55 protein-coding genes are annotated in these 55,030 nt (G+C 73.8%); 24 read left to right on the top strand and 31 right to left on the bottom strand.

The genetic code is table 11. The annotated features are described in order from the left end of the window. Nucleotides 1-146: 146 nt before the first annotated feature. From ACIBBF_RS14600 to ACIBBF_RS14615, 4 genes are all read right to left on the bottom strand, one after another. On the bottom strand, nt 147-2,843 hold the full coding sequence (locus tag ACIBBF_RS14600) for a LuxR C-terminal-related transcriptional regulator (RefSeq protein WP_397414419.1): 2,697 nt from the start codon (nt 2,841-2,843) through the stop codon (nt 147-149). A 191-nt stretch (nt 2,844-3,034) separates the two neighbouring features. After that, nucleotides 3,035-3,409 (bottom strand): hypothetical protein, encoded by a 375-nt coding sequence (locus ACIBBF_RS14605; RefSeq protein WP_397414422.1) that lies wholly within the window; start codon nt 3,407-3,409, stop codon nt 3,035-3,037. Between the two features lie 102 nt (nt 3,410-3,511). Continuing rightward, the gene (locus ACIBBF_RS14610; protein WP_397414424.1) at nt 3,512-4,009 is read right to left on the bottom strand and encodes a DUF1269 domain-containing protein; all 498 of its coding nucleotides are present in this window, start codon (nt 4,007-4,009) and stop codon (nt 3,512-3,514) included. Nucleotides 4,010-4,102: 93 nt separating this feature from the next. Further along, the gene (locus ACIBBF_RS14615) at nt 4,103-5,791 is read right to left on the bottom strand and encodes a SulP family inorganic anion transporter (RefSeq protein ID WP_397414426.1); all 1,689 of its coding nucleotides are present in this window, start codon (nt 5,789-5,791) and stop codon (nt 4,103-4,105) included. Nucleotides 5,792-5,924: 133 nt separating this feature from the next. On the opposite strand from ACIBBF_RS14615, the gene ACIBBF_RS14620 reads away from it, so the two are divergent. After that, nucleotides 5,925-6,611, top strand: coding sequence for a GAP family protein (locus ACIBBF_RS14620; protein ID WP_397414428.1), 687 nt, complete (start codon nt 5,925-5,927; stop codon nt 6,609-6,611). Here the strand turns inward: ACIBBF_RS14620 and ACIBBF_RS14625 are convergent. The 3 genes from ACIBBF_RS14625 to ACIBBF_RS14635 are packed head-to-tail and all read right to left on the bottom strand — an operon-like array spanning nt 6,596 to nt 11,437. Continuing rightward, nucleotides 6,596-7,156 carry a DUF4203 domain-containing protein gene (locus ACIBBF_RS14625; RefSeq protein ID WP_397414430.1) on the bottom strand — a complete coding sequence of 187 codons (561 nt, stop codon included), beginning with the start codon at nt 7,154-7,156 and terminating at the stop codon, nt 6,596-6,598. The two genes, ACIBBF_RS14620 and ACIBBF_RS14625, sit on opposite strands and share 16 nt — an antisense overlap. Continuing rightward, on the bottom strand, nt 7,156-9,108 hold the full coding sequence (locus ACIBBF_RS14630) for a SulP family inorganic anion transporter (RefSeq protein ID WP_397414432.1): 1,953 nt from the start codon (nt 9,106-9,108) through the stop codon (nt 7,156-7,158). Before ACIBBF_RS14630 ends, ACIBBF_RS14625 begins: the two co-directional genes overlap by 1 nt. A 7-nt stretch (nt 9,109-9,115) precedes the next feature. Continuing rightward, entirely contained in the window at nt 9,116-11,437 is a 2,322-nt protein-coding gene (locus tag ACIBBF_RS14635; RefSeq protein WP_397414435.1) for an arylsulfatase, read from the bottom strand. Between the two features lie 157 nt (nt 11,438-11,594). On the opposite strand from ACIBBF_RS14635, the gene ACIBBF_RS14640 reads away from it, so the two are divergent. Further along, nucleotides 11,595-12,266 carry a GAP family protein gene (locus ACIBBF_RS14640; protein ID WP_397414437.1) on the top strand — a complete coding sequence of 224 codons (672 nt, stop codon included), beginning with the start codon at nt 11,595-11,597 and terminating at the stop codon, nt 12,264-12,266. Between the two features lie 40 nt (nt 12,267-12,306). On the opposite strand, the gene ACIBBF_RS14645 is transcribed toward ACIBBF_RS14640, so the two are convergent. Continuing rightward, nucleotides 12,307-13,098 (bottom strand): UdgX family uracil-DNA binding protein, encoded by a 792-nt coding sequence (locus ACIBBF_RS14645; protein ID WP_397414837.1) that lies wholly within the window; start codon nt 13,096-13,098, stop codon nt 12,307-12,309. Between the two features lie 58 nt (nt 13,099-13,156). On the opposite strand from ACIBBF_RS14645, the gene ACIBBF_RS14650 reads away from it, so the two are divergent. Next, nucleotides 13,157-14,578: an FHA domain-containing protein gene (locus ACIBBF_RS14650; RefSeq protein WP_397414440.1), complete on the top strand. Its 1,422-nt coding sequence runs from the start codon at nt 13,157-13,159 to the stop codon at nt 14,576-14,578. Between the two features lie 218 nt (nt 14,579-14,796). Then, nucleotides 14,797-15,852 carry a DUF4037 domain-containing protein gene (locus tag ACIBBF_RS14655; protein WP_397414443.1) on the top strand — a complete coding sequence of 352 codons (1,056 nt, stop codon included), beginning with the start codon at nt 14,797-14,799 and terminating at the stop codon, nt 15,850-15,852. On the opposite strand, the gene ACIBBF_RS14660 is transcribed toward ACIBBF_RS14655, so the two are convergent. Beyond that, a complete protein-coding gene (locus tag ACIBBF_RS14660; RefSeq protein WP_397414446.1) occupies nt 15,843-16,601 on the bottom strand; it encodes an SDR family NAD(P)-dependent oxidoreductase in 759 nt (252 codons plus the stop codon). The two genes, ACIBBF_RS14655 and ACIBBF_RS14660, sit on opposite strands and share 10 nt — an antisense overlap. A 139-nt stretch (nt 16,602-16,740) precedes the next feature. Between ACIBBF_RS14660 and ACIBBF_RS14665 the strand changes: the two genes are divergently transcribed. From ACIBBF_RS14665 to ACIBBF_RS14680, 4 genes are all read left to right on the top strand, one after another. Beyond that, a complete protein-coding gene (locus tag ACIBBF_RS14665) occupies nt 16,741-17,361 on the top strand; it encodes a TetR/AcrR family transcriptional regulator (protein WP_397414449.1) in 621 nt (206 codons plus the stop codon). 71 nt (nt 17,362-17,432) lie between these two features. Next, nucleotides 17,433-18,956 (top strand): DUF3375 domain-containing protein, encoded by a 1,524-nt coding sequence (locus ACIBBF_RS14670; RefSeq protein WP_397414452.1) that lies wholly within the window; start codon nt 17,433-17,435, stop codon nt 18,954-18,956. Then, nucleotides 18,949-19,677, top strand: coding sequence for a DUF4194 domain-containing protein (locus ACIBBF_RS14675; protein WP_397414455.1), 729 nt, complete (start codon nt 18,949-18,951; stop codon nt 19,675-19,677). The genes ACIBBF_RS14670 and ACIBBF_RS14675 overlap by 8 nt, the downstream gene beginning before the upstream one ends. After that, nucleotides 19,674-23,039 carry an ATP-binding protein gene (locus tag ACIBBF_RS14680; RefSeq protein WP_397414458.1) on the top strand — a complete coding sequence of 1,122 codons (3,366 nt, stop codon included), beginning with the start codon at nt 19,674-19,676 and terminating at the stop codon, nt 23,037-23,039. Before ACIBBF_RS14675 ends, ACIBBF_RS14680 begins: the two co-directional genes overlap by 4 nt. Nucleotides 23,040-23,155: 116 nt before the next feature. On the opposite strand, the gene ACIBBF_RS14685 is transcribed toward ACIBBF_RS14680, so the two are convergent. Together ACIBBF_RS14685 and ACIBBF_RS14690 are read right to left on the bottom strand one after the other, a co-directional pair. After that, entirely contained in the window at nt 23,156-23,866 is a 711-nt protein-coding gene (locus tag ACIBBF_RS14685) for an SDR family oxidoreductase (protein ID WP_397414461.1), read from the bottom strand. Continuing rightward, on the bottom strand, nt 23,866-25,128 hold the full coding sequence (locus ACIBBF_RS14690; protein WP_397414463.1) for an MFS transporter: 1,263 nt from the start codon (nt 25,126-25,128) through the stop codon (nt 23,866-23,868). The genes ACIBBF_RS14685 and ACIBBF_RS14690 overlap by 1 nt, the downstream gene beginning before the upstream one ends. A gap of 77 nt (nt 25,129-25,205) precedes the next feature. Between ACIBBF_RS14690 and ACIBBF_RS14695 the strand changes: the two genes are divergently transcribed. Beyond that, on the top strand, nt 25,206-25,670 hold the full coding sequence (locus tag ACIBBF_RS14695) for a winged helix-turn-helix transcriptional regulator (protein ID WP_397414466.1): 465 nt from the start codon (nt 25,206-25,208) through the stop codon (nt 25,668-25,670). A 61-nt stretch (nt 25,671-25,731) separates the two neighbouring features. On the opposite strand, the gene ACIBBF_RS14700 is transcribed toward ACIBBF_RS14695, so the two are convergent. The 3 genes from ACIBBF_RS14700 to ACIBBF_RS14710 form a co-directional block, all read right to left on the bottom strand. Then, nucleotides 25,732-26,376: a M15 family metallopeptidase gene (locus ACIBBF_RS14700; protein ID WP_397414469.1), complete on the bottom strand. Its 645-nt coding sequence runs from the start codon at nt 26,374-26,376 to the stop codon at nt 25,732-25,734. A gap of 67 nt (nt 26,377-26,443) precedes the next feature. After that, on the bottom strand, nt 26,444-27,538 hold the full coding sequence (locus ACIBBF_RS14705) for a sensor histidine kinase (protein WP_397414472.1): 1,095 nt from the start codon (nt 27,536-27,538) through the stop codon (nt 26,444-26,446). A 10-nt stretch (nt 27,539-27,548) separates the two neighbouring features. Continuing rightward, nucleotides 27,549-28,268: a response regulator transcription factor gene (locus ACIBBF_RS14710; RefSeq protein WP_397414474.1), complete on the bottom strand. Its 720-nt coding sequence runs from the start codon at nt 28,266-28,268 to the stop codon at nt 27,549-27,551. A gap of 249 nt (nt 28,269-28,517) precedes the next feature. Here ACIBBF_RS14710 and ACIBBF_RS14715 point away from each other — a divergent pair, with 249 nt between their 5' ends. Together ACIBBF_RS14715 and ACIBBF_RS14720 are read left to right on the top strand one after the other, a co-directional pair. After that, nucleotides 28,518-29,927 (top strand): MFS transporter, encoded by a 1,410-nt coding sequence (locus ACIBBF_RS14715; RefSeq protein WP_397414839.1) that lies wholly within the window; start codon nt 28,518-28,520, stop codon nt 29,925-29,927. 277 nt (nt 29,928-30,204) lie between these two features. Continuing rightward, nucleotides 30,205-31,473 (top strand): ATP-grasp domain-containing protein, encoded by a 1,269-nt coding sequence (locus tag ACIBBF_RS14720; protein ID WP_397414476.1) that lies wholly within the window; start codon nt 30,205-30,207, stop codon nt 31,471-31,473. Between the two features lie 62 nt (nt 31,474-31,535). On the opposite strand, the gene rpmF is transcribed toward ACIBBF_RS14720, so the two are convergent. The 6 genes from rpmF to rpmB are packed head-to-tail and all read right to left on the bottom strand — an operon-like array spanning nt 31,536 to nt 32,922. After that, nucleotides 31,536-31,706 (bottom strand): 50S ribosomal protein L32, encoded by a 171-nt coding sequence (gene rpmF / locus ACIBBF_RS14725; protein ID WP_397414478.1) that lies wholly within the window; start codon nt 31,704-31,706, stop codon nt 31,536-31,538. 38 nt (nt 31,707-31,744) lie between these two features. Continuing rightward, entirely contained in the window at nt 31,745-31,912 is a 168-nt protein-coding gene (gene rpmG / locus ACIBBF_RS14730; protein ID WP_119146081.1) for a 50S ribosomal protein L33, read from the bottom strand. Then, nucleotides 31,912-32,208 (bottom strand): type B 50S ribosomal protein L31, encoded by a 297-nt coding sequence (locus ACIBBF_RS14735; protein WP_397414480.1) that lies wholly within the window; start codon nt 32,206-32,208, stop codon nt 31,912-31,914. The genes rpmG and ACIBBF_RS14735 overlap by 1 nt, the downstream gene beginning before the upstream one ends. A gap of 16 nt (nt 32,209-32,224) precedes the next feature. Continuing rightward, entirely contained in the window at nt 32,225-32,347 is a 123-nt protein-coding gene (gene ykgO, locus ACIBBF_RS14740) for a type B 50S ribosomal protein L36 (RefSeq protein ID WP_020013141.1), read from the bottom strand. Nucleotides 32,348-32,380: 33 nt separating this feature from the next. Beyond that, nucleotides 32,381-32,686: a 30S ribosomal protein S14 gene (gene rpsN / locus ACIBBF_RS14745; protein WP_397414482.1), complete on the bottom strand. Its 306-nt coding sequence runs from the start codon at nt 32,684-32,686 to the stop codon at nt 32,381-32,383. Next, nucleotides 32,686-32,922, bottom strand: coding sequence for a 50S ribosomal protein L28 (rpmB, locus tag ACIBBF_RS14750; protein WP_119146075.1), 237 nt, complete (start codon nt 32,920-32,922; stop codon nt 32,686-32,688). Before rpmB ends, rpsN begins: the two co-directional genes overlap by 1 nt. A gap of 169 nt (nt 32,923-33,091) precedes the next feature. Here rpmB and ACIBBF_RS14755 point away from each other — a divergent pair, with 169 nt between their 5' ends. Continuing rightward, entirely contained in the window at nt 33,092-34,270 is a 1,179-nt protein-coding gene (locus tag ACIBBF_RS14755; RefSeq protein ID WP_397414485.1) for a GTP-binding protein, read from the top strand. Here the strand turns inward: ACIBBF_RS14755 and ACIBBF_RS14760 are convergent. Further along, a complete protein-coding gene (locus tag ACIBBF_RS14760) occupies nt 34,267-35,505 on the bottom strand; it encodes a sensor histidine kinase (RefSeq protein ID WP_397414487.1) in 1,239 nt (412 codons plus the stop codon). The two genes, ACIBBF_RS14755 and ACIBBF_RS14760, sit on opposite strands and share 4 nt — an antisense overlap. Further along, entirely contained in the window at nt 35,502-36,158 is a 657-nt protein-coding gene (locus tag ACIBBF_RS14765; RefSeq protein WP_397414489.1) for a response regulator transcription factor, read from the bottom strand. The genes ACIBBF_RS14760 and ACIBBF_RS14765 overlap by 4 nt, the downstream gene beginning before the upstream one ends. A gap of 160 nt (nt 36,159-36,318) precedes the next feature. Between ACIBBF_RS14765 and ACIBBF_RS14770 the strand changes: the two genes are divergently transcribed. The 4 genes from ACIBBF_RS14770 to ACIBBF_RS14785 are packed head-to-tail and all read left to right on the top strand — an operon-like array spanning nt 36,319 to nt 39,819. Next, the gene (locus ACIBBF_RS14770) at nt 36,319-36,819 is read left to right on the top strand and encodes a hypothetical protein (protein WP_397414491.1); all 501 of its coding nucleotides are present in this window, start codon (nt 36,319-36,321) and stop codon (nt 36,817-36,819) included. After that, nucleotides 36,816-37,916, top strand: coding sequence for a peptidoglycan-binding protein (locus ACIBBF_RS14775; protein WP_397414493.1), 1,101 nt, complete (start codon nt 36,816-36,818; stop codon nt 37,914-37,916). The genes ACIBBF_RS14770 and ACIBBF_RS14775 overlap by 4 nt, the downstream gene beginning before the upstream one ends. Continuing rightward, the gene (locus ACIBBF_RS14780) at nt 37,913-38,611 is read left to right on the top strand and encodes an ABC transporter ATP-binding protein (RefSeq protein WP_397414495.1); all 699 of its coding nucleotides are present in this window, start codon (nt 37,913-37,915) and stop codon (nt 38,609-38,611) included. Before ACIBBF_RS14775 ends, ACIBBF_RS14780 begins: the two co-directional genes overlap by 4 nt. Then, entirely contained in the window at nt 38,608-39,819 is a 1,212-nt protein-coding gene (locus ACIBBF_RS14785) for an ABC transporter permease (protein ID WP_397414497.1), read from the top strand. The genes ACIBBF_RS14780 and ACIBBF_RS14785 overlap by 4 nt, the downstream gene beginning before the upstream one ends. 117 nt (nt 39,820-39,936) lie before the next feature. Here ACIBBF_RS14785 and ACIBBF_RS14790 read toward each other — a convergent pair whose 3' ends face one another. From ACIBBF_RS14790 to ACIBBF_RS14805, 4 genes are all read right to left on the bottom strand, one after another. Then, the gene (locus ACIBBF_RS14790) at nt 39,937-40,452 is read right to left on the bottom strand and encodes a GNAT family N-acetyltransferase (RefSeq protein WP_397414501.1); all 516 of its coding nucleotides are present in this window, start codon (nt 40,450-40,452) and stop codon (nt 39,937-39,939) included. A gap of 86 nt (nt 40,453-40,538) precedes the next feature. Beyond that, nucleotides 40,539-40,940 (bottom strand): DUF6234 family protein, encoded by a 402-nt coding sequence (locus tag ACIBBF_RS14795; protein WP_397414503.1) that lies wholly within the window; start codon nt 40,938-40,940, stop codon nt 40,539-40,541. 133 nt (nt 40,941-41,073) lie between these two features. Continuing rightward, the gene (locus ACIBBF_RS14800) at nt 41,074-42,021 is read right to left on the bottom strand and encodes a sugar phosphate isomerase/epimerase family protein (protein WP_397414505.1); all 948 of its coding nucleotides are present in this window, start codon (nt 42,019-42,021) and stop codon (nt 41,074-41,076) included. 124 nt (nt 42,022-42,145) lie between these two features. After that, the gene (locus ACIBBF_RS14805) at nt 42,146-43,291 is read right to left on the bottom strand and encodes a protein kinase family protein (RefSeq protein WP_397414507.1); all 1,146 of its coding nucleotides are present in this window, start codon (nt 43,289-43,291) and stop codon (nt 42,146-42,148) included. Nucleotides 43,292-43,461: 170 nt separating this feature from the next. On the opposite strand from ACIBBF_RS14805, the gene ACIBBF_RS14810 reads away from it, so the two are divergent. Both ACIBBF_RS14810 and ACIBBF_RS14815 read left to right on the top strand, forming a co-directional pair. Continuing rightward, nucleotides 43,462-44,202, top strand: coding sequence for an ABC transporter ATP-binding protein (locus ACIBBF_RS14810; RefSeq protein ID WP_397414509.1), 741 nt, complete (start codon nt 43,462-43,464; stop codon nt 44,200-44,202). Then, nucleotides 44,199-45,539 carry an FtsX-like permease family protein gene (locus tag ACIBBF_RS14815; RefSeq protein WP_397414511.1) on the top strand — a complete coding sequence of 447 codons (1,341 nt, stop codon included), beginning with the start codon at nt 44,199-44,201 and terminating at the stop codon, nt 45,537-45,539. Before ACIBBF_RS14810 ends, ACIBBF_RS14815 begins: the two co-directional genes overlap by 4 nt. 106 nt (nt 45,540-45,645) lie before the next feature. Here the strand turns inward: ACIBBF_RS14815 and ACIBBF_RS14820 are convergent, their stop codons facing one another. Continuing rightward, nucleotides 45,646-46,290: a LysE family translocator gene (locus ACIBBF_RS14820; protein WP_397414513.1), complete on the bottom strand. Its 645-nt coding sequence runs from the start codon at nt 46,288-46,290 to the stop codon at nt 45,646-45,648. Nucleotides 46,291-46,323: 33 nt separating this feature from the next. Then, nucleotides 46,324-46,785, bottom strand: coding sequence for an NUDIX domain-containing protein (locus ACIBBF_RS14825; RefSeq protein WP_397414515.1), 462 nt, complete (start codon nt 46,783-46,785; stop codon nt 46,324-46,326). Nucleotides 46,786-46,850: 65 nt separating this feature from the next. Here ACIBBF_RS14825 and ACIBBF_RS14830 point away from each other — a divergent pair, with 65 nt between their 5' ends. The 3 genes from ACIBBF_RS14830 to ACIBBF_RS14840 all read left to right on the top strand — a co-directional run bounded on the left by ACIBBF_RS14830 (nt 46,851) and on the right by ACIBBF_RS14840 (nt 48,735). After that, nucleotides 46,851-47,396, top strand: coding sequence for a hypothetical protein (locus ACIBBF_RS14830; RefSeq protein WP_397414517.1), 546 nt, complete (start codon nt 46,851-46,853; stop codon nt 47,394-47,396). Between the two features lie 41 nt (nt 47,397-47,437). Next, nucleotides 47,438-47,938, top strand: a complete 501-nt coding sequence (locus ACIBBF_RS14835) for an HAD domain-containing protein (RefSeq protein ID WP_397414519.1) — start codon at nt 47,438-47,440, stop codon at nt 47,936-47,938. 119 nt (nt 47,939-48,057) lie between these two features. Continuing rightward, nucleotides 48,058-48,735, top strand: a complete 678-nt coding sequence (locus ACIBBF_RS14840) for a DUF429 domain-containing protein (protein ID WP_397414522.1) — start codon at nt 48,058-48,060, stop codon at nt 48,733-48,735. 112 nt (nt 48,736-48,847) lie between these two features. Here ACIBBF_RS14840 and ACIBBF_RS14845 read toward each other — a convergent pair whose 3' ends face one another. Further along, nucleotides 48,848-49,486 carry a response regulator gene (locus tag ACIBBF_RS14845; protein WP_397414524.1) on the bottom strand — a complete coding sequence of 213 codons (639 nt, stop codon included), beginning with the start codon at nt 49,484-49,486 and terminating at the stop codon, nt 48,848-48,850. Next, nucleotides 49,477-50,742 carry a sensor histidine kinase gene (locus tag ACIBBF_RS14850; protein ID WP_397414527.1) on the bottom strand — a complete coding sequence of 422 codons (1,266 nt, stop codon included), beginning with the start codon at nt 50,740-50,742 and terminating at the stop codon, nt 49,477-49,479. The genes ACIBBF_RS14845 and ACIBBF_RS14850 overlap by 10 nt, the downstream gene beginning before the upstream one ends. A 129-nt stretch (nt 50,743-50,871) precedes the next feature. Between ACIBBF_RS14850 and ACIBBF_RS14855 the strand changes: the two genes are divergently transcribed. The 3 genes from ACIBBF_RS14855 (at nt 50,872) to ACIBBF_RS14865 (ending at nt 53,693) form a co-directional block, all read left to right on the top strand. After that, complete coding sequence (locus ACIBBF_RS14855) at nt 50,872-51,525, top strand: DedA family protein (RefSeq protein WP_397414530.1); 654 nt, start codon at nt 50,872-50,874, stop codon at nt 51,523-51,525. 17 nt (nt 51,526-51,542) lie between these two features. Next, nucleotides 51,543-52,979 carry a serine hydrolase domain-containing protein gene (locus ACIBBF_RS14860; RefSeq protein WP_397414532.1) on the top strand — a complete coding sequence of 479 codons (1,437 nt, stop codon included), beginning with the start codon at nt 51,543-51,545 and terminating at the stop codon, nt 52,977-52,979. A 141-nt stretch (nt 52,980-53,120) separates the two neighbouring features. Beyond that, a complete protein-coding gene (locus ACIBBF_RS14865; RefSeq protein WP_397414534.1) occupies nt 53,121-53,693 on the top strand; it encodes a hypothetical protein in 573 nt (190 codons plus the stop codon). 51 nt (nt 53,694-53,744) lie between these two features. Here the strand turns inward: ACIBBF_RS14865 and ACIBBF_RS14870 are convergent, their stop codons facing one another. Further along, nucleotides 53,745-54,842 (bottom strand): MBL fold metallo-hydrolase, encoded by a 1,098-nt coding sequence (locus ACIBBF_RS14870; RefSeq protein ID WP_397414536.1) that lies wholly within the window; start codon nt 54,840-54,842, stop codon nt 53,745-53,747. Nucleotides 54,843-55,030 lie beyond the last annotated feature (188 nt).

A 55,030-nucleotide genomic window follows, 5' to 3' on the forward strand; every position in this document is an offset into this window, starting at 1 on the left:
GCGCCCCGCCCAAGTGGGGGGTGGGCGCGGGCGCCGCCGCCGCGGCGGGGGGGGGCGGGCCCCCGGGGGGGGCCGGGGGGGCCGGGGGGGGGGCGGGGGGGGGGCGGGGCCCCCGCGGGGGGGGGCCCCACGGCCGCTGGCTGCGCTCAGAGCAGGTGGAAGCCCCGGGCGATCTTGAGCGCCTCGCTGCGGCGTGAGGCCGCGAGCTTGGTGTACAGGCTCGACACGTGGGTCTTGACCGTGTTCTCCGAGACGAACAGCGCCGCGGCGATGTCCGCGTAGGTGGCGCCCCGGGCCAGCTCGTTGAGCACCTCCCGCTCGCGCGGGCTGAGGGCCGGGGGCACGAGCGCCTGGGCGACGTCGTCGAGCTCGCCCGGCGTCGCCGTCACCGACGCGTAGAGCGCCGTGACGTCGGGGCGTCCCGAGGCCGTTGCCACGAGGTCGCTCAGCCACCCCCACCCGGAGCCGACCCGCTTGGCCAGCCGCCGCAGGAGCGTCTCGATGGGCGTGCCCTGTCGCGTCCAACCCAGGAACGGCGCGGCGTTCCTGCGCGACTCGGTCACGGCGATCGCCTCCGCGAGGCGGTCGCCGGAGCCCGCCGGGTCGCCGAGCGCGTCGAGGAGCTGGGCCTCGCAGGCCAGCGCGAGCGCACGCGTGGGCGGCTGCGAGTAGGTGGCGTCCGCGGAGGCGGCCTCGAACGCCGCGGCGGCGACCCGTCGGTCACCGTCCCGGTCGGCGCGCAGGCCCTGCACGAGAGCGGACTCGCCCACGGCGTCGAGCAGCTCGAGGGAACGGTGCAGGGAACGGAGCGTGTCGCGGTCGTTGGCCAGCGCCGCCACGAACGCCCGCTCGACCAGCAGGGCGACGCGCAGGTGGTCCGGGAGCTGGTCGTCCGTGAGCCGCAGGCACTCCCCGGGGCCGGAGAGGATGCGCTGCGCCCCCGCCACGTCGCCCGCGAGCACCTGCTGGCGGGCGTCCCAGATCCGGAACCAGAAGCGCGTGCACAGGTCGCCGCTGTGATGGCGCGGGCTCGCCGCCTGCTCCGTGGTGGTCTCGCGCGGGGACGGCACGTCGAGCAGGCGGGCGAGGAGCTGCGCGAGGCCCGCCCGCGCCGCCACGACCTGCCCGCCGCGCGTCTCCGGCGCGCCCGTGGTGTCGAGCACCTCCGTGGCGAGCTCGGTGCACGCGCTCTCGCGCCCGCGCATGTACTGGGTGAAGGCGAGGTGGCTCAGGGCGCACGTCCCGAGCGGCGCCAGTCCCTGGCTGCGGGACAGGCTGACGGCGAGGGTCAGGTTGGTCTCGGCCTCCGTGAGCTCCCCGAGCCAGTTCTGCGTCACGCCGAGCTCGGTGGCCAGCACCGGCAGCACGTCCGCGTTCGCCTCCCGCACGGCAGGGCGCGCCTGCGACGCGGCGAGCACGCGCTTGGCGTGGCCGACGGCGGCGTAGGCGGGCTCCAGCGCGAGCGCCGCCCGCCAGAGGCGTACGCAGGCGAGGCGCGCGTCGAGGCCCTCGGGATGACCGGGCAGCCAGGAGTGCGGCCGGCGCCGCCCGCCCAGCAGCCGGTCGCCCCAGTGCCGCGTGCCCTCGACGTCGTCCCGGAGCCAGCAGCCGAGCGCGATGGCGAACCATGTGTCGGGGCGGCCGTCGACCGTCTCGGGCTCGGTGCGGACGAACTCGTCCACCTCGTCGGGCCCGCACAGGCTCAGCACCATCCGCACCCCGTCGCGGGCCAGGACGTCGGCGGCCTCGCCGGGCGCGCGGACCCGGACCAGCCGGGCGAAGGCGTCCGACGGGTTGCCCCGGGCCACGTCGAGCTCGACCGCGCGGACGACGGTGGCGCGCGCCCGGGCCGCCTCGACCCCGCCAGCGGCGAGCCGCTGCCGGACGGTCTCCACCAGGAGGGGGTGCACGCGGAACTCGTCGGCACCCGCGTGACCCGCCTCGCGGCGCACCAGCAGGCCGGTGTCCTCCAGCTCGGTGAGGATCTCGCCGGCGTGCTGGTCGCGGGCCAGGTGGGCGGCCGTCGCCGCGCTGACGGCACCCTCGCCGGCGACGCACAGCAGCAGGTGCCGCTGCCGGGGGCTGAGTGTGCCGAAGACCTCGCCCGCGACGCGTCTCGCCAGCGGTGCCGCGTCGTGGGCGAGCAGGCGCGCGGCCACGGCGGGGTCGGGTGCCGCGCCGAGACCGCGGGCGGCGAGGACCGCCGCGGCGCACCAGCCGTCGGCGTGCCTGCGCACGGCGTCGGCCACCTGCGCGTCGTCGGTCCGGGCGTGGCCAGCGACGAGGGCTGCGTTCTCGTCGTCGCCGAGCCGCAGCAGGTCGCCCCGCAGGAACGTGAAGTGGCCCAGGAGCTCGGGGACCAGGCGGGTCAGCGGCAGGGTCCAGCGGCTCAGCAGGAGCACCCGCAGCGTTCCCGGCGCGGAGCTGAGCCGCGCGTCGACGTGGTGCAGCGTGGCCCCGGGAAGGAGGTGGGCGTCGTCGATCACCACGAGCGACGGACCGGCCGGCCCGGGAGGTCCGGTGCCGTCCAGCACCGCGCCGAGCCGTCCGGGCGTCCACGAGGCGTCGGCGTCGACCCACACCGCGTCCCGCGCCCACCCGGACCCGGTGTGCCGCAGCCAGCCGGCGACGCCGAGCGTCTTGCCGGCGCCCGCGGGAGCCACCACGAGGGACACGGCGCCCTCGACCGCCTCGTCCAGCCGCTGCCAGAGGCGGGTGCGGGGCACGTAGACCCGCGGGAGCGCCGGCCCGGCCCGGTCCGGGAGCGGTTGCCGGCCGTGCGGGGCAGGAGCCTCGCGGGTGACCCGCGGCCGCGCTGCGACCGGACTCGGTGTGGTGCGCATACCGGGACGTCCTTCCACTCGAAGGTGGCGGCCGCCCCCTGGCCGTCCGATGGCGGTGCGGGACGTCACGGACCAGGCATGGCGCTTTCTGAAACGTGATTGTCGGGCACCCGAGAATTCATCGACGCTCTTCAGCAATGATGCCCGGCATTCGTTCGGACTGCCTGGTGGCGGGATATTTCACCCGCTCCTCACGTCCTTTCCGGTTCGGCGAGAAGCGTGCACAACGCCCAGATCACGGCCACGTTGAACGCCAGGACGACAATGCTCCAGATGGGGTAGTACGGCAAGAATGCAAAGTTGGTGATGCTTGCGACCACGGCGAGAACAATTCCCACCATATAGGCCCATGTGCGGCTGGCAAGAACGCCGATTCCTGTCGCGAGCGCGATCGCGCCCACCACGATGTGCACCCAGCCCCAGGTGGTCACGTCGAGCTGGTAGACGTACTCGACGCCGGTGAGGTACACGGTGTTCGCGGCGACCGCGGCGATCCCCTGGAGGATCTGGAACAGCGCCACCATGATGAGCATCGTCCCGGCGAACCCCGACGTGGTCAGTGCCACGGACGGTGGCGGGCCGTAGCTCGCGACAGGCCTCGTGCCGGGGTACGGGTCGGACCCGGGCGTACGCGCGTCAGACATCGTTCTGGCTCCTCCGGATGCGGATCAGTCCTCGGCGAAGACCTCGCGGAGGGCGGCCTCCTGCGTGGCGTCGAGGTTGGTGAAGATGAGCTCGGGCGGTTCCTGGCCGGCGAACGCGTCGTGGATCTTGTCGACCACGGCGTCCGACGACATGACGAACAGCGCCGAGGTGCCGGGCGTGATCTCGTCCCGGACGCGGTTGATGAAGCCGTCGTCGATGCCGACGTCGGTCAGTGCGCCGCTGAGGGCGCCCGTGGCGGCGCCGATGGCGGCGCCGAGCAGCGGTACGAAGAACAGGAGCCCGAAGAGCATCCCCCAGAAGGTCCCGCCGAGGGCCCCGGCGCCCGTCGTGGAGGCGAGCTGGCGGGTCTTCGGCTTCTTGGCGCCCTCCTCCCAGCGCACGGTCGCCGCGTCGTGCACGGAGATGAGGTTCTCGCGGGCGAGCTGCTGGATGGTCGCCGAGGCGGTGTCAGCCCCGTCGGCGCTCTTGAACTTCCAGACGGTCAGCGTGGCCTGAGCCATGGGGTGCTCCTTGGGGATCGTGCGGACTGTCCTGACCCCGTCACTCCAGCCGCCCTGCGAGCCGGGGGCCTCACCCGTTCCCGGTGAACCTGGTCACCCGCGCCCGGCGTCGGGGCGCACGGCGTCGTCGAGCGTGGTGAACAGCGGGGGCTCGCCCTCCTCGCCGGAGCGCGCGAGCACGTCGCGCACCTGGCCGATGCCCTCGGCGAGCGCCAGGTCGGCGCCGTCGCGCCGCAGGTCCTCGCGCAGCTGCGCGAGCATCGCGGCGGCGGTCACGTCGACGGACGGGGTGGCGCGGCCGTCCAGCACGACGAGCCGCAGCCCGTCGGTCCCGGCTGCGAGGTCCCGGATCCGGGAGCGGACGTACTCGGCGTTGGCGAACATCAGGGGTCCCTCGACCCGGACGGCGAGCACGTGCGGCACGGTCGGGTAGCCGGGGTTGCGCCGGGCGTCGACCCAGGGCCGGCCGGGCTCGTCGCCCACGGGGGCCAGGGTGGTGACGCGCGGCCGCGAGGTACGCGCCAGCAGCAGCACCAGCGACACGGCGATGCCGATGACCAGCCCGGGCAGGGTGTCGAAGACCAGGACGCCCAGCAGGGCCGCGCCCGCGGCCATGAAGTCGGCGCGCGCGGTGACCTGGTAGAGGTGGGCGATGCGCCCCGTCCGGACGCGCCACAGGCGGCGCAGCGAGCGCACGTCGACCAGCTCGACGACGGCCGCGACCACGACGGCGGCGAGGGTCGCCAGCGGGAGCTGCTCGAAGATCCCGGTGAGGAACAGCAGCGTGAGCACCGTCAGCGCCGCGGCGGTCAGCGCCGACACCTGGGAGCGGGCACCGGCGCCCGCGTTGACCGCCGTCTTCGACAGGCTCCCGTTGACCACCATGCCCGAGAGGAAGCCGGAGCCGAGGTTAGACAGCCCCAGGCCGACCAGCTCGCGGTTCGGGTCCACGTCGTAGCCCTCCCGCGCGGCGTACGTCTTGGCCGCCCCGAGACCCTCGGCGAACCCGACCAGCATGAGGCCGACGGCGGCACCGAGCAGCTCCACGAACTGCGGCCCGCTCACGTCCGGGACGCCGGCCGACGGCAGCCCCGCGTCGATGTGACCGACGACCGCCAGCCCGCGGTCGCCCAGGCCGAGCAGCACCGTGGCACCGATCGCCAGCAGCACCACCACGAGCGACCCGGGCAGCAGCGGCATCGTCCGCCGGACCAGCACGAGGGCCGCCAGGCTCGCCAGGCCGACCGTGAGGGTGAGCGCGTCGACGTCGCCGAGCTGTCCCAGCAGCGCCCAGGTCTTCTCGAAGAAGCTGCCCGACCCGCCCTCCACGCCGATGAGGTCGGGCACCTGGCCGATCATGATCGTGAGCGCCAGGCCGATGATGAACCCCTTGAGCACCGGTTCGGAGATGAAGGCGGCCAGGAAGCCGAGCCGGAGCAGCCCGGCCAGGATCGCGACGATGCCGGTGGCCAGGGCGAGCGCCGCCGTCAGCGCCACCGGGTCGCCGTCGGACCCGGCGACGCTCGCCACGATGCCGGCCGACAGCGCCGCGGTCGCCGACATGGGCGACACCACGAGCTGGCGCGACGTGCCCGCGATCGCGTAGAGCGCCAGGGCCGGCACGGCGGCGTAGAGACCGACCACGGGCGGGACGCCCGCGATGGTGGCGTAGGCGAGCGACTCCGGGACCAGCACCGCCCACACGGCAAGGCCCGCGACGACGTCGGGGCGTATGCGGCTGCGCTGGTACCCCGTGAAGGACGGGGCGAGGAGTCTGGCCATCGACGGTTCCCTCCGGACGTGCCGCGGGCGGGTCAGCGCCGACCGTAGGCCGGCGCCTCCGCCGGCAGGTCACCCGGAAGGGGTGACGCCGCGGGTGCCGCGGTGGGGCACCGTCGGAGCATGGGGGGACCTGATGGCACAGCTCGTGCCCGAGATCGTCGGCCTCGCCGTGACGCCCGCGGCGATCGTCGCGTGCCTCCTGCTGCTCGGGTCCCACCGTCCGTACCGCAACGTCGCGGTGTTCGGCGGGACCGTGCTGGTCGTGTACGCGGCGCTGGGTGCGGTGGCCCTGGTCCTCGGCCGGTCCACGGGTACGCAGGAGACAGCCGACCCCGGTACGGTGCGCGGCTGGATCGGGCTCGTCGTCGGTGTGCTGTTCCTGGTCGGCGGCGTGCTGGCGCTCCTGCGGCGGCGGGCCGCCGCCGGGACGCCCGCTCCGGCGCCCGGCGCCGAGCCGGAGGCACCGGGGTGGGCCCGCCGCCTGGCGCACCCGACCACGCGGGTTCTCGTGATCAGCGCGGTGGTGCTCGCGCTCGTCAACCCGAACGTCGCGATCTTCCTGTCCGGGCTGGGGATGGTGCTGACCGCCGACGTCGCGGTCGCCGGGCAGGTCCTCGGTGTGCTGGTCCTGGTGGTCGCCAGCGTCCTGGACTACGTGATCCCCACGGCGTTCTACGCCGCGACGGGTCTGCCCGGACGGCGGCGGCTGACGGCGATGCGGTCCTGGCTCGTGCAGCACGACCGGGCGATCGGGGCGGCCGTTCTCCTGGTCTTCGGCACGCTCTTCACGATCCGTGGGCTGGCTCAGGTGCTCGGCTGACGCCGCACCCAGCGGCCCTGGGCGACACATCCGGCGACGGTGAGCGCCACCCACAGCGCGAGGACCAGTGCGACGCCCGCGGTGGAGGTGGGCCGCCACAGCTCGCCCGCGGCGCCCGCCCAGAGCCGCCCGACGGCGGAGAGCACCAGCGCCGCTCCGCCCAGCGCCGTGGCCCACACCAGGAACGGCCGCTCGAAGCGGCGGGCCAGGAGCGCGCACACGAACGCGACGGCGGGCACCACGATGACCACGAGCAGCACGTCGGCGCTGCCGCCCTGGACCAGGACGAACAGCCTGGCCCCGACGACGGCGCCCAGGCACAGCCCGCCGACGAAGAACAGGAGCCTCGCCACCAGCAGCGTCAGCACGGCGGCGAGCACCGCTCCGCCCAGGCCGATCAGCACCGCGGTGCCGGTGTCGGCGTCGAACGCCTCCGCGAGGGTCCAGGCCACGCCGAACCCGGCGGCGAGCACGGCCAGGCGTACCGAGAACGAGCCCGCCAGGCACAGGGCCAGGCCGACCAGGATGATCGCGAGCGCGGACATCAGCGGTCTCCGTCCGGTCCGGGGGCGTCGGGTGCGGGGGCGTCGGGTGCGGGGGCGTCCGGTGCGGGGCAGCCCGGCGCGGGGAAGGGACCGGCGTCGTCCGCGGGGTCCACGCGGTGCACGGTGTCGTGCCCTGCGTCGTGCCCTGGGTCGCCGCCCGTGCGGTGGGCGGCGACGGTGTCGAGGGCGGCCCGCGTGGACTCGCCCAGGCGCGGTGTGGCCGGGCGCACGTGCACGCCGGCCAGGCCCCGGACCGTCCCGTCGCGCTCCCAGGAGGCGGCCAGGTCCGGGTCGACGCCGGTGAGGTAGAGCGAGCCGCCGGCCTCGTGCAGGGCGTGGGCGTAGTCGCCGGCCACCTTGAGGAACGTGGCCCCGAGCGTGGTCCGGCCGCGCAGGCGCAGGATCACCACGGGTCCCTCGCGGTGCACCGGGGCCGGCGCTCGCGCGTCGCTCCCGTCCGCGTCGTGGTCCGGGGCCGCGTCCTGGCCAGCGACCGGGACGGGGAGCTGGCGCTGCAGGGTGCGGGCCCCGGCGTAGAAGAGGGAGCCGTAGGCGTCCAGGAGCACCACCTCGCCGGCGGACACCGCGCGGGGCGGCCGGGACTCGACCGTGTGGCCGGCCTCGTCCCGCTCCAGGCGCACGACCTTGAGGTCCAGGGCCTCCTGGTTGAGCTGCAGGATGAGCGACACGATGACGCCGATGCCCACCGCCTGCGCCACCGGCAGCACCAGCACGGCGACGAACGTGGCCACCATGGCGAGCACCGGGATGCGCCCGGCCCGCGCGACCGCGGCGATCTCGCCCGGCGAGACCGCCTTGGCGCCGGCGTAGACGAGCACGGCCGCGAGCGTCGGCATCGCCACCTTGCCCACCACGCCGGAGAACGCCAGGAGGATGATCGCCATCCAGAGCCCGGACCAGATCGCGGCCCAGCGGCTCGCCGCGCCCGCCGTCAGGTTGAGCGCCGTCTGCCCGACCGAGCCCCCGACCGGCTGACCGCCGAACAGGCTGGAGGTGACGTTGGCGACGCCCTGGGCGGCGAAGTCGCGGCGGGTAGAGCTGCGGGCGCCGCCGGGGTTCGGCACGGCCTCCGCGACGCCCGCGCCCTGGATCAGCACGAGGGCGGCCACGGCCGCCGCCCCGCCCACCAGCTCCGTGCTGAACAGGCGCAGCTCCGGCAGCACGGGTGCCGGCAGACCGTGGGGGATGGCGCCGGTGTCCTCGACGAGGGCCACCGAGCCCGCGCCGAGCAGCAGCACGCCCACGGTGGGCAGCAGCAGGGCGACCAGGGAGCTCATGACCGACCAGCGCGTCAGCCCGAGCAGCACCAGGACCGCGAGCGCGGACGCACCGCACAGCGCGGCGGCCGGGACGGCGTCGGGCAGGTGGGTGATCGCGTACCACGCCTTGGTGACGGACACGGATCCCTGCGCGGAGATGCCGAGCAGGTCGGGGATCTGGCCGAGCACCATGTTGACCGCGATGCCCGTGAGGAAGCCGAGCATGACGGAGTACGAGACGAACCGGATGTACCGGCTCAGGCGCAGCAGCGCGGCGACGATCATGAGCCCTCCGGCCAGGAGGGTCAGCAGGATCATCGCGGCGGAGCGGTCCTCGCCGTCGTACCCGGCCAGGGCCGACCCGGCGGCCAGGGCCGCGGCGCTCGTGGTGGTGACCACCATGAGGCGGGTGGAGCTGGTCAGGCCGCCGGCGACCGGGCCGACGAAGGACGCGTACAGCCCGTGGGCGGGGTTGACGCCGGCGAGCACGCTGGCCGCCATCCCGTCGGGCACGCTGGAGATCGCGCCCGGCAGCCCGGCGACGATGTCGTCGCGCAGGTGCCGGCGGCGCGGCAGGACGTCGGCGCCCTCCTGCCGGACGCGTCGGCCGGCGCGCCGGACCGCCTGCCGCAGCCGCGAGCCGAAGAGCGAGGAGAGGTCGTGGTCGCTCACCCGCGGGTCACTCCCGCGACAGGGCGGCGGCGGCCTCGCGCTCCAGGTCGAGGTACTGCTCGTCGCTCACGTCGATGCCCACGCCCAGGATCCGGCCGCCGGTGAACCGGAACGGCGCGCGGTACAGGCGGCTGACCGGGTCGGCGCTGTCGAACCCGACGCACAGACCGTCGCCGCAGAGCGTGAACTTGCCGACCTGCGCACGCATCGGGCCGTCGGCGACGACCTCCTCACCCACGTACAGGCGGGCGGTGCCGATCGACTCCCCGTGGTCCCCGGCCGACTCGCGGACGAACTCGACCCCCAGCGTCGTCTTCCCGGGCGGCAGGACGTCCGAGACGAAGACCTGCTCGGGCTTGATACCGAGGAAGTTGTACACGTAGTGCAGCCGGTGGTCCTTGACGAACAGCGCATGCCCGCCGAAGCGTGCCCCGTGGGCGAACAGGACGCCCTCGGAGTCGGGGGTGAGCTCGACGTCGGCCACGATCTTGTAGGAGCGCCCACGCAGGTTGACGGCCACGCCCTCGGGGACCGGCGCCGCGTCCGGGTAGTAGACGTACCGGCTGCGGGGCGGCTCGGCCTGCGGCCGGTCGATCGTGAGCTGCTCGACGGCGGTCCGGTCGTCCAGCGGGAGCACGTTGTTCCGGTCCGCCTCCTCGAACCATGCGGCGACCAGCTCGCGCAGCTTCTCCGGGTGCTCGGCGGCGAGATCCCGGGACTCGGAGCGGTCCTGGTCGACGTGGTAGAGCTCCCAGGCGTCCTGGTCGAACCGGCCGTGCCCGCTGATCGGGGCGTGCACCGCCGCCGCCTTCCAGCCGTCCTGCCAGACCGCCCGGGTACCGAGCATGGCGTAGTACTGCCGCTCCTTGGTGGTCGGTGCGTCGCCGTCGTCGAAGCTGTACCGCATCGAGACGCCGTTCAGCGGTGCCTGCTCCACGCCCCGGTAGGTGGCGGGCAGCTCGACGCCCGTGACGTCCAGGATGGTCGCGACGATGTCGGTCGCGTGGTGGTACTGGTGGCGCACGGCGCCGCGGGCCCGGATCCCGGCCGGCCAGTGGACCACCATCGGGTCGCACGTGCCGCCCGCGTACTGGGCGTACCGCTTGAACATCTGGAACGGGGTGGAGAACGCGGCCGCCCACCCGGTGGGGTAGTGGTTGTACGTCTCCGGGCTGCCCAGGGTGTCCAGGTAGCCGAGGTTCTCCGCCAGGTCGTCCGGGAAGCCGTTGAAGAACTTGTTCTCGTTGACCGACCCGTCCGGGCTGCCCTCACCGGACGCGCCGTTGTCGGCGCAGTAGAAGACGAGGGTGTTGTCGAGCTGCCCCGTCTGCTCCAGGTGGTCGATCACCCGGCCGATCTGCACGTCCGTGTACTCGGAGAACGCCGCGAAGACCTCGGCCATCCGGCTGAACAGGCGCTTCTCGTCGTCGGTCAGCTCGGCCCAGGGCCGCACGCGGTCCGCGGGGTTGGCGGCGTCCTCGGGCATCGGGTTGAGCGGGGTGAGCTCCGTGCCCTCGGGCAGGATGCCGCGCTCGATCATGCGAGCCAGCACCCACTCGCGGTAGGCCTCGTACCCGTCGTCGAACATGCCGCGGTACTTGTCGATGTAGTCCTGCGGGGCGTGGTGCGGGGCATGGTTGGCGCCCGGGCAGTACCACATGAACCAGGGCTTGGAGGGGTTGGACGCTTTCTGGTCGCGGAGCATCCGGATCGCCTGGTCGGCCAGGTCCTTCGACAGGTGGTAGCCCTCCTCGGGGGTGTACGGCGGCTCGATGAACCGGTTGTCCTCCACGAGGTCGGGGTACCACTGGTTGGTCTCCCCGCCGAGGAACCCGTAGAAGCGGTCGAACCCCTTCTGCAGCGGCCACTCCGACCGGCTGCCGCCGCTGGAGATGTCCTCCTCGGGCACGTTGTGGTTCTTGCCCAGCCAGAACGTGGACCACCCGCTGTCCTGCAGGAGCTGGGCCACGGTGGCGCACTCCGCGGGCAGCCGGCCGGCCGCGCCGGGGAAGCCGTTGGTCGCCTCCATGATCGCGGCGCAGCGGTTGACGTGGTGGTTGCGGCCCGTGAGGAAGACCGACCGGGTGGGGGAGCAGAGCGCCGTCGTGTGCCACTGGGAGTAGGTGAGCCCGCCCGCCGCCAGGCGGTCGAGGGTGGGCATCGCGATGCGCCCGCCGTAGGCCGACCACGCGGCCATCCCCGTGTCGTCGTAGAGGATCACCAGGACGTTCGGCGCCCCGTCGGGAGCCTTCCTCAGGGTGAACGGTGCCCAGTCCGGCACCGAGTCCCGCACGTCCAGCTCGATCCGGCCCTTGAACGGCTCCGACATGGTCTCCACCTCATCTGCTCGACCGGTTGCGTCACGGCTCATGCTCGGCGTGCGCCGGGGCCGCCGGGTCACCCAGTTCGGGTGACGCCGCGCCTCCTGGGCGATGCCTAGCGTGGGCCGCACGGCCGCCGAGGCCGCCCTGGCGGAGGTGAGGAGCATGGGCGCTGCGATCGGTCAGTCGCTGCCCGTCGCGGTCGGTGTGCTGATCAGCCCGCTGCCGATCGTCGCGGTGGTGCTGATGCTCGTGAGCGGGCGGGCGCGGGCCAACGCGCTGGCCTTCGTGGTCGGCTGGTTCGTGGCCGTGCTCGCCCTGGTGGCCGTGGTCGCCCTCGTCGCCGGCAACGCCACGCCCGACGACGGCGGGCCCGCCACCTGGACCGGCTGGCTCAAGATCGTGCTCGGCGTCCTGCTGGTCGCCCTCGGCGTCCGGCAGTGGCGCGGCCGCCCCCGGGGCGACGCCGAACCGCCCGCCCCGGCATGGATGGCGGCGATCGAGCGGTTCACTCCCGCGCGGTCGGCCGGGCTCGCGGTGCTGCTCGGCGCGGTCAACCCCAAGAACCTGCTCCTGGTCGTGTCCGGCGGCGCGGCGATCGCGGCGGCGGCACCCGGGGACACGTCCGCGACCGTGGTTGCGGCGCTCGTGTTCGCGGTGGTGGCCAGCGTGGGCGTCGTGACGCCCGTGGTCATCTACGTCGCGCTCGGGTCCCGGGCCGGCCCGGTGCTCGACGAGCTGAGGTCGTGGATGGTCCGCAACAACGCGGCGATCATGGCCGTCCTGCTGCTCGTGCTCGGCGCCAAGATGCTCGGGGACGGGATTTCCGTCCTCTGAAATCCGCCGGGACCCCGGTGAGCTGCGCGACGGGCCGGTCTCAGCGGGCGGCGTCCGCGGCGGTCCGCAGGTCGGCGGCGAGGGCCTCGAGCTGCTCGGCGCGGTCGGCACGCTCCCGCAGCCGCAGCAGCGCCGAGGGGTGCGTCGTGACGACGACGTCGTAGGCCTCGCCCTCGAGCACCTGGCCGCGCTCGGTGCCGATCCGCACCGCCCGGCCCAGCACGGCGCGGGCCGCCGTCGCCCCGAGCGCGACCACCACCCGGGGCCGGACGGCGGCCAGCTCGGCCTCCAGCCACGGCAGGCAGGCGCGCACGTGCGCGACGTCGGGCGTGCGGTGCAGTCGGCGCTTGCCCCGTTCCGTGAAGCGGAAGTGCTTGACGGCGTTGGTGAGGTACACCTGGTCCGGGTCGAGGTGCGCCGCATGGAGGGCCTCGGCCAGGACCCGTCCGGCGGGGCCGACGAACGGCTCGCCCTCGCGGTCCTCGCGGTCGCCCGGCTGCTCACCGACCAGCGCCACGGCGGCGTCGGCGGGACCGGACGAGAAGACGGCCTGGGTCGCGGGCTGCCAGAGCTCGCAGCCGCGGCAGTCGTGCACGGCGGACGCGAGCGCGTCGACGTCGGCGTCCGCGGGGACCCACTCCTCGGCACCGGGGCGGTCGGTCCGGGCCTGCGGCATGATCCACCTCCTCGCTGCTCCCGCAACCAGCCTGCCCCGGCGCCCGTCTGCTCGCGACGTGAACCCGCAGCCAGGCCGAGGTGGAGCGTCCTGCGGCGTATGACAGGTGACGGGTGCGGTATCTCGCGTTCCGGGTGAATATGACCCGGTGCCGATAGCGACTGGTCAGCAGGGTGGGGCGGGGGCGCCCGGAGCGGGTGTCGGGGTAGCCGGCGTGGACATCGGGGGCACCGGCTCGCGCCTGCGGGTCGGCGGCGCCCCGGGCGGCCGGTCGTACGAGGTCACGGGGCCGCCGGCCACGGTCGTGAACGGACGCTCGACGGTGCCCGAGGTGGTGCGCGACCTGTGCCGCGGTTTCGCGGCGGAGTTCGGTGGGCGGCCGCGGGTGAGCGCCGCCGCGGTGGGGATGCGCGGGTTCCGGTCCCAGACGCAGGCCGGCAGCCTCGACCCGAACCGCGTGCACGACATCCTCGCGGAAGAGCTGCGCACCACCGCGACCGCCGTGGCGAGCGACGCCGTCACAGCACACCTGGGCGCGCTCGGCTCGGGGCCGGGCGCGACGCTCGCCGTCGGTACGGGTGCGGTCGCGGTGGCCTGCGACGACGTGGGCCGGTGGCACCTCGCGGACGGGATGGGCCCGCACGTGGGCGACAACGGCGGCGGCGCGTGGATCGGACGGCGCGGGCTGGACGCCGCCGCACGGTCGATGGACGGCCGCCGCGTGGGGGCGTCGCCCGGGCTGGTCGAGTCGGCCGAGCGGCACTTCGGGCGGCGGGAACGCTGGACGTCGGTCACGGACGTGTCGCTGTTCGCCGGGTTCGCGCCGCGGGTCATCCAGGCCGCGAGCAACGGCGACCTCGCCTGCCGCGAGATCCTGGACGAGGCGGCCCGGTCGCTGGCGGACGGCCTGTGCGCCGTGCTGAGCCACCCGGGCGTCGAGCCCGTGGCGGTCACCACCGGCAAGCTGATGACGCACGCGCCGGTGTTCCGCTCCATGGTGCTCCAGCACCTCCTGGAGAAGCGCGACGACGTCCGCGTGCAGCCCAGCGCCGGCATGCCGCTCGACGGAGCGCTGCACCTGGCGCGGATGCTCGCCGCGCACCCGGCGGTGGTCCAGGAGCACGTGCCGCTGCTCGCGGTACGCATCGGCGCGGCGCTCCGCCCCGACGACTCCATCACCATGCCCAAGGTGGTGCTGCCCGCCGTCAAGCCGCTCGTGCGCGACGCCGCCCCCACGGCCTGGGCGCTGGAGGTCCGCTCGGACTTCGAGTGGTCGGCCGACCAGGTGCCGCAGGACGGGCTGGTGCCGCCGGCGACGGCCGACACCGTCGTGCCCCTGACCGGTGAGCGACTGGTGGTCGGCCGTGCGTCGCGCAGCCGCGGCGTCGTGCCGGACATCGTCTGCGAGGACACCGGCGTCTCACGGCGGCACTGCGAGATCGCCTGGGTGGAGGGCGGCTGGAGCGTCATCGACCTCGGCTCGGCCAACGGCACCTACGTGGCCGCGCGCGGCGACGAGCTGCCCACGACGCCGCTGCGGCCGGGCGAGCGCCGGTGGCTCTCGGACGGCGACCGGGTCTACGTGGGCGGCTGGACCTGCCTGACGGCGCGGGCGGTCACGGCGAGCGTGCGCTGAGCCGGCTCGGGCGGGCTGTCCGGGGCGGGGTCTGGCGTGTGGCCCCTGTTCTGTTCGGTCAGTTGTCCCGCGCAGGGCTCCGTGTTCGGTCGGTTGCCCCGAGATCGGTCCATCGACGGACCGATCTGGGTGCAAGGGGCCGAACATGGCGGCTGCGCTGGGGCAAGGGGCCGAACTCGCCGGCGTGGCAGCGCACCGCCTTGGCCTAGGTTGGCGTCATGTCCGGTATCGAGATCGCCCGTGGCTACTGGGCCGACGTCGTCCGTCCGCTGCTGGACCGGGAGCTGCCCGGGATGCCCCGCGCGGCCGGGCGGCTCGGTACCGGGTCGGACGTGCTCGGGCTCGACGACGACACGTCCCGTGACCACGACTGGGGGCTGCGGCTGACGCTGCTGGTCCCGGCGGAGCGCGTCGGCGAGGTGGACGCGCTCCTGGCGGCATCGCTCCCGCCGTCGTACCAGGGGTGGCCGACGGCGTTCGCCGTCACCTGGGACCCCGTGGTCCGGCACCGCGTCGAGGTGTCGGCGGCGGCGGACTTCGTCCGGTCGCGCACCGGGGTCGACGCCGGCGACCTCTCGGCCGCCGGCTGGCTCGCCCTGACCGGCCAGTCCGTCCTGGAGGTCACCGCCGGGCCGGTGTTCGAGGACACCTCCGGCGAGATCACCGCGCTGCGGGAACGCCTCGCCTGGTACCCGCACGACGTGTGGCTGCACGTGCTGGCCGCCGAGTGGGCGCGTCTCGGGCAGGAGCTGCCGTTCGTGGGCCGCACCGGGCAGCTCGGTGACGAGCGCGGGTCCCGGCTGATCGCCGCGCGGCTCGCCACGGGAATGGTCCGGCTGGGCTTCCTGCTGGAGCGGCGCTGGCCGCCGTACCCCAAGTGGGCCGGGACGTCGTTCGCCCGGCTGCCGGTGGCGCCGTCGGTCACCGGGCACCTGGACGACGCGCTCGCCGCCGCGACCTGGCAGGAGCGCGACGCTGCGCTGCGCGGCGCGTGCGACGCGCTGCACGAGCGGCAGCGTGCCGTCGGGCTGCCCGTGCTCGACGGCGCCGCGTGCGAGCCGTTCTTCGACCGGCCGTTCACGGGTCTGCGCGACGTGGCCGGCGTGCTGCGCTCCGCCGTCGCCGACCCGGAGGTGCGGGCGCTGGGCCACCGGGGTGGCGTCGAGCAGTGGGTGGACGACGTGGGCACGCTCACCGACGCGGACCTGCGCCGCCGGCTGGCGCAGGTCCGCGCCGGGCGCCCGGGCCCGGTGGCGGCCGGGGATCAGGGGTAGACCTGCACCTCGCCGCCGTCCACGAAGAGCTGGCTGCCCGTCATGAAGCTCGACTGGTCGGAGGCCAGGAAGAGCACGGCGTTCGCGATCTCGGCGGGGTCGGCGAGCCGGTTCAGCGGCGTGCTGGCGGCCATGCCGTCGAGCATGGCGGAGACCTCGGCCGGGTCCGCGGCCAGGCCCCGCAGCCCGGGGGTGTCCGTGGGTCCGGGCACCACCGTGTTGACCCGCAGGCCGCGGGGCGCGAGCTCGGCCGCCCAGACGCGGGCGAACTGGCTCAGGGCGGCCTTCGTGGCGGAGTAGACGCCGAACCCCGCCACGCCGCGGCTCGCCGAGCTGGAACCGGTCAGCACGATGCTGCCGCCGTCGTTGAGCAACGGCAGCGCCTTCTGGACCGTGAAGACGGTGCCGCGCACGTTGATCCCGAAGGTGTGGTCGAAGCCCTCCGGGGTGAGGGCGTCCAGGGGCTGGAGCGCCTCGCCGCCGCCGGCGTTCGCGAAGAGGACGTCGAGCCGGTTCCCGTCGTCGGCGATGCGCTGGAACAGCCGGTCGAGGTCGCCCAGGTCGGAGACGTCGCTCTGGACGGCGACGGCGCGGTCGCCCAGCCGTTCGGCCGCGGCGTCGAGCTCCGGCTTGCGGCGGCCGGTGAGGTAGACCCGGGCGCCCTCGTCGACGAACCGCTGTGCGGCCGCGAGGCCGATGCCCGAGTTCCCGCCGGTCACCAGAGCGGTCTTGTTGGTCAGCTGACCCATGACGATGTGTCCTTCGTGGTGGTGGCTGCGCCGAGGCGGATGTCCGTCCGGCCGTGGACGCCTCGTGCTGGATTGTTGACCGGCCGGTCCAGATTAGAGATGTTGGACCGATCGGTCAAGAATCTTCTATCCTGGGCGCATGGCCAGGCCGAGACAGTTCGACGAGGACGCGGTGCTGCACGCTGTCTGCGACCAGTTCTGGGACGCGGGCTACGCCGCCACGTCGCTCCAGGACCTCATGCGGGTGAGCGGGCTGGGCAAGGGCAGCCTCTACGCCGCCTTCGGGGACAAGCACGAGCTCTTCCTGCGGGTGCTGCGCCGCTACGTGGAGTCGCTCGAACGGGGGCTGCGCCGGTCGGTCGACGCCGCGCCGCGCGCGATCGACGCCCTGCGCAACTTCCTGGTGGCGACGGCAGGCGACCCCGACGGCGCGTCCGCCCGCCGGGGCTGCCTGCTCGCGAACAGCACCACGGAGCTCGCGGCCGCCGATCCCGTGGTCGCGGCCGAGGCCCGGCAGGCGTACGAGGCGACGACGGCGGTCCTGGCCGAGGCCGTGCGCCGCGCGCAGGCCGAGGGCGACCTGCCGGACACCGTCGACCCCGTCCGGACCGCCCGGGCGCTGCTCGCCGCGCAGCAGGGCCTGACCTTCATGGGGCGCACCGGGATGGACGTCGGCACGCTGGCGGAGACGGCTCGCTCGCTCGCGGCGCAGCTGCTGCCGCCCGCTTCCGGGGAACCCGTCACGCCCCCGGCGGGCTGATCGGCCCGCGAGCCGGGGCCTGTGGACGACGGGAGCGTGGATGTCCGTGGTCCCACGTACTCTGAGCGGCGATGATTACTCGTGCAGAGGGTGCTTACCTCGGCGCGCTCCGCGCCTTCCAGGAGCCGATGCTCGACCTGCTGCACCGCAGGTACGCGCCGCTGGTGGTGTCGCTGCTGTCGCTCGTGTTCACGCCCGAGCGGCCCACCGTGCCCGTGGCGGAGGCGCACACCGAGATCGGTGACGCGCTCGACCAGCTCCGGGCGCAGGGCTACGAGCTGCACGCCGACGGCACCCGGGCGATCCCGCTGGGCAGCGCGCGCGAGCTGTGCCGCCAGTGGGCCGACGTCGGCTGGCTGAAACGGCAGATCGTCGACGGAGACGTGGAGGTGTACCAGCTCTCGGCGCACGCGGTCGGCGCGCTGGAGGTAGCAGGGCGGGCCGGGGGCGCGCGGGCGCGGGTCTCGCAGTCGCGCGTGCGCACGCTCCTGGACGCCGTCGAGCGGCTGGCGCAGGACGCCGACCCCGACGTGCTGGTGCGGATGTCGCGCCTGGACGCGCAGATCAGGCGGCTCCAGGACGAGCTGGCGCGGATCCAGCGGACCGGTGAGGTCGACGAGGTGGGTGAGGACGAGCTGCTGGAGGAGGCGGAGAACGTGCTGCACCTCGTGCGCGAGCTGCCTGCCGACTTCGCGCGCGTCGCCGAGTCGCTCCGGGCCATGCAGCGTGACGTGGTGGCGGCCCTGCGGCAGGACGAGCGCCCGTCGGGCGACGTGCTGCGCGAGTACCTGGAGCGCGGCGAGCAGGTGATGACCGCGACGCCGGAGGGGCGCGCCTTCGCCGGCGCGCTGCGCCTGATCGGCGACCCGGAACGGATCGACGAGCTGTCCGTCCAGCTCGACACGGTGCTGCGGCACCGGTTCACAGGCCGTCTGCCGGCGCAGCAACGGGCCGAGCTGCGCGACATCGGGCGGCGGATCGAGCAGGGCGTCGCGGAGGTGATCAAGGCCCAGCGGCAGGCGTCCCACGTCATCACCACGCAGGTGCGCAACCACGACCCGCTGCGCGACCGGCAGGTCGACGAGCTGCTGCGCGAGGTCATGATCGGCCTCCAGGGCTGGATCCCGGGCACTCGGCGCAGCCAGGAGGTGGCCCCGCTGCGCCGCCTGCCGGTGGCCGGCGTGGCGCACCTGCGCCAGTCGACGAGCGACCTGCGGCCGCCGCAGCCGCCCGCCCCGCTGCGCGCGTGGGACGACGCGGAGGCCGACCTGGAGGACGGCGCCCGCGAGTGGGGCGGCCCGCACTACGCCGAGCTGCGCGAGCACCTCGCCGGTTTCGCGGCCGGTTTCGCGGGCCGGTCCGGCGAGGCCGATCTCGCGGCGGCGTTCGGCGCCGCACCCGAACGGATCAGACGGCCGGTCGACCTGCTGGGGCTGCTGGAGATCGCCCACCAGGACGGCATGACCGAGACGGACCAGGTGGCCGTCGTCGAGGCCGTGCGCCCCGACGGGTCCCGCCGTCGGTTCGCGTTCGGCGGCGTGACGGTACGGACCACGCAGGACGCCAGGGAAGACAAGGACACGAACGATGAGTGACACCGCCGTCGAGGACGCCCCCGCCGAGGAGCTCGCGGGCGAGCAGCCGCCCGCCGAGGCGTTCGTCGACCCGGTCCCGATGGAGGAGGACGACGCCGGCCAGTTCGCCGGCGACACCGGCACGCTGGACGCCTCCGTGCGCCGCGTGCTCGTGCGCCTGCTGCAGCGCAGGTTCCTGGTGGCCGACCGCGACCGGGCGCAGTGGCGCACCTTGCTGGAGAACCAGCAGGTGATCGAGTCCCGGCTGCACGACCTGTACGTCCACCTCGTCGTGGACCACGACCGCGGCGTGGCGTACAAGCAGCAGGTGCGCTCCGCCGAGACCGAGGTGCCGATCCTGCTCAAGGACGACCCCTACACGCGCGCCGAGACCCTCGTCCTGGTGCACCTGCGCACCGTGTTCCAGCGCGAGCGCGGTGCGGGCGAGTCGTCCGCCCGCGTCGACGTCGAGGAGGTCGAGCAGACGGTGCTGACCTACTTCGAGCCCGACGACAGGAACCTGGCCACCCGGCAGACCGAGATCCGCAACGCCGTCCGACGGCTGGAGAAGGAGGGGCTCGTCGAGGAGGAGTCCGAGGGCCGGTACCGCGTCACCCCGCTGGTCGAGATCGTGCTGAGCAACGAGCGGCTCGTGGAGCTGCGTACCTGGCTGCGGGAGCAGAACGGCGTCCGCGACGAGGACACCACCGCCACCGCGGCGGGCGAGGAGGACGCACGATGACGATGATCGACACCCTGTTCGGGATGATCCCGGCGGCCTCCACGGGGCAGCAGTGGGTCGCGCGCGACCTCCAGCTCGTCAACTGGGGCGGGTACGACGGACACCACCGCGTGCGCCTGGCGCCCACCGCGACCCTGCTGTCCGGCGGGTCCGGCTCGGGCAAGTCGACCCTGATGGACGCCTACATCGCGCTGCTCATGCCGCACACCACCCCGTTCAACGGGGCGTCCAACGGCAGCGTCGTGGGGCGGCCGCGCGGCAAGGACCAGCGCAACATCCTGTCCTACGCGCGCGGCAAGATCGACGAGTCGCGCACCGACGACGGCACCCGGCAGCGCGTGCTGCGCGGCGACGGGCGCGACACCTGGTCGGCCATCGCCATGACGTGGGCCGACCAGTCCGGCACCGAGTTCACCGCAGTCCGCGCCTGGTACGTGCCCGCCGCCGCGCGCACGCTGGAGGAGGTCGTGGCGCTGCGCGCCACCTGCGACGGCCCGTTCGACCTGCGCGGCCTGGAGCGGGCCGCCGCCCAGCGGTTCGCCCGCGCGGCCGTGACCGACGCCGGGCTCGTGTCCTTCGACACCGACCGGGAGCTCACGGCCCGGCTGCACTCGACGCTCGGCATCGGCGCGTCCGGCGACGGCAACAAGGCCGTCGCCCTGCTCGGCCGCATCCAGGCCGGCCAGCAGATCACCACCGTCGACGCGCTGTACAAGGCGATGGTCCTGGAGGAGCCGGAGACGCTCGCGAAGGCCGACGAGGTCGTGGAGCACTTCGACGAGCTCGCCGGTACCCGCGAGCAGATGATCACCGCCCGGCAGCAGGTGGGCGCACTGTCGCCCATCCGGGAGCACCACGCCGCCGTCGGCCGTTCCGGCGAGCGCCTGCGCGTCATCGACCAGATCGGCTCCTTCACCGACGACGCCGCGCCGGCCGCGCTGTGGCGCAACGAGCGGCGGCTCGGCCTGCTGCGCGCCGTCGAGCACGACCTCCAGGCGGGCCACCGTGACGCGCAGGCGCTCGCGGCGGAGACCGGGTCCCGGATCGCCGCCGCCAAGGCGGAGCTGGACGGCGTGCAGGAGACGCTGCGGGCCTCCGGCGGCGACCGCCTGGCCACGGCGCAGCGCGAGCTGAAGGGCGTCCGCGCACGGCTGGCCGACGTCGCGCGCACCCGCGGGCGTCTGGACGACGCCCTCGGCGTGCTGGAGGCGACGGTCACCACCGAGGCGGAGTTCTCCGCGGTGGCTGCCCGCGCGCGAGCAGCCCTGGACGACGCCGGTGCGAGGAAGGCGGCCCGGGACGGGTTCGGCGAGGCGATGGCGCTGCGCAGCACCGCGCGCGCCGAGCTGGCCGACCTGGAGGCCGAACGGGCGGCGGCCGCGGACCGGCGCGGCAACATCCCCGACCACCTGCACCGGGCCCGCGCCGTGCTGGCCGAGGCGGCGGGGCTGACACCCGAGGACCTGCCCTTCGTGGGCGAGCTGCTGGAGGTGCGCACCGAGTTCGAGCCCTGGCGCGGCGCCTTCAACCTGGCGCTCGGCGGCTTCGCGACCAAGATGCTCATCGACACCGCGCGCATCCAGTCCTTCCGCAAGGCCATCGACAGCGTGCCCACCACCACCCGCATCCGGTTCGAGGGCGTGCCCACCGGCCTGCGCGACGACGTGCGGCTCGACTCGCGCACCCTGCCCGGCCGCCTGGACGTGCGCGGCGGGCCGTTCGCGGGCTGGCTCAAGCACGAGCTGGCGCAGCGTTTCGCGTACGTCTGCGTGGACACGCCCGGGCAGCTCGGGCAGCACACGATGGCCCTGACCCGGTCGGGGCAGCAGTCCGAGGGGCACCGGGGCGCGCACGGCGGCAACCTGCGCGGCAACGTGCTGGGCTTCACCAACGGCCGCGCGCTGGCCGAGCTCGACGAACGGATCGCGCGGGCCCGAGGCCGGCTCGCCGAGGTGGAGCAGCACGTCCAGGACGCCGAGGACCTGCTGAACCGGCACGACGACGAGCTCGACGCGTGCCGCACCGTCAGCGGGCTCGTCTGGGACCAGGTCGACGTGGCCGCGGTGGAGGCCGAGCGCGACCGGTGGGCCGCCGTGATCGACGAGGTCACGGCGGGCAACCCCGAGATCACCCGACTGCGCGAGCAGGCCGGCACGCTCGAGCGGCAGATCGACGAGCTCAACCAGAACCTCGGCAAGACGCGCGCCGCGGCCGAGGCCCTCGAACAGCGCTGGACCGCCGTCACCGACGAGGTCGACGCGGCCCAGCAGGCGCTCGACACCGCCGAGGACGCCGGCATCACCGTCGCCCCCGACCAGCGTGAGTACCTCGACGGGCTGTTCGACGCCGCCGGGCACGACTCCGGGCACGACGCCGGGCACGGCGACGCCGCGGAGGCGCTCGCGGCGTTCGACAGTGCGCTGCGCCAGGCCACCGAACGGCTCCGGGCGGACCGGGAGGCCGCGCAGACCGCGCTCGGCACGGCCCGCGAGGCGCTGCGGCGCACGTTCGAGACGTTCAAGGAACGCTGGCACGACCCCAACCTGGGCATCGACCCCGACGAGTCGTTCGCCGACTACGAGCGGATCCTCACCGACCTGGAGACCAACGGCCTGCACGAGCTGGAGGCCGAGTGGCGCAACAGCCTGCTGCGGCTGTCGGGGAACGACCTCACCGACCTGCACAGCGCGCTGGCCGGGGCGGTGCGCGAGATCAAGGAACGGATCGGGCCGGTCAACGAGATCCTGGCGAACCTGCCGTTCGCGGACGACGACCACCGGCTCCGGATCGACGCGCGCGACAACCAGTCCGCCGTCGTCGGCGCGTTCCGCAAGGAGCTGCGCTCCCTGCGCGAGGCGCTGACCCGTGAGGCCACCGACGCCGAGCGCGAGCGGCGCTACCTGCGGATGGCCCGGGTGGTGGACCGCATCCGCCGCGGCTCGCCCGACTTCGCGGACCTGGTGGACGTGCGGCGGCACGTGCGGCTCAGTGCCGAGAAGGTGGACCTGGACGGCAACCACGTGGCGCACTACGACGGCATCGGCGAGAAGTCCGGTGGCGAGTCGCAGGAGCTGGTCGCGTTCATCGTCGGGGCCGCCCTGCGCTACCAGCTCGGCGACGCCGGGGCGGAACGGCCGCGCTACGCGCCGGTGTTCCTGGACGAGGCCCTGATCAAGGCCGACGCCCGGTTCACGGGCCGGGCCGTGGGCGCCTGGCGCGGCCTGGGCTTCCAGCTCGTGATCGGCGCGCCGAACGACAAGTACAGCGCGCTGGAACCGCACGTGGACCTGAAGTACGTGGTGCTCAAGGACGGTTCGGGGCGCTCGCGCACCAAGGCGGTGGCGGGGGTGGCGGAGGCCTGACCGCCCGCTCCCCGGCCCGGCGGGCGATGTGCCGCGGGTCCTGGGCACGCCCGGAGGCGCGACGTCCTGACGCCTGCGGCAGCAACGCCGCCGCAAAGCGCCAGGACGGGCGGGCCTCAGGAAGCCGCTGCCTGGAGCTGCGGGTAGAGCGCCGACAGCGGGCCGGACAGCGCCTGCTTGACCCGGCGGCTGGTGTCGTCGGCGAGCACCTCCGGCTCGCCCGCCTCCAGGCCGTCGAAGATGGCCGCCACGATGTCGCGCGGGTCTTCCTTGGGCACGTCCAGACGGGCGATCATCGGAGTGTCGGTGTACCCCAGGTGGGCCCCGAGCACATGCGTGCCCTGGCCCAGCAGCTCCACGCGCAGCGCGTTGCTGAACGACCAGAAGGCCGCCTTGGTCGCCGAGTAGGTGCCCAGGGCGAGCCAGCTCAGCGCCGAGTGCAGGTTGACGATGGCGCCGCCGCCGTTCCCGGCCAGCACGGGTGCGAAGGCCTGCGTGACGGCGACCTGCGCGAACACGTTGGTCTCGAACACCGCGCGCACGGTGTCGATCGGCGTGGTCAGCACGGGCTGCCCGCCGTCGGAGATCCCGGCGTTGTTGATCAGGACCGTCGTGTCGGCGGCCTGCTCGGCCGCCGCTGCGACCGACTCGGGGGAGTTGATGTCCAGCGGCAGCGGCACCACGCGGGAGTCGGTCCATTCCCGCGGGGTCCGGGCGCTGGCGTAGACCTTGGCGGCGCCCCGCTGGAGGGCCTCGGCGACGAACGCGCGGCCGAGGCCGCCGTTCGCGCCGGTGACCAGGACCACGGCATTCTTCAGGGCAGTCATCACGAGCTCGCTCTCATCAGGTGGTAGGACGGGGAATCGGTGGGGGTGGACGGCGCGGCGGGGGTGACCGCCGCGGGTCTGACCGCGTCGGGCGCGACTGTCCGGTCACGGGCGGTGAGGACGGCAGCCAGGGCGAGCGCGGCGACGGTCGCGCTGCCCGCGGCGAGTGCGACCTGCAGGCCGAGCCCGGTGGCCAGGCGGCCGACGCTCACGGCCACGACGGCCTGGACGAGGTAGGCGACCAGATAGGCCGACGACGTGGTCGCGGCCCGGTGCGCGGGGCTCGCGCTGCGGGTGACCAGGGTGACGCCGCCGGAGAACAGGAGGCTGTAGCCGGCGCCGCCCACGAGGGAGTAGGCGATCAGCAGCGGCATCGAGTGGGTGGTGCCCGCGACGAGCATCAGCCCCTGGGCGGCGAGCGCGGCTCCGGCGCCGAGGCGCACCGCGGTGGACGCCCGCAGCCGGCCGGCCAGCAGGGCGGTCACCCCGATGGCGGCCGCGGACAGGGCCAGCACCACGCCGTTGACGAAGGCGTCGTCGGACCGCACGGTGTCGCGGGCGAACTGGGCGCCGATGCCGAGGAAGATCGCGCCGAGCGCGTAGGCGGCCGAGACGCCGAGCGCGCCGGCGACGAACGGCAGGCGGTGCCGCGGCGCCGCGAGCGGACGGGGGCGCCAGCGTGCCGGAGCTCTCCGGGCGCGGCGCGGCAGGTACCAGGCCGCCACCACGGCGACGACCACGCCGGCGAGCAGCACCCCGTAGGCCGCGTGCAGCGGGTTGGCGGTGAACTGCACGGTGGCGCCGCCGACGAGCAGCGCGGTGATCAGGCCCACCGCCGACGCCCCCGCGGTGACGGCGCCGGTGCGGTCCCGGCCGTCGTCCGGCCCGGAGGCGGCGATCACGCTGGTGGCCGGGCCGAGGCTGAGCCCCACGCCGACGCCCATGAGCGCGCGCCCCACGAGCAGCAGCGCGAGGTTCGGTGCCAGCAGGAAGGTGAGGGCGCCGAGGCCCAGGACGCCGAGACCGGCGAGGATCGCGCCACGGTTGCCCACGCTCTCCGCGAGCCCGCCGAGCAGCAGGAGCGTCGCGATCAGGGCGACGGGGTAGGCGGCGAACACCGTGGTGGTGACCGCCGTCGTCAGGTGCCACTGCGCGGCGTACACGGGGTACACCAGCGTCGGCGCCGCCGACGCCCAGAGCGCGAGGGCCACGGCGGACGCCGCCGCCCAGCGGCTGCCGCGTGCTGCCCAGGTGAAAGCCATCGGGAGGACTCCTGTCTGAGTTGGGATTCACAACTTAGCACCTAGGTTGGAATCCACAACTCAGATAGGATGTGGTCATGAGCACAACGCCCCGTGAACGCAACGCCCGCTGCTCCGTGGCCCGCAGCCTGGAGATCCTGGGGGAGAAGTGGACGTTGCTCGTGGTCCGCGAGGCCTTCTTCGGCGTCACCCGGTTCGCCGACTTCCGGGCGCGGCTGGGCATCGCCCCGGACGTGCTCACCGCACGCCTGGAGACCCTGGTCGAGGGCGGCGTGCTGGAGCGGCAGCCGTACCGCGACGCGGGTCAGCGGCAGCGCGACGAGTACGTGCTCACCCCGGCGGGAGCCGAGCTCAAGACCGTCATGGCGGCCTTCGTCGCGTGGGGTGATGTGCACCGGCCCTCCGGCTTCGGGCCCTCGGTCGCCTACGTCGACCGGGACACGGAGGAGCCCGTGCGCCTCTCCTTCATCGCCGAGGACGGCCGGGAGCTCGCGCCGGAGGAGGTCGCCCTCGTCCCCGGGCCGGGCGCACTGGAATCCTGACCCGGTCCGGGTCGGGGCCGGCGCCCTGACCCGGCCGGCCGAAGGGGTGCGGGCGGGCGGCTCAGCCCGCCGTGGCGTCCTCCAGCAGCGGGGGACAGGTCCCGCCCGGCGTGGTCAGGAGCTCGAAGTGCCAGATCTCGTTCGCGTACACCTGGCACAGCCCGTAGCCGGGGCCGTGCTCGATGAGCCAGTAGTCCGCCTCGGTCGGCCCGATGTCGACAGCCTTGCCCGTGACGTGCGCGGACGTCTCCGGTGTGGCGACCACGTGCCGGGCGGCCTGGAGGCTGCCGTGCTCGCGGACCGCCTCGTCGAGCAGTCTCTGCTGGAAGGCGGGGCTGCGCCAGCCGCTCGTGATCCAGAGCTCGACACCGTCGGCGGCAGCGTCGGCGGCGGCCTGGCGCACGGCGTCGGCGAGCGCCGGGTCCAGCCGGGTGATCCCGGGAAGGTCGTCGTCGAGCGTGGCCGCGCCGCCGGGGATCTCGCCGCCCCCGAGACCGGTCGACCCGGACGGGGCCGATCCGGGGTCGAGCACCTTGTCGACGGCCTGGACCACGGGCGAGCCGGCACGGTCGAGCAGGGGATAGGCGCCGAGGGCGACGAGCAGCAGGACGGCGGCGGCCAGCGGTGCCGCCGTCGGGCGACCGCGGGTGCGCCTGGTGCGAGCGGTGGCGTGCGCCGGGGGTACCGAGAGGTTCTGTCGGGTCATGCCCCCAGCCCAGCGGGGGCGGTGTTGCCAGGACGTCTCGGTTTTTCGATACGTCGCCGATAGGTGCCTACGGGCTCTGCGTGGCAGGCAGCTCCACGGTGACGCGGAGTCCGCCGTCGGGCCGTGGCACGAGCGTGAGGGTCCCGTCGTGCGCCTGGGTGATGCTCCTGACGATCGCCAGGCCGAGACCGACGCCCGCGTGATCGCTGCGGATCCGGGCGGCGCCGCGCCGGAACGGCTCGGTGAGGGTCGACACGAGCATCGGGGTGAGGGCCGGCCCGGTGTTCTCGACGGTGAGCTGCGCGCCACGCGGCGAGGTCCGGGTGCTGACCCACACGGTCCCGTGGTCGGGCAGGTTGTGCACGATGGCGTTGTGCACGAGGTTCGTCGTGAGCTGCAGCAGGAGAGCCGGCGATCCGCCGGCCAGGGTGATGTCGCCGGAGGTCTCGAGGGTGATGCCGCGTTCCTCGGCGAGGGGGAGCAGCGTCTCGGTGGCCTCCTCCGCCATCAGGGACAGGTCGACCGGTTCCCGGGCGAAGGTCCGCTGGTCGGCGCGGCTGAGCAGCAGCAGGGCCTCCGTGAGGTCGATCGCCCGGGCGTTGACGGCATGGAGCCGTCTGACGAGCTCGTGGGCGTCGGTGTCGGGGTCGCTGCGCGCGACGTCGAGGAGCGCCTGGGTGATCGCCAGCGGGGTGCGCAGCTCGTGCGAGGCGTTGGTGGCGAACCGCTGCTGTTCGGTGACGTGGGCCTCGAGCTGCGCGAGCATGGTGTCGAACGCGTCGGCGAGCTCACGGAACTCGTCACGCCGGCCGGGGAGCCGGATCCGGTGGGTGAGCGACCCCTGCGCCACGCTCCGGGTGACCTCGGTGATGCGGCTCAACGGGCTCAGCATGCGGCCGGCGAGGAGCCAGCCGCCGAGCAACCCGAACGCGAGCAGGAGCCCCAGCGCGACCAGGGCACGCGGGAAGAAGGCGCGCGTCAGGTCGCCCTGGTCGGGGATGAACGAGGGCCCGGGGAATCCGGGCGGCGAGCTCGACTCGGGCGTGTGGATCACCTCGGGTACGTAGCGCAGCAGGAAGAGCCACACCACCGCGAGCAGCAGGACGCCGGCCACCATGAGGAAGCCGGCGTAGCTGAGGGTGAGCTTGAGGCGGACGCTCATCCCGGGCCGCCTAGTCATGGTCCGCGACCTCCTGCCCGGCGCCGGACCCTGCACCCGGGTCGACAGACGACCCCGTGTCGATGCGGTAGCCCACCCCGGGCACGGTGGCGATGACCCAGGGTTCGCCGAGTCGCTTGCGCAGCGCGGAGACGGTGATGCGCACGGCGTTGGTGAACGGGTCCGCGTTCCCGTCCCATGCCCGCTCCAGGAGCTCCTCGGCGCTGACGACGCCGCCCTCGGCCGCGACGAGCACCTCGAGCACCGCGAACTGCTTCCTGGTCAGCGCGACGTAGCGGCCGTCCCGGTAGACCTCCCGGCGGAACGGGTCCACCCGCAGGCCTGCGACCTCCCGCACGGGCGGTCTGCTGACCGCGCGCCTGCGGTCGAGCGCCCGCAGGCGCATGACGAGCTCACGGAGCACGAACGGTTTGGTGAGGTAGTCGTCGGCGCCGAGCTCGAACCCGGAGACCTTGTCGTCGATCCGGTCGGCCGCCGTGAGCATGAGGATCGGGAGGCCGCTGCCGGACGCGACGATCCGCCGGGCGACCTCGTCGCCGGACGGGCCGGGGATGTCCCGGTCGAGCACCACCAGGTCGTAGGAGTTGATGCCGAGCAGCTCCAGGGCGGCGTCGCCGTGCCCGGCGATGTCGGCGGCGATCGCCTCCAGCCGGAGCCCGTCCCGGACGGCCTCGGCCAGGTAGGGCTCGTCCTCCACGATCAGCACGCGCATGTCGGCAGCCTAGGTCGTACGGGCCCGTTCTCGGCGGTTCATCGGGCGTGCCTGCCTGTCCTGGCGACGGAGAGGCTCGGTTGGCGCGGGCAACTATGTAAGGTGCAGGTATTCCCCTCGTGCCCCGGCGGTGCTCGTGCTGCGAGCACACCGAGCGTGCCGAGGTCCGTCCGCTCGTCGAAGGGTCGTCCGCCGCGCATGAAGTTCCGATTCCCTCCCGGTGGTCAGGACCGTTCCCGTCTCACGCGGATGCCGCGCCCGGGCCTGGTGATCGCCGTCCTCGCGTTCGCCGGCATGGGGGCGTCGTTCATGCAGACGATCCTGCTGCCGATCCAGGCGGAGCTGCCGGTGCTGCTGGGGGTGTCCCGCGACGTGACCGCCTGGGTCATCACCGTCACGCTGCTCGTGGCGGCGATCTGCACGCCCATCTCGGGGCGCCTCGGCGACATGTACGGCAAGAAGACCGTCGCGCTCGCGCTGCTCGGGCTGCTGGCGCTGGGCTCGGTGGTCGCGGCGCTGTCGCCGTCGGTGGTGCTGCTCATCGTCGGGCGGGCGCTGCAGGGCATGGGCATGGGTGTGGTCCCGCTCGGCATCTCGATCCTGCGCGACGTGCTGCACCGCGACCGGCTTGGTTCCGGCATCGCCCTGGTCAGTGCGACCCTCGGCGTCGGGGGTGCGCTCGGGCTGCCGATCAGCGCGTTCGTGACCGAGCGCTACGACTGGCACGTCGTGTTCTGGGTCGCGGCCGGGATCGGTCTGCTCGCGCTGGCGCTGGTCGCGTGGGTGGTACCTGTGAGCACCCTGCGCACGGGCGGCCGGCTCGACGTCGTCGGGGTGGCCGGGCTCGCACTCGGCCTGACCGGGGTGCTGCTGGCGGTCTCGCGCGGGAACGACTGGGGCTGGGGCTCGTCCCGCACGCTCGGGCTGCTGCTCGGCGGGCTCGCGGTGCTGCTGGTGTGGGGCTGGTACGAGCTGCGGGTCGAGGAGCCGCTGGTGGACCTCCGGGTGACGGCGCGCGGCACGGTGCTGTTCACCAACCTCGCCTCGATCGCGATGGGCTTCGCGCTGTTCGCCTCGAACGTCGTGTTCCCGCAGCTCCTCGAGCTGCCGACGGCGGCCGGCGGCCTGGGCCTCAGCCTCATGCACGCCAGTCTGGTCCTCATGCCGTCCGGCCTCGTGATGCTCGCCATGTCGCCCGTGGCGGGCCGTCTCGAGCACCGGATCGGACCCAAGCCGCTGCTCGCCGCGGGGTCGGCCGTGATCGCGGTGTCCTACGTGATCGCCGTCGTGGTCGACCTGGACGTGTGGTCCGTGCTGGTGGTCAACCTCGTGGTGGGTGTCGGGATCGGCCTGGGGTTCGCGGCGATGCCCGCCCTCATCATGCGGGTGGTGCCGTCGCACGAGACGGGCGCCGCCAACGGGCTGAACACCCTCATGCGGTCCTTGGGCACGACGTCGGCCGCCGCCGTCGTGGGCGGGGTGCTCGCGGCGGGCGGCGCCGAGTACGAGGGCATCCCGGTGCCCTCCGACGACGCGTTCCGCACGGCCCTCCTGCTCGGCCTGCTCGCCTCGCTCGTGTGCACGGTCCTGGCGCTGCTCATCCCACGCCCGAAGCCCTCGGCGGACGAACACCCGTCGCTCCCGGACGGGGTGCTGTAGCAGTCGGGTCGGGACCCGATCCTGGCGCGACAGGTGGCCTGAGGGGCCGTAGCCTGGGGGCTAGAGAAGGCGAAGTTCGCGAGTGCGGACTTCGCCTACTCGTCCCGCATGCCGTGACAACCGGGGTGCCTGTCCACCGCCTGGTCCTCGCACGCCCCGGACCTGGTTTTCCACAGGTCGCGGACGGACGGCGAGAACGGCCGGCGGATCCGTGGCAGGCTGTGCGGCATGTTGAGAACGACTCCCGTTAGCGCCTGCCCCGGTGAGGTGTGCTGACGTGGCGAACCTGCTCATGATCGAGAGCTGGCTGCAGTCCACCGGTCTCATGCTCCCGCCCCTGCTGCGCGAGTCCGGTCACGAGTACGTGCTGGTTACCCGCGACCCCGACCTGTACCGGCTGCCCGGCGGCGCACCTCACCCCGTGCTGGCGCTCGCCGCCGAGGTGGTGGTCGCCGAGACCAACGACGACGCGGCGCTCGTCGCCGCCGCCCGGGACGTCGCCACGCGGCGCCCCGTCGACGGCGTGCTGACCACGTGCGACTACTACCTGCCCGCGGTGGCCGTGGTCGCCGAGGCGCTCGGCCTGCCGGGCGCACCGGCCGAGGCGCTGCGCACGGCCACGCGCAAGCACCTGGTCCGCGGGGCGCTCGCCGCGGCGGGCGTGCCGGACGTGCCGTTCGCGGTGGCGGCCACGTGGGCGCAGGCGCACAAGGCCGCCGCCGACCTCGGGTACCCGCTGGTGGTCAAGCCGGTGGACATGAACTCCGGGACCGCCGTGCGCAAGGTGACCGACGAGTCCGGTCTCGCGGTCGCCTTCGCGGAGGTCACCGGCCCCGAGCGCAACACCCGCGACCAGCCGCTGGAGCGCCTCGCCCTGCTCGAACGGGTGCTGGAGGGGCCGGAGTACAGCGTCGAGGCCGTGACCCGCGACGGCGTCACGCGGGTGCTGGGCATCACCGCGAAGTCGGTCGCCGAACCGGACGTCGAGGCCGGAACCGGCTTCGTCGAGTCGGGGCACCTGTTCCCGGCGTCGCTCGACCCTGCCGACCGCGCGGCGATCGAGGAGCACGTCGTCGCGGTGCTCGACGCCGTCGGGCTGACTCACGGGATCAGCCACACCGAGGTGCGCCTCACGGCGGCCGGGCCCCGGCTGGTCGAGGTGAACCCGCGGCAGGGTGGTGGCTACATCTTCGAGCTGGTGCGCCTGGTCACGGGCTTCAACCCGCTGCGGGTGCTCGTGGACCTGGCACTCGGCCGCGAGCCCGCCCCGGGCCCCGCGGCGGCGGCCAGCGCGGCGGTCACGTTCCTCCTGGCGCCGTCGGACGGCGTCGTGCGCGGTGTGCGGGGTGCGGAACGCCTGGCCGAGGACGAGCGCGTGGCCGGCCACGAGCTGCCCGCGCCCGGCCGGGCCGTGCGGCCGGGCGACAACAACGAGCGGATCGGCCACGTGCTGGTGGCCGACCCCTCGGGCAGGCGCGCGAAGGCCTGGGCGGACGAGATCGTGGCCGGCCTGGAGGTCGTGGTCGACGCGCCCGCGACGGTCTGACGCACGACGAACGCCCGCCCGGTCTCCCTCGGGAGGCCGGGCGGGCGTTCGTGCGGACGGGCTCAGTCGGGGACGACCAGGCCGCGCCGGACGGCTGGGACCAGCCGGGCCGGAACCCGGACCTGCCGTCCGTCCGGTGTGGTCACGGGGACGAGCTCAGGTGCCTGGGCCGTCCACTGCGCGCGCCGCGACCGGGTGCGGGAGCGGGACATCTTTCTCTTGGGGACCGCCACGGCGGCCTCCTCTCAGTCGGCGCTCGGGAGCGCTGCGGTCAGCGCTCCTCGCGGAAGTCGACGTGCCTGCGGGCCACGGGGTCGAACTTGCGCAGCACCATCCGGTCGGGGTCGTTGCGCCGGTTCTTGCGGGTCACGTAGGTGAACCCGGTGCCCGCCGTCGAGCGCAGCTTGATGACGGGACGGAGGTCGGTGCGCGAGGCCATCACTTACCACCCTTGCTGTTGTCGTTACCGCGGTTGGCGTAGCGCTGCCGGAACTTCTCGACGCGTCCGGCGGTGTCCACCACGCGGGCCGAACCGGTCCAGAACGGGTGGCTGGCGCTGCTGATCTCGACGTCGACCACCGGGTAGGTGTTGCCGTCGGACCACTCGATGGTCGCCGTGGGGCGGCCGGGGCCGGAGTCCGTGTCGCCCGCGAGCGTGGAGCGGGTCAGGAACGTGAAGCCGGCGCTCGCGTCCCGGAAGACGACCGGGCCGTAGGTGGGGTGGATGTTCTTCATCGCTTGCTCCTTCCGCTCAGCCCTGGCGCGCCTTCCAGCGCGGGTTGAGCTTGTTGATCACGAACGTCTTGCCGTGGCGGCGCACGACCTTCGCGCCGGGCTTGTCCTTCAGGGAACGCAGGGATGCGCGAACCTTCATGGGGCGCTCCTCCTTCTCGGTTCGGGGGTCAGGTCACCAGCTGGACTTGGTCACGCCGGGCAGCTCGCCGCGGTGGGCCATGTCGCGCAACCGGATGCGGGAGAGGCCGAACTTGCGCGAGTAGGCGCGGGGCCGGCCGTCCACCACGTCCCGGTTGCGCACGCGGGTGGGGCTCGCGTCGCGCGGCTGGCGGGCCAGCTCGCGGACGGCGGCCGTGCGCTCGGCGTCGGGCAGGTCCAGGTTCCGCAGCGTGCGCCGCAGCTCCGCGCGGCGCTCGGCGTACCGGGCGACCAGCTCGCGGCGCCGGGCGTCGGCGGCGATCTTCGACTTCTTGGCCATCAGACCTTCTCCCCTCGGGCCAGGATCTGGGCGACGACGACGTCGATGCCCCGGCGGTCGATCGTCTTGATGCCGCGGGCGCTCACGCGCAGCGTGACGTGACGGCCGAGCGACGGGACCCAGTACCGCTTCTTCTGGATGTTCGGGTCGAACCGGCGCTTGGTCCGCACGTGGGAGTGCGAGACCGAGTGGCCGAAACCCGGCACGGTGCCGAGCACCTGGCATCTGGCTGACACTTGACCTCCTGTCGCGGCGGGCTCGCCGCGTGTTCCGCCGACCTCGCGGCCGCCGTGGATGAGAACCGTTCTCATGACGCGCTACAGTGAACCAGAACTGAGAACGGTTATCAATTATTCCGGGCCGGTCGTGGCTGCCACCACGGCCGGCCCCGGGCGAGGAGGCAGCATGTTCCCCACCGGAGACCGAACCAGCCGGCGCCACGGAATCATCCCGGTCAGCGTCCTGGCGTGCACCGACCCCGTGCTGCGCGACTCCGCGCTGTTCGGCCTGCTGATGGACGCCCCCGGCGTCGTCGCCGTACGCCACGACATCCACACCGACCACCTCCGCCGCGTGGTCCAGGACGCCACCGGCGTGCTCGAGGACGTGCTCGTCCCCCTGGAGCACGCCTGCCTCTCCTGCGCCGTACGGGAGGACGCCGTGCCCACCATCGCCCGCCTCGCCCACGACGGCCGCTGGTCCCACGTGCTGCTCGCCCTGCCGGTCAGCGCGGAGCCTCTGCCGGCCGCGCGGGCGCTCGCCGCCGAGACCGCGCCCGGCGGCCAGCTCGCGCACACCCGCATCGCGACGTCGCTCGCCGTGATCGACCTGGACGCCTTCGAGGACGACCTGCTCGGCGAGGACACCCTCACCGAACGCGGCCTGGAGCTCACGGCCGACGACGAGCGCTCGGTGGGGGAGGCGCTCGCGGCGCAGGTGGAGCAGGCGGACCTCGTGGTGGCGTGCCGGGGCGAGGCCTCAGGTTCGACCTCAGGTTCAGGGTTGGGTGCCGATGCCGTGCGTGCGACGGCGTCGGGCCTGCTGGACCGGCTGCGCGGTGCCGGGACGCGACGCGTGGACGGCCTGCACGCCGTGACCGCCGCCGGCCTCGCCGCAGGACGCCACTCGCCGTCCCGCGCCGAACGCCGGGCTCACCCCCTGGGCGCGGTGGTGGTCAGCGGCACCGTTCCGGGCGACGGGAGCTGGACGCTGGAGCTGCGCTCGTCCCTGCCGTTCCACCCGGAGCGGCTGCTGGACCGGATCGAGGACCTCAGCGCCGGCCGCCTGCGGGCCCGCGGTGTGTTCCACGTGGCCGACCGGCCCGGCCTGGCCTGCCTGTGGGACGGCGCGGGCGGCCAGCTCGCGGTCGCGGACCTGGGGCCGTGGTCGGAGGTGTGCGCCGGGACGGTGCCGCACACCCGGATCGTGGTGGTGGGGGCCGCCGACGGGACCGGCGCCGAGCGGCAGCGGCTGCTGGAGGCGTTCGGGGCCGCCCTGTGCACACCCGAGGAGGTGTCGGACGGCGTGGCCTGGCTCTGGCGGGAGGACCACCTGGCGCCGTGGCTGGGGGCACGGACGGTCTAGGCGGCGCCGGCGTCCACGGGCCCCGGGGCCGGGAGCGTCGCCCGGACCTCGAGGCCGCCCTCCGGCCGGGCGAGGGCGCGGAGAGTGCCGTGGTGGGCGTCGGTCACGGCCTTGACGATGGCGAGGCCGAGCCCGAAGCCGGTGCGTGCGGCGCCGACCTCGACGGCCTGCGTGCGGTCGGCGCGGTGGCGCCGGAACGGCTCGAACAGGCCGTCCACCTCGTGCGGCAGCACGCGCGGGCCGGTGTTGCTCACGCATACCACCGCCGCGCCGCCCTCGGTGTCCGTGGACACCGCCGCCCAGCCGCCGTCGACGTTGTGGACGAGGGCGTTCTCGACCAGGTTCCGGACGAGCTGTTCCAGCAGCACGGGGTCGCCGGTGGCCGGGGCCGGGCGAAGGTCGGTGCGCACCTCGATGTCGTGCCGCTGCACCCTGGTGACGGTCGCGACCGCGGCGCGGGCGAGGTCGGCGAGGTCGACACGGACCGGGTGCTCGACCGGGTTCGCGCTGTCGGCCAGTACCAGGAGACGGTCGACGAGGGCGGAGCTCTTCTCGTTGAGCTCCAGCAGGGTCCGCCCGAGGTGGGCGGTCTCGCCGGGTACCGCGGGCTTCGTGATCTCCAGCTCGATCAGCGTGCGCTCCAGGGCCAGGGGAGTACGCAGCTCGTGGGAGGCGTTGGCGACGAACCGCCGCTGGGCGTCGAACGCGGCGTCGAGGGACGTGAGCATCGCGTCGAACGAGTCCGCCAGACGCCTGATGTCGTCCCGCGGCCCGGTCAGGGCCAGCCGTTCGGACAGGTCACGCTCCGGTCCGCGCGCGTTCGCGATCCGCTCCGCCGTCCTCGTGATGGCGTGCAGGGGCCGCAGGCCCCGGCCCGCCACCACCCACCCGGTCGCGCCCGCGGCCAGACCGACGGCGAGCACGACCAGGGAGCCCTGGACGAGCAGGGAGTCCAGCGCGGCGTCCTTGATGTCCTCACGGCCCTGCTGGATCTGGGCGGCGATGTCCTCGACGGGCACGGCGGAGCCGTCGGGCAGCGTGACGGTGTCCCGCCCGGACGCCGCGGCCTCCTGGCGCACCAGCGCCAGCCGGTCGTCCGCGGCCTCGCTGCCGAGCTCCGCCTCCAGCCGGTCCTGGACCACGAGGTACAGCAGACCGAGGATCGCGGCCCCGGCGACGAGGAACAGGGTGCCGTACAGGACGGTGAGCCGGCCGCGCAGCCCGAGGCCCCTCATGGGATCCGGTACCCCGCGCCCGGGACGGTGCGGATCATGTCCGGGTCGCCGAGCTTGCGGCGCAGCTTCATCAGCGTCACGCGCACCGTGTTGGTGAACGGGTCGGTGTGCTCGTCCCAGACCCGCTCCAGCAGCTCCTCGGCCGACACGATCGCACCGTCCGCGCGGAGCAGCTCGACCAGCACTGCGTACTCCTTGTTCGCGAGCGCGACCTCGACCCCGCCCCGGGTGACCTCCCGCGTGGACTGGACGACGCGCACGTCGCCCCGCTCCAGCACCGGGCGCACCGCCGGGAGCGCACGGCGGGCGAGCGCGTGCACCCTGGCCGACAGCTCGGCGAAGGCGAACGGTTTGGTGAGATAGTCGTCCGCGCCGATCGCCAGGCCCTCCACCCGGGCGCGGACGGCAGAGGACGCGGTCAGCATGAGCACCCGGGACCGGCCGGGGCCGGCCACGATCCGCCGGCACACCTCGTCACCGTGCACCACGGGCAGGTCGCGGTCGAGCACCACGACGTCGTAGTCCGTGACCGCGACCTTCTCCAGCGCCCGCCCGCCGTCCAGCGCCGTGTCGACGGCGAACGCCTCACGGCCCAGGCCCTCCGCGATCGCGGCCGCCAGGCGCGGCTCGTCCTCGACCACCAGCACCCGCATCGCCGGCCTCCCTCGTTCCTCGGCACCCGTGACCCAGTGTCGCCGATCACGGATAACGCCGGGATAACCAGGCTCACCCGTGGTTACCGCGGCGTTACGGGCGGCCCCGTGGACTGGTCCCACCGGCGGCGGACCACGCCGCCCCAGCCTGGAGGACGATGTGAGAACACGACGGAGCCTCGCCGCGGCGGCGGGCACGCTCATGGCAGCGCTGCTGCTGACCGGGTGCACCGCACCCGGGACGACGCCGGACGCCGGGTCGGGCACCACCGCCGGGACCGGCGACCCCGCGCAGCCGACACCCGACGCGCAGGCCTACGCCCAGTGCATGCGGGACCACGGCGTCGAGGTGTCCGACCCCGACCCGGAGACCGGCCTGCCGCAGTTCGCCGACTCGGTGGACCCGAGCAGCGCCGCCGTGCAGGACGCCATGGAGCAGTGCCAGGACCTGCTGCCCGCCGGCATCCGGGGCGAGACCAGCGGCCAGGACATGGACGTCTACCTCGCCTTCGCCGAGTGCATGCGCGACAACGGGCTGCCCGACTTCCCGGACCCGCAGCCCGGGCCCGAGGGGCTGTTCGGCGACACCGGCATCGACCGCGCCGACCCCACCTACCAGCAGGCCGCCGAGGCCTGCGGCGACATCCTGAGCGGGGAGTGACCGTGACACCCCGGACCAGGACACCCGGTCGCGAGCGGACGGCGCGTGTCCGACGGCGCCTGCTGGTCGGGGCGGGCGTCGTCGCGGCCGCCGGGGCGGCGCTCGTCGCTGCCCACGGCTTCGGCGGCAGCGCGGCGCCGCCCCCCGACACCGACGGGCTGCCGCCCGCCACGGCCGAGGTCACCCGCGGCACGCTCACCCAGACCCAGCAGGTCGGCGGGCTGATCTCCTACGGCGAGCCGGTCGGGCTCGTGGCGCAGCAGGACTCCGGCGTGGTGACGTGGGTCGCCGAGGCCGGCACGACCGTGGGCCTCGGGGAGCCGGTCTACGCCGTCGACGACGAGCCCGTGCTGCTGCTGCACGGCACCGTCCAGTCGTACCGGGTGCTCGGCGTCGGCTCCGTGGGCAGCGACGTCGAACAGCTCGAACAGAGCCTGCACGACCTGGGCCACACCGACCTCGAGGTCGACGACACCTACGACAGCGCGACCGCCGCGGCCGTCTCCACCTGGCAGGCCGACGTCGGCTGGCCGCAGACCGGCACCGTCGCCCCCGGCCAGGTCTTCGTGCACGACGGCGACATCCGGATCGCGCTCGGCGGTCTCGTCCCCGGCAGCCACCTCGGTGCCGAACCGAACCAGCAGGTCGTCACCTACACCGGCACCACGCCCGTGACGACCATCCCGCTGGACGTCGAGCTGCAGCACCTGGTGGCCGAGGGCGACCCGGCGACGATCACGCTGCCGGACGGGACCACCGTGGACGGCAAGGTCAGCAGCGTGGGCAAGGTTGCCCAGGAGATCGAGGAGGAGACGTTCGTGACCGTCGTGGTCCAGATCAAGGACCCGGAGGCGCTGGCCGGGGGGTTCGACTCCGCGCCCGTCACCCTGCGCATCGTCACCGGCGAACGGGAGGACGTGCTGATGGTGCCGGTCACCGCACTGGTGGCGGCCCCGGACGGCGGGTACACGGTCGAGGTCGTCGAGGACGGCACCACCGCCTTCGTCCCCGTCGAGACCGGCATGTTCGCGCAGAGCATGGTCGAGGTCAGCGGCCCCGGCATCGCCGAGGGCGTCACGGTCGGGGTGGCGGAATGAGCGCGCCGCCACCGATCGCCCTCCTCGACGACGCCTCGAAGGAGTACCCGGGCGGCGTCACGGCCCTGCGGCAGGTCTCGCTCCGCATCACGCGCGGCGAGCTCGTGGGCATCGTCGGCCCGTCCGGCTCGGGCAAGTCGACCCTGCTCAACATCCTCGGCACCCTCGACCGGCCCACCACCGGCAGCGTCGCGATCGACGGCCACGCCGTCCGATCGCTCGCGGACGCCGAGCTCTCCGCCCTGCGCGCCCGGACGATCGGCTTCGTCTTCCAGCAGTTCCATCTCGCGCCTGGTGTGCCCGTGCTGGAGGCCGTGGCCGACGGCCTGCTGTACTCCGGGACCCGGCGCACCGAACGGCTCGTCCGCGCACGGCGGGCCCTCGACCGGGTGGGCCTGTCGCACCGGACCGGGCACCGTCCGCACGAGCTGTCGGGCGGCGAGCGGCAACGGGTCGCGGTGGCGCGCGCCGTCGTCGGCGACCCGCTCCTGCTGCTCGCCGACGAGCCCACCGGGAACCTTGACTCGGCCTCCGGGAGCGGAGTCATGGACCTGCTGCGCGAGCTCAACGGTGCCGGCACCACGGTCGTGGTCATCACCCACGACCGGGACATCGCCGCCTCCCTGCCCCGGCAGGTGGAGGTGCGTGACGGCGCGAAGGTCGCCGACAGCAGCCCGGCCGGAGCCCCCTCGTGACCGCCCGACCCGCCCGGCTCCGGCCGGCCCGCCTGTCCGGCGCGGACCTGCTCCGTGCCGGCGGCTCCGGGCTGCGCTCACGTCCGGTCCGCATCGTCCTGTCGGCGCTCGGGATCGCGATCGGTATCGCGGCGATGGTCTCCGTGGTGGGCATCTCCTCGTCGAGCCGCGAGGACCTCGACCGGCAGATGGCCGCGCTCGGCACCAACCTGCTCACCGTCAGCCCGGGCCAGAGCCTGCTCGGCGAGGAGGCGCACCTACCCCCGGAGTCGGTCCCCATGGTCGAGAACCTGGACCTGGTCGAGACGGTGAGCGCCACCGGCGTGGTCGGCGGGGCCCGGGTGTACCGGAACGACCATGTGCCCACCGCGGAGTCGGGCAGCATCGCGGTGACGGCTGCCCAGCTCGACCTGCTGGACACCGTGGGCGGTGCGGTGCTCTCCGGCACCTTCCTGAACGACGCCACGGCCCACTACCCGGCCGTGGTGCTGGGGGCCGACGCCGCCGCAGGGCTCGGCGTCGGGTCGGTCGGCCCCGACCAGCAGGTGTACCTGGGCGGGCAGTGGTTCACCGTGGTCGGCATCCTGGGTCCGGTGGTGCTCGCCCCGGAGCTGGACACGGCGGCGCTGATCGGCTGGCCGGCGGCCACCGGGCTGCTCGGGTTCGACGGGTACCCGACCACGGTCTACGCCCGGGCGAACCCGGCCGCGGTGGGCACCGTGCAGGGCATGCTGGCCCGGGCCGCGAACCCGGCTGCGCCGAACGAGGCCGACGTGTCACGTCCGTCGGACGCGCTGGCCGCGCAGCACGCGGCGGACAGCACGCTGAGCGCCCTGCTCCTGGGCCTGGGTGCCGTGTCGCTCCTGGTCGGGGGGATCGGCGTGGCCAACACCATGGTCGTCTCGGTGCTGGAGCGGCGCGGCGAGATCGGGCTGCGCCGCGCGCTGGGTGCCACCCGGGGCGACATCCGCAACCAGTTCCTCGTCGAGGCGGTGCTGCTCTCCGCGCTCGGGGGAGCGGGCGGCGTGCTGCTCGGTGTCGCGGTCACCGCCCTGTACTCGACGCTCCAGGGGTGGCCCACCGTGGTCCCGCCGTGGGCGACAGGGCTCGCCGTCGGCGCGACGGTCGTCATCGGGGGGCTCGCCGGCCTCTATCCGGCGACCCGCGCGTCCCGGCTGTCGCCGACGGAGGCGCTGACGGCCGCGTGACCGTCGTCCTTGCCCGCCCCTGGTCGAGCGCCGGAGCGCCCGGACGGGCCGGCGCTCGCCAGGGGTGGCCCCCTCGAGGAGATGCTCGGGCACCGGACCGGCTGACGGGCGGTGGCCTCAGCGGGGGCAGAGGTAGGCGGCCGACGTCGGGCGGGTGCCCGACGGGGTGGTCCAGGTGGCCGGGCCCTGGGTCACGCGGGTCCAGCCCAGGCGTTCGTAGAGGCGGACGGCGGGGCCGTCGTCATCGACGACGTCGAGCACGAGACGGCGGCCGCGCCGGGTGGGCGTGTCCTCGACACGTTCCAGGAGCGCCGAGGCGATGCCCATGCCGCGTGCCGCCGGGGCGACGAACAGGCGGCTGACCCCGGCGAGCCCGACCAGGGGGACACCCGCGGCCTCGGCGAGCTGGCCGGCGTGCTCGACGGCGCCCCCCTCCACGAGCATCACGTGCCCGACGACGACCCCGTCCGACAGAGCGACCCAGGCGCCGAGCGTGCTGTCCGGGGTGAGCCAGGCCTTCGGGTCGTCGGGCCAGACCAGGGGGTAACGGTCCTTCTCGTGGACCAGTCGCAGTGCCTCGACGGTGCGATCCAGGTGGGCCGGATGGCGCGGGGCGATGAGGAGGTCGGGCACGCGGACAACGTAGCGGATGGTGGTCGGTTTGCGCTGAGCCCGAATTCGTTGCCTGACCTGCGCTCTGGTCGGCCTCGTGTGCTCGGTCAGCCGCAGGGATCCCCGCCCGAGTAGCACGGTTCGTAGTCCAGGTTCTGTTCCACGGGCGGCGGATCGTTGAGAGAGCGCCAGTCCACCTGGGGCACGACCAGCAGTCCGATCGCTCCGACTGCCACGACCGCCACGAGCGTGTGCCAGACGTACGTGAGGACGCGCGCACCCCGTCGCCGGGCCGACACGAACGTCCACACGACCCCGGACAGCATGATGGCGGCCACGACGGCATAGACCACGGTGTGCTTCGGCTCCGGGGTGGCGTCGGTCAGAAAGCCGTAGGCGTTCCAGGTGTTGAACAGGAGCACCCACGGTCCGGCGAGCGCGGCGAGCGACCCGAGGACTTCGCCCGCCACGCCAGGACCGGCGCCGGTGCTCTCGCCCGGGTGGCTCATCCCGGCTGCACCTGCTGCCCGCCTCGCCCCGCACAGTTCATAGCGCGGATCGTACGGCTCGGGGATCGTGGGTGGAAGGAATGTGGCGGACGCCGACGGCGCGACCAGGACGGCCGCGCCGTCGGCTGACCCGTCAGTACCGGAAGCAGTCCAGGTAGTCGAACGACCGCGCCGAGGACTCGAACGACGGTGCCCAGTCCCACTCGTACGTGTAGTACCGCACCTCGCCGCGCGCCGCACCGAGGATCCCGGTCAGGTCCATCTCGCCGTCGCCCAGGCCCACCTGCGTGAGCCCCTCCTCGGAGCCGATGTTCACGGCGTCCTTGACGTGCAGCAGCTCGATCCGGTCGCCGTGCTCCTCGATGAGGTCCACGACGTCGATGCCGGCCTCCGCGGCCCAGCCGACGTCCAGCTCGAAGGTGACGTAGCGCGGGTTCGTGTTCTCCACCAGCGCCTCCCACGCGGTGACCGTCTCGCCGGTGTCCGGGTGCGTGAACGTCCGCTCGAAGACGTCGGTGTGGTTGTGCACCAGCATCTTGCCCGCGCCGTGGTGGCGGGAGTACTCGCCGAGCCGGTCGAGGTAGGCCGCCGTCCCGACGGCGTCCTCGTAGGTGGCGGTGCTGCCCGGGATGCTGCCGGAGCCCACGTAGCGCTGGCCGAGCGCCTTCGCGTAGGCCACGGTCTGCGGCCAGGTCTCCCAGTCCGTGCTGCCGTGGCTCGACGCCGCGCGCAGGCCGTGCTCGCGCAGCAGCGCCTTGAGCTCCCCCACGGGCATGTCGTAGGGCTGGTCGTACAGCTCGACGTTGCGGAACCCGGCGTCGGCGACCTCGCCGAGCACCCGGTCCAGCGTGTCGGCCGACGGTGTTCCCGAGCCCAGCTCCCCGACGTGCGTGTAGAGCTGGATGGAGATCTGGGAGTCCGGGATGCCGGGGCCTGGCCCGCAGCCTGGTTCCGCGTGCCCCGGCGCAGCGGCGGTGGCTGCCGGGGTGCCCGCGAGGGTGCCCAGGGCGAGCGCCGCGACCAGCGCGGTGCCGTGCAGTCGTCGACGGTGGTGTCGTGAGCGCTGTCGTGTACCCCGCATCGTGCTCCTGACGTCGTTGTCGTGATCACCGCACGCCGGACTTTTGACGCGCGACGCACAAAAGAGTCTTGTCGGGTGAAATATGTCTGTCAAGGGGTGACTGGGGCGGCCGGGTGTCCCGCCGTCAGATCCGGCAGAGCTCCGCCGGGTACGGCGTCGCGCGGCTCTCTCGCTGGAACCGGCGGTAGAAGCTCCCCATCGCCGCGGCGACGGGCGCGTCACGGGTCAGGAGCGCGGCGACGGCCGCGGGCACACCCTCCGGCGTCTCGCCCTGGGCCCAGGAGCGCACGGCCGCCCGCCTTTCCTCCGGTGCGTGTCCGTACAGGGCGACGGCCAGCCAGTTCACCAGGTGCGTTGCGGCGTAGTGGTGGTCGTAGCCACGGTGGTCGTCGAGGAATCCGGCCTCGTCCGGCGTGAGCTCGAAGCGGGAGGAGATCGCGAGGCCGTAGTCGGCGAAGTACAGACGCGCGCCGTCGGTCAGGATGTTCTGGAAGTGGGCGTCGAAGTGCAGCAGGCCACGGTCGTTCATGAACGAGATCCCGGCTCGCAGCTCCTGGTCCACCATGGCGCAAGCCTCCGTCGCATCCGCGCCACCGGCGCGGACCCGACCGTCCAGCCAGTCGTGGAGGTTCTGCGGGATGTACTCCAGGAACAGCAGGATGCTGGCCGAGGAGTCGCGCAGCGCCTCGATCCGGCGGCGGATCGCCGCACCGCCGCCCCAGTAGGCGACGGCTCGGTCAACGTCGGCCAGCTCCTCCGGAAGCGGCTGCCCCGCGTCCGGCAGCACCCGCCAGTGGTGCATCAGAGGGAAGCCGTCGTGGTCACCGGCGATCACCCAGCCCGTGGTCATGGCGTGTACGGCCAGCTCCCGCCAGGCACCGAACCCGGGGCCGCCGATGGTGCCCACGCCGTAGTGGCAGAAGAGCGGCAGGTCGAACAGGTTGGCCGTGGAGCGGACGTTCTCCGCCTGTCGCTCCAGGTCGGTGAGGCGCACCTGCTTGACGAAGACCGGGGTTCCGTCGACGTCCACGACCACGGTCTGCCCGCCAATGCCGCTGCCGGCCGGCGTCCCGGCGTCCACGAGCTCGCGGAGCCCGCGGTCGCTGTGGAGTGCCAGCGCCGTGGAGACGGCGCCGTGGCGGGCCAGGCGCGCGTCACGGGAGCGACCTGTGGTCCGCGCGGGTGGGAGCTCGCGCGGTGTCGTCCACTGCCCGCGCGTCAGCGACCCGCGCGAGTCCGTACCGCTCGGCTCACCGCGCCCGACACTCACGACGTGGACCGTACCAACCTTGTGACCGGGCCGTGCGGACCCCAGCGCGTACGGGGGCCGTCGTCGGTGCCGGAGCGCCGTGACCCTGAGGGGACCCGGGGTCGGTTCCGGGTGGATCTCGGGAGATCACCGGAAGCCGCCACATCGGCCCGCGCCCTACGTTCGATGGCATGAGCGACGTTCGTGCCCCGGTTCAGGTGCGCGCCGTGACGAAGCACCATGGTGCCGGTGCCGCGCGTGTCCTGGGGCTGTGGGAGGTCTCGGTGGAGTTCGCGCCGGCGACGTTCACCGCGATCATGGGCCCGTCCGGGTCGGGCAAGACCACGCTCATGCACTGCGCGGCGGGGCTGGACGAGCCCGACGAGGGCAGCGTGGTGCTGGTCGGCCACGACGTGGCGGGCCTCGGCGACCGGGCACGTTCGCGGCTGCGCCGTGAGCAGGTGGCGTTCGTGTTCCAGGACTACAACCTGATGCCGACACTCCCGGTCTGGATGAACGTGGCGCTCCCGCGACTGGTCGGCGGTCGGCGTGCTGATCGGCGTGCCGTGGCGGCCGCCCTGGACCGTGTGGGGTTGTCGGGTGTCGAGCACCGCCTGCCCGGCGCGCTGTCCGGTGGTCAGCAGCAGCGGGTCGCGATGGCGCGCGCCGTCGCGCTGCGACCGCGTGTGCTGTTCGCGGACGAGCCGACCGGGGCGCTCGACACCGGCTCGCGCGCGCAGGTGCTGGGCCTGCTGCGGGGCCTGGTCGACGAGGCCGGCACGACGGTCGTGATGGTGACGCACGACCCGGTCGCGGCGGCCGCCGCCGACCGGGTCGTGTACCTGCGTGACGGGCGCATCGTGGGGGAGTCGGCCTCACGCGACGCGGTCGAGCTCGGTGGCCGTCTCGCCCGGCTGGGGCAGGCGGCATGATCGGCATCGCGGCGCGGAGCGTGCGCGCGCACCCTGCCGGGTTCGCGGGTGCGTTCGTGTCGGTCGCGCTGGCCGCGGCGCTGCTGACCGTGACGACCAGCGCCGTCGTCGCCGTGCGCCGTCCGGAGGTGGTCGGGTCCGACTCGGACCTGGCCACGCTGGCGACGACCCTGCTGGCCAATGCCACCGCCGTGGCGGTGCTTGCCGCGACCTTCGTGACCTCCTCGACCCTGTCGTACTCCGCGCTCCAGCGGCAACGCGAGCTCGCACTCCTCCGGCTGGCCGGTGCGAGCGGAGCGCGGACGGGTGCGCTCCTGCTCGTGGAGGCGTTCGTCGTGGGTCTGATCGCCGCGGTCGGGGGAGCATTGTGCGGTCTGCCGCTCGCGCCCCTGGCCGCCCGTGGCCTGTCCGACGCCGGCCTCGCCCCCGCGGCGCTGGAGACCGCCCTGCCGGTGTGGCCGGCCGCGCTGTCCGCCGGGGTCGCCCTCGCCGTGGCGTTGGCGGCGGCGGTCCCGGTGGCGCTGACCAGCAGTCGTGTGCCCGCGGCCGCCGCGCTGCGCGACGCCGGTGTACCGGTGGTCCGCACGGGGGCCGTCCGGCTCGTCGGCGTCGTGCTGCTGGCCGCCGGAGCGGTGCTGGAGATCGCGCTGATCGGTGGGGCCGACACGCCGTCGGCCACCGCCTACCTGGTGCTGCTGACGCTCACCCTGACCGCGCTGGCTGCCCTGTGCGGCCCGGTGCTGGCACGGGTGATCCTGGGTGCGACCGCGCTCCTGGCGCGCGGTGGGCCCCTGCTGCTCGCGCTGGCGGCGGCGCGGACCGACCTGCGCCGGACGGTGGCGACCGTCACGCCGGTCCTGGTCACGGTCGCCCTGGCGTCCGGAGTCCTTGCCGGGACCTCGACCATCGCCGGAGCGGGCCGGGAGGGGCTGACGACGGCCGACTACGTGGCCGTGGGCAGCGTGATCGGGCTCGCGCTCGTGTACACCGCGATCTCGGTGGCCGTCGTGTTCGCGATGTCCACCGAGCGGCGCCGGCGTGAGCTGGCCGCGCTCCGGCTCGCGGGCGCCGCGCGGGCGGACGTCCTGCGGGTCGTCGCGGCGGACGTGGTCCTGGTCCTGCTGGTCGCGGTCGTGCAGGCGGCGGTGGTCACCGTGGTGGTCGTGCTCACCGCGGCCGGGCACGCGTCGGCGCACGGGGCGGACCCCGGCCGGCCGGACTGGTGGCCCGTGCTCGCCGTCGCCGGGGCGTGTGCGGTCCTGGCTGCCGGCTCCGCCCTCCCCGTCGCCCGCTGGGCGACGGGCGGGGCCGCCGTCCGCCAGCCGCAGGGGCCCTGAGCGGCAGGGGCACCGCGCGAGGCCGGCCGTCCGTCGAGGGCGACGGCGGCTCGATCCGCGCCTCCGCCGTATCCGTCAGCTCACGACGCGCAGCGTGGGACGGGCCCTAGGCCCGGACCCGGCCCTCGAGCGCGAGGCCCGCGCCGAGCCCGACCATCGCGAGCCCGCCGGCCACGCTCAGGTGGTCCAGCCGCTTCGGCTCCCGGGAGAACCACGTGCGCGCCTGCGACGCGACCAGCGCGAGGATCGAGTCCTGGCACAGGGCCAGCACGCCGAACAGCAGGCCGAGGAACAGCAGCTGGGGTGCGGCGGGGGCGGCGTCGTTCATGAACTGCGGCAGGAAGGCCGCGAAGAAGACGATGGTCTTCGGGTTGGTGGCGCCGACGACGAACCCGGTCCAGACCGCCCGCCGCACGCTCGTGGGGCGGGCGCCCTCGGGCGCGGCCAGGGCGAGGCGGGCGTCCGCGCGGTGCCGGATCGCCTGGATGCCGAGATAGATGACGTACCCCGCGCCCACGAGCTTGAGCACGGTGTAGGCGGTGGCCGACGCCTCGACGAGCGCACCCAGCCCGACGGCCAGGAAGCCGACCTGGACGAGCAGGCCCAGCGCGTTGCCGCTCACGGAGAGGAGGGCGTCTCGGCGTCCGACGGTCAGGGCGCGGCCGATCGCGAACAGGACGCTGGGTCCCGGCAGCGCGATGAAGACGACGGACGCCGCCAGGAAGGCGACGAGCTGGGTGGTCCCGGGCATGAGGCGATGGTAGCGACCGGCTCGCGGGGCGCGTCAGGTGTTTTCGAGGTGACCTCGTGCGACGGCCCGGGTGATCGAGGTGCGGTACCCGTCGGGCATGGGGAGGCCGGCGACGTCGTCCGGGCGGACCAGGACGAGCTCCTCGTGCTCGTGGCTGTGGGCAGGGGCGGCCTCGCCGTCGTACGTGGCGAGGTAGGTGAGGACGAAGACGTGGCGGTGCGGGAAGACCTCGTAGACCCAGGCGTCGACGGGGTCGCCGACGGTGGTGTCCCAGGCGAGCTCCTCGCGGATCTCGCGGGCCAGGCATGACGCCGGGTCCTCGCCCGGTTCGAGCTTACCGCCGGGGAGCTCCCACTCGTCGCGCTCGTTGCGCAGCAGCGGGAGCAGTCCTCGCCAGGCGATGACGGCCTTGACGGAGACGGGGAGCTGGTACTCGAAGTAGCCGGGGTTGCGTTCGACGAGGTAGGGCTGCTCGGCGGAGCGGGCAGGGAACATGATTCCTTTCAGGTGCGAGCTTGAGGGGGCTATGACCAACTTGGGCGTTATGCCACTCTCGTGCTGTGGACGATTTCCTGGCGCAGATGCCCGCCCTCATCGGCGTGACGCTGGGGGTGGTCGGCACCTTGGCGACCACCATGGTCACAGACGCCGCACGGTGGCGCCGTGAGCGCTTCTACGACGCTTGCCTCCGATACTCGCGAGCGCTGCGTCGGTACTCGCAGCTCGTCGCGGCGATCACCGCCGACCGTCGGCCAGGCGCCACGACGACCCGGGTCGATCCCGCCGAAGGCCTGGCCGCGCTGTCGAACCAGGAGTTCGACCGGGCGGTGACCGAGGCATGGGAGGAGCTCTGCCTTCTCGCAGACACCGAGACTGTTCGTGCGGCACGCCGGATGAGAGCTGCCGCCCGACAGCTGGAAGAGTTTGCGCGGCTGGATCCGGCCGCCGAGTTCGACCACAGCGGATGGCTCGAGCAAGCTCTAGTTCTCCGCCGCGCCCGTGACGACTTCTATGCGGCGGCAAGATCGCGCATGGGGGTAAGAGGGCTGACGACCAGTTCGAGCCTTGTTCATCAGGACGGTGGGCTGGACCTCCACCGCGCGTAGGTCGCGTGCCGCGATGGTGCGTGTAGCCCTACAGTTCTCGAATGATCGGTGCAGTGCGCACCGTCCTGTTCCTTGACGTGGACGGGACGCTGCTTCCCTTCGGCGGCGCCGGCATGCCGGCGGTCCCGGAGGCGCCGGAGGTGTGGACGACGGCGTCCAACCCGCACCTCGCGCGCGTGGATCGCGCGCTGGGCCCACTGCTGTCCGGGCTGGGGTGCGACCTGGTATGGGCCACGGCCTGGATGGATGGTGCCAACGAGGTGATCGGGCCGCTCCTGGGGCTGCCGCCCTTGCCGGTTGCCGATCTGCCCGCCTACGCCGGGGGCCAAGGGGACGACCGGCTCCAGTGGAAGACGCGAGCGCTGGTACGGATCGCGGACGGGCGGCCGTTCGTGTGGGTGGACGACGTGATCGGTGATGCCGACCGGGAGTTCGTGGCCGCAGAGCATGACGGGGAGGCTCTGCTGTACAGAGTGCCGTCCGAGGTGGGAGTGACGGCTCCGGATCTTGCGGTGATCGCTGAGTGGATCGGCCGCTTCTGATAGCTGGCTTGTCCGACCAAGGCGCTGGGATTGCGGTCAGGCGAGGAACGTCTCCAGGAGCGGCCCGGGGTAGAGCAGGCGCCACACGTAGAACACGCTCGGTGCGCCACGATGGTGAGGTGACCAGGGTGCTGGGTGTCGACGGCGCGGGACGGTACTGGGTCGCGGTCGCGAGCGACATGCGAGCGTATGCCGATCTGACACTGACGGGACTGCTGGCGGCGGCGAGTGCCGAGGGGCCTGTCGAGGTGATCGGAGTCGACATCCCCATCGGGCTGCCCGTGAGCAACGAGCCAAGGTTGGCCGATCGGCTGGCACGCCAGGCTGTCGGCCCGCGGTGGCGGTCCGTCTTCGTCACTCCTCCGCGTCGCGTGCTCGACGCGGAGACCTATGACGCTGCCGGCCAGGTGGCGAGACGGATGACCGGCAAGGGGATCAGCCGGCAGGCATGGGCGCTCAAGCAGCGCATCCTGGAGGCGGATCTGACCGTCCGCTCAGGCACCTGGCGGGTGGTAGAGGTGCATCCGGAGGTGTCGTTCGTGACCATGGCGGGCCGTTACCTTCCAGCGCCGAAGTCGACGTGGGCCGGGCTGGAGGACCGGCGACGTCTCCTGGAGACTGCAGGTATCAGCCTGCCGGCAGATCTCGGTCCTCCAGGATTCGTGGCCGGCGCTGACGACGTTCTCGACGCTGCCGTCGCATGCTGGACCGCAGGGCGCGTCCTGACGGGGGCGGCGCAGCGGTACCCCGACCCGCCCCAGATCCTGGACGGCATGGTGGCATGCATTCATGCATGAGCGCGCGACCCGCGACAATCGGTGTACACCGACGCGGACCTGCTGTACGTCTGCGATCCCGCGCTGCGAGAGCGGCTGCGCCCCTACTTCTCGCCAGGAAGCTGAGAGAGGCTCACCCCTCCAGGTACCGCAGTATCGCCAGCACCCGCCGGTTGTACCCCTCCCCGGCGCGCAGCCCCAGCTTGTCGAAGATCGAGTTGGCGAACTTCTCCACCGCCGACACCGACACGAACAGCGCCGCCGCGATCCCCGCGTTCGTCCGCCCCTCGGCCATCAGCCCGAGCACCTCCAGCTCCCGCGACGTCAGCCCGCCCAGGGCGTGGGTGGTGGACCGGAACAGCTGCCCCACCACCTCCGGGTCCAGCACCAGACCGCCGGAGGCCACCCGCGACAGCGCGTCGAGGAAGTCGTCCACCTTCATCACCCGGTCCTTGAGCAGGTACCCCACGCCGTGCGCCTCGTCGCCCAGCAGCACCCGCGTGAACTCGCGCTCCACGTACTGCGACAGCACCAGGATCCCCACCTCGGGCCACTGCTCCCGGATCTGCACGGCCGCCCGTACCCCCTCGTCGGTGTGGGTGGGCGGCATCCGCACGTCCAGCACGACGACGTCGGGCCGCTCCGCCGCCAGCCGCGCCAGCAGGGGATCGGCGGAGCCGTACGCGGCGGCCACGTCGTGCCCCTCGTCCGTCAGGAGGCTGCGCACGCCCTCGCGCAGCAGGGCGGAGTCCTCGGCGAGCATCACGCGCACGGGAGCGTCACCTCGACCCGGGTCGGCCCGCCCGCGGGGCTGTCGACGGTGAGCGTGCCGCCCGCGGCGGCCACCCGGCCGGCGAGACCGGCCAGCCCGTGCCCGGCCTGAGGGCGCGCCCCGCCGACGCCGTCGTCGCTCACCACCACGCGCACGACGGCGTCGTCCCCGTCGTGGTGCGTCGCGGCACCGCTCGCCGCGCCCGGATCGGCCAGTGTCACACCGACCCGTGCGGTCCGCGCCCCCGAGTGTCGCGCGACGTTCGTCAGCGCCTCCGCGACCACGTAGTACACCGTCACCTCCACACCGCCGGGCAGCCGCGCCGGCTCCGCGGGGGTCCCCGCGGCGCCCGGCCCGGCGGGTCCGCGCCCCACCGCCCACTCCAGGACCGTCGGCACCGCCGCCTGCTGCACGAGCTGGCGCAGGACGGGTTCCAGCCCGTGCGTGTCCAGCGTCGTCGGCCGCACGCGCCATGCCACCTCACGCAGGTCGCTCACCAGCAGCTCCACCTCCCGGGCCGCCTGCTCCAGCAGCTCGGCCCCGGCGGACCCGGTCCCGGGAACCGCCTCACCACCCGCAGCAACCGCCCGGCGCGCCCGGTCCACCAGCAGCCCCACCGCGACGGCCCGCTGCTGCACCCCGTCGTGCAGGTCGCGCTCGATCCGCCCCCGCTCCGCGTCGAGCGCCGCCAGCAGCTCCGCCCGGCTCACCGTCAGCGACTCGACCTGCGCCGCCAGCCGTTCGCTCCGGCTCGGTGCCAGCCAGCGCGCCGCGGCGGCCCGGTCCAGCACCCCGACCCCGGCCAGGCCCATGAGGTCCAGGTAGAGCAGCACCGCACCGAGAGGCACCATCGCGAGCAGCGCGCCCGTGGTCAGCCCCTCGGCCCCGTCCGGGTCCACCACCGTGAAGCGGACGTCGAACAGCCACGACGCCAGACCCGCCACCACCGCGAACAGGCCGTAGGCCAGCAGTCCCAGCACCAGCGTGCCCAGCACACCGACTCCGGCACGCGCGAACAGGTACCCGGCCGCCCGCGCGGAGGTGAGCGGGGCGCCGTCGTCCACCCACCCCAGGAACTGCGACGTACGACGGCGGTGCCAGGCGACCAGAGCGCTCACCGGCCCGGACGGCGCAGCGCGCGCCGTCAGGGCGACGGCCGAGAGAAGAAGGTCCGCAGGCCACGTGACCGCCCCGAGGGCGGAGCCCCCCAGCATGCGGGCAGGCGTGCTGCGCCAGGCAGCGGGGGCGGAGTCCACGTCGCCAGGATAATGACGGTGCCGGCGGCGCGGACTGCGGCAAACCGCACCCCTTCCTCCGGCCTACCGCCCTGACCTGGGGGAGCACCGCAGTCCGCCGACCCCCTCGCGGTCACATAGCGTTGGGGCATGACGACACAAAGCTTCGCCACGACCGTCGCCGACTGGGCCATCGGGCTCATGGAGACTCTCGGCGCACCTGGCGCTGGCGTAGCGATCGCCCTGGAGAACCTCTTCCCGCCCCTGCCCAGCGAGGTGATCCTGCCCCTGGCCGGGTTCACGGCCTCGCAGGGCAGCCTCGTCCTGTGGCAGGTCCTTGTCTGGACGACGGCGGGCTCCGTGGTCGGTGCGATCGTCCTGTACGGGCTCGGCGCCTGGCTGGGGCGCGACCGACTGCGCAGCATCGTGGACCGCATGCCCCTGGTGAAGCTGGAGGACGTCGACAAGGCCGAGGCCTGGTTCAACCGGCACGGCGACTGGGCGGTGCTGATCGGCCGCGTCATCCCGATCGTGCGCAGCCTCATCTCCATCCCCGCAGGGGTGGAGCGCATGCCGGTCTGGCGGTTCCTCGCGTTCACGACCCTGGGGTCCGGCGTCTGGAACACCCTCCTGGTCGGGGCCGGGTACCTGCTGGGCGACCAGTGGCACATCGTCGAGGAGAGCGTCGGCGTGTTCCAGAAGATCGTCATCGTGGTCGTGGTCCTGCTGGTGGTGTGGTGGCTGGTCAAGACGCTGCGCGGCCGCCAGGACCAGGACACCCCGCGGCACGCCCGCCAGCGCTGACCGGGCATGATGCTGCTGTGACTGATGACCTGACTGACGACCGCACTGCACGCACCCTCCGCACCATCGCCCCCTACCTGGCCGACTGGGCCTCCTTCCAGGCCGCCTACCACGGCATGCCCGGCCTGCAGCTCGCCGTCGGGCGCCGGGGCGAGCTTTTCGTCGACCTCGCCTGGGGCAAGGCCGACCTGGAGACCGGCGAGGACCTCACCAGCGACCACCTCTTCCGCGTCGCGTCCCACTCCAAGACGTTCACCGGCGTCATGGTCATGCAGCTCGTCGAGCGCGGCGAGCTGCGCCTGGACGACGCCGTGGGCACCCTCGTGCCCGAGCTCGACGGCACGCGCGCCGCCGACGTCACCGTCCGGGAGCTGCTCGGTCACCAGGGCGGCATCGTCCGCGACTCGTCCGACGGGGACTTCTGGCAGCACCACAAGCCCTTCCTCGACCGGGAGCAGGTGCTGGACGTGGTGCGCGCCGAGGGGGTCGTCTTCGAGCCGAACGAGCACTTCAAGTACACGAACATCGGCTACAGCCTGCTCGGCGTCGTCATCGAGCGGGTCACCGGCAAGACGTACGACGAGGTGGCGCGCGCCGCCGTCGTCGCGCCGCTCGGGCTGACCCGGACCGGGTCCGAGCTCGACCCCGCCCGCGCCGCCGAGTACGCCGCCGGGCACACCGGCCGCATCACGCACGGCGACGTCCGCCAGGTCGTCCCGCACGTCGACACGCGCGCCATGGCCGCCGCCACCGGCTGGTACTCCACGGCACGGGAGATGGTCCGCTACGGCTCGTCCCACGTGCTCGGCGACACCACGCTGATCAGCGACGCCAGCAAGCGGATCATGCAGCGTGAGGAGTCCCGCGTCACCGTGCGCGGCAAGGAGCTCGGCCGGTACGGCGTCGGCATCGAGGTGGGCAGGGTCGGCGACCGCGAGCTCGTCGGGCACTCCGGGGGCTACCCCGGGCACATCACGCGCACCTGGATCGACCCGGTCGACGGGCTCGTCGTCTCCGCCCTCACCAACGCCGTCGACGGCATCGCCGGCCAGATCGCCAACGGCGTGATCCAGCTGATCGACCTGGCGCTCGCGGCCGCGGACGAGGTCGCGGCGTCTGCCGCACCGGGGAAGGGGGCCGACGGCGACCGTCTGGCGCCCGTCCCGGACGACGCGCCCGTGGGACGGTTCGCCAACCTGTGGGGCGTGGCCGACGTCGTCGACCTCGGCGGCATCCTGCACGCGATCAACCCGCGCTCCCCGCAGCCGGCCGAGGTGGCGCAGCGGCTGGTGGTCTCGGGCGGGAGCCTGCTCCACGAGCCCGTCGCCGGGTTCGGCACGGTGGGGGAGGCGGTCCAGGTGGAGCGCGACGCCGACGGCGCGATCGTCTCCGTGCGCATCGGCGCGATGACGGCGTGGCCGGTCGAGGCGTACCGGAGCCGCACGGGCCGCTAAAGAGGATCCGGCGCGGGTGAAGATACGGTCCTGGGGCGGTTTTCGGCCTGCGCCGAACGCCCTGGGAACCGCTCACGGCGCGTCCTACGCTCGCCACGGCCTGAGAGGCAGGCCGTCTGGTGACACGGGGAGAGCCGAGACATGAGCATTTCCAGCACTGGTGCGGGCACGAACCTGGGGAGACGGCTGGTCGCCGTCGTCGTCGCGCTGCTGTCGGTCCTCGCGGTGGGCGTGGCGGCGCCGGCCGTCGCGAGCACTGCGGCCGGAACGGCCCCGGCCGAGGCACGGCTCGACGGCGGCGGCACGGGCGGTGGGGGAGGTGGTGGCGGGGGCGGCAGCTGGTCGGCCGGCGACGACGGAGCGGCGTACGCGCCGGCCAAGGGCGACCCGTCGATCTGGCCGAAGCCGGAGGACGTCCGGGCCAACCTCAGCGAGCAGGACTCGCGGTACCTGGTCGAGGACTGCCCCCTGTACCGCCTGTGCGTGCGCAACCAGGAGGCCGACGGCCAGTGGACCGCCTACGCGCTCTACCACTGCCTGCAGCCCGGTCAGTACTACGAGCTGACCAACTTCACGGGCACCGTCTACGCCCAGAACAGCCAGGACGTGACGGCGCGGTTCCTGCGGGCCGACAACTCGGTGGCCGACACCATCGGCCCGAACACCGGCAAGGACATCTACTGGAACCCGATCTGGAAGATCGATCCTTGCTGAACCGCCTGAGCCGGGGCGCGGGGCGCGGCCGTACGGTCCGCGCCCCGCGCCCTACGCGTCGATCCGGGCGCGGACCAGCAGCTCCAGGACCCGCATGAAACGCTGTGCGCCGGCCCGGCCCAGGACGAACGGGTTGTCCCGGCCGGCGGACCCGTCCCGGAGCGCGCGCAGGCGTTCCAGCCCGTGGTCGGTCTGGGCATGGTTGTTCAGCTCGACGTCGACCCCGGCACGGCGCATCAGCGCGGCGTACCGGATCACGGACCGCAGGTAGTCACGCTTGCCCGCCGCCGCCTCCGGCAGGCCGGTCCCGCCCCAGAGCATCGCGGTGTGACGGCGTCCGTGCCATCGCACGGGGAACACCGGCGAGACGGTGCCGGGGGTGTGGCCCGGCGTGAGCCAGAGACGCACGGTGGTGCCGCCCAGCGTGAGCCGCTGACCGTCGGTGATCACCAGGTCCCGCTCGGGGACGTCGGGCGAGCCGTCGGCGGCGGCCACGTCCCAGTCGGCGGCGCTCATCAGCACGCGGGCACCGTACCGGTCGGCGAGGTACTGGGCGCCGCCGAAGTGGTCGGCGTGCCCGTGGGCCGCTACCACGTACCGGATCCGGGCCGGGTCGACGCCGAGCCGGCGCAGCCCCGGCACCAGGATGTCCGCCGCCTGGTCGCGGGACTCGAGCGCGTCGACCAGGATCACGCCGTCGGACGTCTCCAGGGCCGTGGCCGACACGAAGTCGGTGCCGACCACCGCGACGTCGTCGAAGATCCGCGTCGGCTCTGGGTCCGGGGCCGACGGCGGCAGCCAGCCCGGCGTCATCGCGGCCACCAGCGCGCGCAGCACGGGGTCGTCGCCCGCGAGCCGCGCGGCCTCCTCGGCGGGATCGCCGTGGACCGGGGTGCCGGCCGTCGCCTGCGTGGGTACCGCCGTCGGCGTGGCGTCTTCGGGCGTTCCGGGCGAGGGGGTGCGCGGGTGGGGGGATGCGGCTTGCGGGGATGCGGCTTGTGGGGATGCGGCGGGCGGCGACGCGGTGGTCGATGTCGTGGTCGAGGCGGTGGTCGCCTGGCCGGGATCCCGTGCGCAGCCGACGAGGGGGAGGAGCCCCGCGGCGAGGAGGGCGCGGCGGGACAGCTCTGCGTGACGCAACAGGTGCACCGACCGATCGTACGAAGAGGGCGGTCGATCGGCGCGACGGTGTGCCCGGGGATGTGCCCCTCGGGGGTGCGTTGCTGTGTGTAGACGATGTCTACGTGGAGTGACACATGCCCGGCCGAGGGAGTGTCTCCGCCTCGGCCGGCTCGCCCCGGCTGGCTCGGCACGTTCCGCCCCCGGCCGGCTCGTCC

The organism is Promicromonospora sp. NPDC050880, assembly GCF_044456525.1.
Classification (GTDB): Bacteria; Actinomycetota; Actinomycetes; order Actinomycetales; family Cellulomonadaceae; genus Promicromonospora.

Coding starts and splice junctions, on each gene's coding strand:
- ACIBBF_RS14625 (WP_397414430.1), bottom strand. CDS start 7,156: ATGTCCGCGCTCGCGATCATCCTGGTCGGCCTGGCCCTGTGCCTGGCG.
- ACIBBF_RS14820 (WP_397414513.1), bottom strand. CDS start 46,290: ATGCCCGGGACCACCCAGCTCGTCGCCTTCCTGGCGGCGTCCGTCGTC.
- ACIBBF_RS14600 (WP_397414419.1), bottom strand. CDS start 2,843: ATGCGCACCACACCGAGTCCGGTCGCAGCGCGGCCGCGGGTCACCCGC.
- ACIBBF_RS14765 (WP_397414489.1), bottom strand. CDS start 36,158: ATGCGGGTGCTGGTGGTCGAGGACGAGCCGCGCCTGGCGGCCGCGATC.
- ykgO (WP_020013141.1), bottom strand. CDS start 32,347: ATGAAGGTTCGCGCATCCCTGCGTTCCCTGAAGGACAAGCCCGGCGCG.
- ACIBBF_RS14695 (WP_397414466.1), top strand. CDS start 25,206: ATGAGCACAACGCCCCGTGAACGCAACGCCCGCTGCTCCGTGGCCCGC.
- rpsN (WP_397414482.1), bottom strand. CDS start 32,686: ATGGCCAAGAAGTCGAAGATCGCCGCCGACGCCCGGCGCCGCGAGCTG.
- ACIBBF_RS14810 (WP_397414509.1), top strand. CDS start 43,462: ATGAGCGACGTTCGTGCCCCGGTTCAGGTGCGCGCCGTGACGAAGCAC.
- ACIBBF_RS14640 (WP_397414437.1), top strand. CDS start 11,595: ATGGGCGCTGCGATCGGTCAGTCGCTGCCCGTCGCGGTCGGTGTGCTG.
- ACIBBF_RS14620 (WP_397414428.1), top strand. CDS start 5,925: ATGGCACAGCTCGTGCCCGAGATCGTCGGCCTCGCCGTGACGCCCGCG.
- ACIBBF_RS14715 (WP_397414839.1), top strand. CDS start 28,518: ATGCCGCGCCCGGGCCTGGTGATCGCCGTCCTCGCGTTCGCCGGCATG.
- ACIBBF_RS14795 (WP_397414503.1), bottom strand. CDS start 40,940: ATGAGCCACCCGGGCGAGAGCACCGGCGCCGGTCCTGGCGTGGCGGGC.
- ACIBBF_RS14675 (WP_397414455.1), top strand. CDS start 18,949: ATGAGTGACACCGCCGTCGAGGACGCCCCCGCCGAGGAGCTCGCGGGC.
- ACIBBF_RS14610 (WP_397414424.1), bottom strand. CDS start 4,009: ATGGCTCAGGCCACGCTGACCGTCTGGAAGTTCAAGAGCGCCGACGGG.
- ACIBBF_RS14710 (WP_397414474.1), bottom strand. CDS start 28,268: ATGCGCGTGCTGATCGTGGAGGACGAGCCCTACCTGGCCGAGGCCGTC.
- ACIBBF_RS14665 (WP_397414449.1), top strand. CDS start 16,741: ATGGCCAGGCCGAGACAGTTCGACGAGGACGCGGTGCTGCACGCTGTC.
- ACIBBF_RS14680 (WP_397414458.1), top strand. CDS start 19,674: ATGACGATGATCGACACCCTGTTCGGGATGATCCCGGCGGCCTCCACG.
- ACIBBF_RS14660 (WP_397414446.1), bottom strand. CDS start 16,601: ATGGGTCAGCTGACCAACAAGACCGCTCTGGTGACCGGCGGGAACTCG.
- ACIBBF_RS14815 (WP_397414511.1), top strand. CDS start 44,199: ATGATCGGCATCGCGGCGCGGAGCGTGCGCGCGCACCCTGCCGGGTTC.
- ACIBBF_RS14835 (WP_397414519.1), top strand. CDS start 47,438: ATGATCGGTGCAGTGCGCACCGTCCTGTTCCTTGACGTGGACGGGACG.
- ACIBBF_RS14760 (WP_397414487.1), bottom strand. CDS start 35,505: ATGAGGGGCCTCGGGCTGCGCGGCCGGCTCACCGTCCTGTACGGCACC.
- ACIBBF_RS14635 (WP_397414435.1), bottom strand. CDS start 11,437: ATGTCGGAGCCGTTCAAGGGCCGGATCGAGCTGGACGTGCGGGACTCG.
- ACIBBF_RS14855 (WP_397414530.1), top strand. CDS start 50,872: ATGACGACACAAAGCTTCGCCACGACCGTCGCCGACTGGGCCATCGGG.
- ACIBBF_RS14865 (WP_397414534.1), top strand. CDS start 53,121: ATGAGCATTTCCAGCACTGGTGCGGGCACGAACCTGGGGAGACGGCTG.
- rpmG (WP_119146081.1), bottom strand. CDS start 31,912: ATGGCCTCGCGCACCGACCTCCGTCCCGTCATCAAGCTGCGCTCGACG.
- ACIBBF_RS14735 (WP_397414480.1), bottom strand. CDS start 32,208: ATGAAGAACATCCACCCCACCTACGGCCCGGTCGTCTTCCGGGACGCG.
- ACIBBF_RS14670 (WP_397414452.1), top strand. CDS start 17,433: ATGATTACTCGTGCAGAGGGTGCTTACCTCGGCGCGCTCCGCGCCTTC.
- ACIBBF_RS14780 (WP_397414495.1), top strand. CDS start 37,913: ATGAGCGCGCCGCCACCGATCGCCCTCCTCGACGACGCCTCGAAGGAG.
- ACIBBF_RS14615 (WP_397414426.1), bottom strand. CDS start 5,791: ATGGCCAGACTCCTCGCCCCGTCCTTCACGGGGTACCAGCGCAGCCGC.
- ACIBBF_RS14800 (WP_397414505.1), bottom strand. CDS start 42,021: ATGCGGGGTACACGACAGCGCTCACGACACCACCGTCGACGACTGCAC.
- ACIBBF_RS14690 (WP_397414463.1), bottom strand. CDS start 25,128: ATGGCTTTCACCTGGGCAGCACGCGGCAGCCGCTGGGCGGCGGCGTCC.
- ACIBBF_RS14700 (WP_397414469.1), bottom strand. CDS start 26,376: ATGACCCGACAGAACCTCTCGGTACCCCCGGCGCACGCCACCGCTCGC.
- ACIBBF_RS14755 (WP_397414485.1), top strand. CDS start 33,092: ATGTTCCCCACCGGAGACCGAACCAGCCGGCGCCACGGAATCATCCCG.
- ACIBBF_RS14705 (WP_397414472.1), bottom strand. CDS start 27,538: ATGAGCGTCCGCCTCAAGCTCACCCTCAGCTACGCCGGCTTCCTCATG.
- ACIBBF_RS14655 (WP_397414443.1), top strand. CDS start 14,797: ATGTCCGGTATCGAGATCGCCCGTGGCTACTGGGCCGACGTCGTCCGT.
- ACIBBF_RS14825 (WP_397414515.1), bottom strand. CDS start 46,785: ATGTTCCCTGCCCGCTCCGCCGAGCAGCCCTACCTCGTCGAACGCAAC.
- ACIBBF_RS14685 (WP_397414461.1), bottom strand. CDS start 23,866: ATGACTGCCCTGAAGAATGCCGTGGTCCTGGTCACCGGCGCGAACGGC.